This is a genomic window from Nonlabens sp. MB-3u-79 (assembly GCF_002831625.1).
GTDB lineage: Bacteria > Bacteroidota > Bacteroidia > Flavobacteriales > Flavobacteriaceae > Nonlabens.
Map to the genome: position 1 here is coordinate 1,963,872 of NZ_CP025116.1, position 57,671 is coordinate 2,021,542.

61 protein-coding genes (2 of these 61 cut by a window edge) are annotated in these 57,671 nt (G+C 37.2%); 32 read left to right on the forward strand and 29 right to left on the reverse strand.

All coding sequences use genetic code 11. From position 1 onward, the window contains the following. The 5 genes from rplS to CW736_RS08660 all read right to left on the reverse strand — a co-directional run. On the reverse strand, window positions 1-82 hold the 5' end (the start) of the coding sequence (gene rplS, locus CW736_RS08640) for a 50S ribosomal protein L19 (RefSeq protein WP_101013569.1). 272 nt of this gene lie to the left of the window's left edge; only the first 82 of its 354 coding nucleotides appear in the window; it begins with the start codon at window positions 80-82; its stop codon lies beyond the left edge, outside the window. 131 nt (window positions 83-213) lie between these two features. Next, entirely contained in the window at window positions 214-576 is a 363-nt protein-coding gene (locus CW736_RS08645; RefSeq protein WP_101013570.1) for a T9SS type A sorting domain-containing protein, read from the reverse strand. Window positions 577-623: 47 nt separating this feature from the next. Then, window positions 624-1,304 carry a tRNA (guanosine(37)-N1)-methyltransferase TrmD gene (gene trmD / locus CW736_RS08650; protein WP_101013571.1) on the reverse strand — a complete coding sequence of 227 codons (681 nt, stop codon included), beginning with the start codon at window positions 1,302-1,304 and terminating at the stop codon, window positions 624-626. 97 nt (window positions 1,305-1,401) lie between these two features. Beyond that, window positions 1,402-1,608 (reverse strand): helix-turn-helix transcriptional regulator, encoded by a 207-nt coding sequence (locus CW736_RS08655; protein WP_101013572.1) that lies wholly within the window; start codon window positions 1,606-1,608, stop codon window positions 1,402-1,404. Beyond that, window positions 1,598-2,068, reverse strand: coding sequence for a hypothetical protein (locus CW736_RS08660; protein ID WP_101013573.1), 471 nt, complete (start codon window positions 2,066-2,068; stop codon window positions 1,598-1,600). The genes CW736_RS08655 and CW736_RS08660 overlap by 11 nt, the downstream gene beginning before the upstream one ends. Window positions 2,069-2,273: 205 nt before the next feature. Between CW736_RS08660 and CW736_RS08665 the strand changes: the two genes are divergently transcribed. The 7 genes from CW736_RS08665 (at window position 2,274) to CW736_RS08695 (ending at window position 8,281) form a co-directional block, all read left to right on the forward strand. Further along, entirely contained in the window at window positions 2,274-2,633 is a 360-nt protein-coding gene (locus tag CW736_RS08665) for a BlaI/MecI/CopY family transcriptional regulator (protein WP_101013574.1), read from the forward strand. Window position 2,634: 1 nt separating this feature from the next. Then, complete coding sequence (locus tag CW736_RS08670) at window positions 2,635-5,304, forward strand: M56 family metallopeptidase (protein WP_101013575.1); 2,670 nt, start codon at window positions 2,635-2,637, stop codon at window positions 5,302-5,304. A 108-nt stretch (window positions 5,305-5,412) separates the two neighbouring features. Further along, complete coding sequence (locus CW736_RS08675) at window positions 5,413-5,565, forward strand: SsrA-binding protein (RefSeq protein ID WP_101013576.1); 153 nt, start codon at window positions 5,413-5,415, stop codon at window positions 5,563-5,565. Next, a complete protein-coding gene (locus CW736_RS08680; RefSeq protein ID WP_101013577.1) occupies window positions 5,565-6,401 on the forward strand; it encodes an ABC transporter substrate-binding protein in 837 nt (278 codons plus the stop codon). Before CW736_RS08675 ends, CW736_RS08680 begins: the two co-directional genes overlap by 1 nt. A 70-nt stretch (window positions 6,402-6,471) precedes the next feature. After that, the gene (locus CW736_RS08685) at window positions 6,472-7,074 is read left to right on the forward strand and encodes a LemA family protein (protein WP_101013578.1); all 603 of its coding nucleotides are present in this window, start codon (window positions 6,472-6,474) and stop codon (window positions 7,072-7,074) included. Between the two features lie 2 nt (window positions 7,075-7,076). Further along, on the forward strand, window positions 7,077-7,514 hold the full coding sequence (locus CW736_RS08690) for a TPM domain-containing protein (protein ID WP_101013579.1): 438 nt from the start codon (window positions 7,077-7,079) through the stop codon (window positions 7,512-7,514). Then, window positions 7,514-8,281, forward strand: a complete 768-nt coding sequence (locus CW736_RS08695) for a TPM domain-containing protein (RefSeq protein WP_101013580.1) — start codon at window positions 7,514-7,516, stop codon at window positions 8,279-8,281. Before CW736_RS08690 ends, CW736_RS08695 begins: the two co-directional genes overlap by 1 nt. Before the next feature lie 96 nt (window positions 8,282-8,377). On the opposite strand, the gene CW736_RS08700 is transcribed toward CW736_RS08695, so the two are convergent. Continuing rightward, entirely contained in the window at window positions 8,378-13,219 is a 4,842-nt protein-coding gene (locus CW736_RS08700) for a T9SS type B sorting domain-containing protein (protein ID WP_157810915.1), read from the reverse strand. A gap of 285 nt (window positions 13,220-13,504) precedes the next feature. On the opposite strand from CW736_RS08700, the gene CW736_RS08705 reads away from it, so the two are divergent. From CW736_RS08705 to ettA, 3 genes are read left to right on the forward strand one after another with little or no spacing between them, the layout of a single operon-like run. Then, entirely contained in the window at window positions 13,505-13,687 is a 183-nt protein-coding gene (locus tag CW736_RS08705) for a CAL67264 family membrane protein (RefSeq protein ID WP_101013582.1), read from the forward strand. Beyond that, window positions 13,688-14,107, forward strand: a complete 420-nt coding sequence (locus tag CW736_RS08710) for a hypothetical protein (protein ID WP_101013583.1) — start codon at window positions 13,688-13,690, stop codon at window positions 14,105-14,107. Further along, the gene (gene ettA, locus CW736_RS08715; RefSeq protein ID WP_101013584.1) at window positions 14,094-15,785 is read left to right on the forward strand and encodes an energy-dependent translational throttle protein EttA; all 1,692 of its coding nucleotides are present in this window, start codon (window positions 14,094-14,096) and stop codon (window positions 15,783-15,785) included. The genes CW736_RS08710 and ettA overlap by 14 nt, the downstream gene beginning before the upstream one ends. Before the next feature lie 161 nt (window positions 15,786-15,946). On the opposite strand, the gene CW736_RS08720 is transcribed toward ettA, so the two are convergent. Both CW736_RS08720 and CW736_RS08725 read right to left on the reverse strand, forming a co-directional pair. Beyond that, window positions 15,947-16,747: a zinc-dependent peptidase gene (locus CW736_RS08720; RefSeq protein ID WP_101013585.1), complete on the reverse strand. Its 801-nt coding sequence runs from the start codon at window positions 16,745-16,747 to the stop codon at window positions 15,947-15,949. A gap of 40 nt (window positions 16,748-16,787) precedes the next feature. Continuing rightward, window positions 16,788-17,516 carry a Bax inhibitor-1 family protein gene (locus CW736_RS08725; RefSeq protein WP_101013586.1) on the reverse strand — a complete coding sequence of 243 codons (729 nt, stop codon included), beginning with the start codon at window positions 17,514-17,516 and terminating at the stop codon, window positions 16,788-16,790. A 117-nt stretch (window positions 17,517-17,633) separates the two neighbouring features. On the opposite strand from CW736_RS08725, the gene CW736_RS08730 reads away from it, so the two are divergent. The 4 genes from CW736_RS08730 to CW736_RS08745 all read left to right on the forward strand — a co-directional run bounded on the left by CW736_RS08730 (window position 17,634) and on the right by CW736_RS08745 (window position 19,650). Further along, window positions 17,634-18,182 (forward strand): RNA polymerase sigma factor, encoded by a 549-nt coding sequence (locus CW736_RS08730; RefSeq protein WP_101013587.1) that lies wholly within the window; start codon window positions 17,634-17,636, stop codon window positions 18,180-18,182. A 30-nt stretch (window positions 18,183-18,212) separates the two neighbouring features. Next, window positions 18,213-18,719, forward strand: coding sequence for a hypothetical protein (locus CW736_RS08735; RefSeq protein WP_101013588.1), 507 nt, complete (start codon window positions 18,213-18,215; stop codon window positions 18,717-18,719). Next, entirely contained in the window at window positions 18,716-19,189 is a 474-nt protein-coding gene (locus tag CW736_RS08740) for a hypothetical protein (protein WP_101013589.1), read from the forward strand. The genes CW736_RS08735 and CW736_RS08740 overlap by 4 nt, the downstream gene beginning before the upstream one ends. A 122-nt stretch (window positions 19,190-19,311) precedes the next feature. Then, window positions 19,312-19,650, forward strand: a complete 339-nt coding sequence (locus tag CW736_RS08745) for a hypothetical protein (RefSeq protein ID WP_101013590.1) — start codon at window positions 19,312-19,314, stop codon at window positions 19,648-19,650. Here the strand turns inward: CW736_RS08745 and CW736_RS14055 are convergent, their stop codons facing one another. From CW736_RS14055 to alaS, 4 genes are all read right to left on the reverse strand, one after another. Continuing rightward, window positions 19,651-19,827 carry a hypothetical protein gene (locus CW736_RS14055; RefSeq protein WP_157810916.1) on the reverse strand — a complete coding sequence of 59 codons (177 nt, stop codon included), beginning with the start codon at window positions 19,825-19,827 and terminating at the stop codon, window positions 19,651-19,653. A 118-nt stretch (window positions 19,828-19,945) separates the two neighbouring features. Next, complete coding sequence (locus tag CW736_RS14320; RefSeq protein ID WP_262493793.1) at window positions 19,946-20,080, reverse strand: hypothetical protein; 135 nt, start codon at window positions 20,078-20,080, stop codon at window positions 19,946-19,948. A gap of 180 nt (window positions 20,081-20,260) precedes the next feature. Further along, window positions 20,261-21,178 carry a GSCFA domain-containing protein gene (locus tag CW736_RS08750; RefSeq protein WP_101013591.1) on the reverse strand — a complete coding sequence of 306 codons (918 nt, stop codon included), beginning with the start codon at window positions 21,176-21,178 and terminating at the stop codon, window positions 20,261-20,263. Window positions 21,179-21,533: 355 nt separating this feature from the next. Next, entirely contained in the window at window positions 21,534-24,155 is a 2,622-nt protein-coding gene (gene alaS / locus CW736_RS08755) for an alanine--tRNA ligase (protein ID WP_101013592.1), read from the reverse strand. A gap of 151 nt (window positions 24,156-24,306) precedes the next feature. Here alaS and CW736_RS08760 point away from each other — a divergent pair, with 151 nt between their 5' ends. The 5 genes from CW736_RS08760 to CW736_RS08780 all read left to right on the forward strand — a co-directional run bounded on the left by CW736_RS08760 (window position 24,307) and on the right by CW736_RS08780 (window position 29,546). Next, window positions 24,307-25,287, forward strand: a complete 981-nt coding sequence (locus tag CW736_RS08760) for a M23 family metallopeptidase (protein WP_101013593.1) — start codon at window positions 24,307-24,309, stop codon at window positions 25,285-25,287. A gap of 33 nt (window positions 25,288-25,320) precedes the next feature. Continuing rightward, entirely contained in the window at window positions 25,321-25,647 is a 327-nt protein-coding gene (locus CW736_RS08765) for a MerR family transcriptional regulator (RefSeq protein ID WP_101013594.1), read from the forward strand. Between the two features lie 92 nt (window positions 25,648-25,739). Further along, the gene (locus tag CW736_RS08770) at window positions 25,740-27,113 is read left to right on the forward strand and encodes an O-antigen ligase family protein (protein ID WP_101013595.1); all 1,374 of its coding nucleotides are present in this window, start codon (window positions 25,740-25,742) and stop codon (window positions 27,111-27,113) included. After that, window positions 27,113-28,123 (forward strand): glycosyltransferase family 4 protein, encoded by a 1,011-nt coding sequence (locus CW736_RS08775; RefSeq protein ID WP_101013596.1) that lies wholly within the window; start codon window positions 27,113-27,115, stop codon window positions 28,121-28,123. The genes CW736_RS08770 and CW736_RS08775 overlap by 1 nt, the downstream gene beginning before the upstream one ends. Before the next feature lie 61 nt (window positions 28,124-28,184). Continuing rightward, window positions 28,185-29,546, forward strand: a complete 1,362-nt coding sequence (locus CW736_RS08780; protein ID WP_101015089.1) for a sugar transferase — start codon at window positions 28,185-28,187, stop codon at window positions 29,544-29,546. 91 nt (window positions 29,547-29,637) lie between these two features. Here CW736_RS08780 and lnt read toward each other — a convergent pair whose 3' ends face one another. Continuing rightward, window positions 29,638-31,263, reverse strand: coding sequence for an apolipoprotein N-acyltransferase (gene lnt / locus CW736_RS08785; RefSeq protein ID WP_101013597.1), 1,626 nt, complete (start codon window positions 31,261-31,263; stop codon window positions 29,638-29,640). A 75-nt stretch (window positions 31,264-31,338) separates the two neighbouring features. Continuing rightward, window positions 31,339-32,385 (reverse strand): PorV/PorQ family protein, encoded by a 1,047-nt coding sequence (locus CW736_RS08790; protein ID WP_157810978.1) that lies wholly within the window; start codon window positions 32,383-32,385, stop codon window positions 31,339-31,341. Window positions 32,386-32,526: 141 nt separating this feature from the next. On the opposite strand from CW736_RS08790, the gene CW736_RS08795 reads away from it, so the two are divergent. Continuing rightward, window positions 32,527-33,282 carry a CDP-alcohol phosphatidyltransferase family protein gene (locus CW736_RS08795; RefSeq protein ID WP_101013599.1) on the forward strand — a complete coding sequence of 252 codons (756 nt, stop codon included), beginning with the start codon at window positions 32,527-32,529 and terminating at the stop codon, window positions 33,280-33,282. A 15-nt stretch (window positions 33,283-33,297) separates the two neighbouring features. Here CW736_RS08795 and lptB read toward each other — a convergent pair whose 3' ends face one another. Next, entirely contained in the window at window positions 33,298-34,044 is a 747-nt protein-coding gene (gene lptB, locus CW736_RS08800) for an LPS export ABC transporter ATP-binding protein (RefSeq protein WP_101013600.1), read from the reverse strand. A gap of 290 nt (window positions 34,045-34,334) precedes the next feature. Between lptB and CW736_RS08805 the strand changes: the two genes are divergently transcribed. The 6 genes from CW736_RS08805 to CW736_RS08830 all read left to right on the forward strand — a co-directional run bounded on the left by CW736_RS08805 (window position 34,335) and on the right by CW736_RS08830 (window position 37,785). Next, window positions 34,335-34,562 (forward strand): hypothetical protein, encoded by a 228-nt coding sequence (locus tag CW736_RS08805; protein ID WP_101013601.1) that lies wholly within the window; start codon window positions 34,335-34,337, stop codon window positions 34,560-34,562. Continuing rightward, window positions 34,562-35,140: a phosphatase PAP2 family protein gene (locus CW736_RS08810; protein WP_101013602.1), complete on the forward strand. Its 579-nt coding sequence runs from the start codon at window positions 34,562-34,564 to the stop codon at window positions 35,138-35,140. Before CW736_RS08805 ends, CW736_RS08810 begins: the two co-directional genes overlap by 1 nt. Before the next feature lie 6 nt (window positions 35,141-35,146). After that, window positions 35,147-35,599, forward strand: a complete 453-nt coding sequence (locus CW736_RS08815) for an OsmC family protein (RefSeq protein ID WP_101013603.1) — start codon at window positions 35,147-35,149, stop codon at window positions 35,597-35,599. Between the two features lie 117 nt (window positions 35,600-35,716). Next, complete coding sequence (locus CW736_RS08820) at window positions 35,717-36,565, forward strand: YHYH protein (protein ID WP_101013604.1); 849 nt, start codon at window positions 35,717-35,719, stop codon at window positions 36,563-36,565. A gap of 40 nt (window positions 36,566-36,605) precedes the next feature. Continuing rightward, window positions 36,606-37,136, forward strand: coding sequence for a toxin-antitoxin system YwqK family antitoxin (locus CW736_RS08825; protein ID WP_232735327.1), 531 nt, complete (start codon window positions 36,606-36,608; stop codon window positions 37,134-37,136). Beyond that, window positions 37,057-37,785 carry an SCO family protein gene (locus tag CW736_RS08830; RefSeq protein ID WP_198519312.1) on the forward strand — a complete coding sequence of 243 codons (729 nt, stop codon included), beginning with the start codon at window positions 37,057-37,059 and terminating at the stop codon, window positions 37,783-37,785. Before CW736_RS08825 ends, CW736_RS08830 begins: the two co-directional genes overlap by 80 nt. 29 nt (window positions 37,786-37,814) lie before the next feature. Here the strand turns inward: CW736_RS08830 and CW736_RS08835 are convergent, their stop codons facing one another. The 8 genes from CW736_RS08835 to CW736_RS08870 form a co-directional block, all read right to left on the reverse strand. Beyond that, window positions 37,815-38,438, reverse strand: coding sequence for a MarC family protein (locus CW736_RS08835; RefSeq protein WP_101013607.1), 624 nt, complete (start codon window positions 38,436-38,438; stop codon window positions 37,815-37,817). Between the two features lie 120 nt (window positions 38,439-38,558). Then, the gene (locus CW736_RS08840) at window positions 38,559-40,415 is read right to left on the reverse strand and encodes a M1 family metallopeptidase (protein ID WP_101015090.1); all 1,857 of its coding nucleotides are present in this window, start codon (window positions 40,413-40,415) and stop codon (window positions 38,559-38,561) included. Window positions 40,416-40,697: 282 nt separating this feature from the next. Then, entirely contained in the window at window positions 40,698-41,711 is a 1,014-nt protein-coding gene (meaB, locus tag CW736_RS08845; RefSeq protein ID WP_101013608.1) for a methylmalonyl Co-A mutase-associated GTPase MeaB, read from the reverse strand. Then, the gene (locus tag CW736_RS08850; protein WP_101013609.1) at window positions 41,712-42,131 is read right to left on the reverse strand and encodes a hypothetical protein; all 420 of its coding nucleotides are present in this window, start codon (window positions 42,129-42,131) and stop codon (window positions 41,712-41,714) included. A gap of 180 nt (window positions 42,132-42,311) precedes the next feature. After that, the gene (gene secA, locus CW736_RS08855) at window positions 42,312-45,731 is read right to left on the reverse strand and encodes a preprotein translocase subunit SecA (protein WP_101013610.1); all 3,420 of its coding nucleotides are present in this window, start codon (window positions 45,729-45,731) and stop codon (window positions 42,312-42,314) included. A 117-nt stretch (window positions 45,732-45,848) separates the two neighbouring features. Continuing rightward, window positions 45,849-46,070, reverse strand: a complete 222-nt coding sequence (locus CW736_RS08860; RefSeq protein WP_015360681.1) for a DUF2795 domain-containing protein — start codon at window positions 46,068-46,070, stop codon at window positions 45,849-45,851. Between the two features lie 220 nt (window positions 46,071-46,290). Continuing rightward, window positions 46,291-46,863 (reverse strand): cob(I)yrinic acid a,c-diamide adenosyltransferase, encoded by a 573-nt coding sequence (locus CW736_RS08865; protein ID WP_101013611.1) that lies wholly within the window; start codon window positions 46,861-46,863, stop codon window positions 46,291-46,293. Window positions 46,864-47,007: 144 nt separating this feature from the next. After that, on the reverse strand, window positions 47,008-47,433 hold the full coding sequence (locus tag CW736_RS08870) for a MarR family winged helix-turn-helix transcriptional regulator (RefSeq protein WP_101013612.1): 426 nt from the start codon (window positions 47,431-47,433) through the stop codon (window positions 47,008-47,010). A 174-nt stretch (window positions 47,434-47,607) separates the two neighbouring features. On the opposite strand from CW736_RS08870, the gene CW736_RS08875 reads away from it, so the two are divergent. After that, window positions 47,608-48,189 carry an outer membrane beta-barrel protein gene (locus CW736_RS08875; RefSeq protein ID WP_101015091.1) on the forward strand — a complete coding sequence of 194 codons (582 nt, stop codon included), beginning with the start codon at window positions 47,608-47,610 and terminating at the stop codon, window positions 48,187-48,189. A gap of 164 nt (window positions 48,190-48,353) precedes the next feature. Here CW736_RS08875 and CW736_RS08880 read toward each other — a convergent pair whose 3' ends face one another. From CW736_RS08880 to CW736_RS08895, 4 genes are all read right to left on the reverse strand, one after another. Further along, the gene (locus CW736_RS08880; RefSeq protein WP_232735328.1) at window positions 48,354-48,878 is read right to left on the reverse strand and encodes a CIA30 family protein; all 525 of its coding nucleotides are present in this window, start codon (window positions 48,876-48,878) and stop codon (window positions 48,354-48,356) included. Between the two features lie 45 nt (window positions 48,879-48,923). Next, window positions 48,924-49,232 carry a peptidyl-tRNA hydrolase gene (locus CW736_RS08885; protein ID WP_101013614.1) on the reverse strand — a complete coding sequence of 103 codons (309 nt, stop codon included), beginning with the start codon at window positions 49,230-49,232 and terminating at the stop codon, window positions 48,924-48,926. 177 nt (window positions 49,233-49,409) lie between these two features. After that, on the reverse strand, window positions 49,410-50,978 hold the full coding sequence (locus tag CW736_RS08890; protein WP_101013615.1) for an ABC transporter substrate-binding protein: 1,569 nt from the start codon (window positions 50,976-50,978) through the stop codon (window positions 49,410-49,412). Between the two features lie 170 nt (window positions 50,979-51,148). Next, complete coding sequence (locus CW736_RS08895) at window positions 51,149-52,114, reverse strand: Gfo/Idh/MocA family protein (protein WP_101013616.1); 966 nt, start codon at window positions 52,112-52,114, stop codon at window positions 51,149-51,151. 206 nt (window positions 52,115-52,320) lie between these two features. Here CW736_RS08895 and CW736_RS08900 point away from each other — a divergent pair, with 206 nt between their 5' ends. Together CW736_RS08900 and CW736_RS08905 are read left to right on the forward strand one after the other, a co-directional pair. Then, the gene (locus CW736_RS08900; protein ID WP_101013617.1) at window positions 52,321-52,731 is read left to right on the forward strand and encodes a DUF2141 domain-containing protein; all 411 of its coding nucleotides are present in this window, start codon (window positions 52,321-52,323) and stop codon (window positions 52,729-52,731) included. A gap of 124 nt (window positions 52,732-52,855) precedes the next feature. After that, entirely contained in the window at window positions 52,856-53,767 is a 912-nt protein-coding gene (locus CW736_RS08905) for a TIGR01777 family oxidoreductase (protein WP_101013618.1), read from the forward strand. A 13-nt stretch (window positions 53,768-53,780) separates the two neighbouring features. Here the strand turns inward: CW736_RS08905 and CW736_RS08910 are convergent, their stop codons facing one another. Next, on the reverse strand, window positions 53,781-54,572 hold the full coding sequence (locus tag CW736_RS08910; RefSeq protein ID WP_101013619.1) for a hypothetical protein: 792 nt from the start codon (window positions 54,570-54,572) through the stop codon (window positions 53,781-53,783). A 100-nt stretch (window positions 54,573-54,672) separates the two neighbouring features. Further along, the gene (locus CW736_RS08915) at window positions 54,673-55,338 is read right to left on the reverse strand and encodes a YceI family protein (RefSeq protein ID WP_101013620.1); all 666 of its coding nucleotides are present in this window, start codon (window positions 55,336-55,338) and stop codon (window positions 54,673-54,675) included. Window positions 55,339-55,575: 237 nt separating this feature from the next. Here CW736_RS08915 and CW736_RS08920 point away from each other — a divergent pair, with 237 nt between their 5' ends. From CW736_RS08920 to CW736_RS08930, 3 genes are all read left to right on the forward strand, one after another. After that, a complete protein-coding gene (locus CW736_RS08920; protein ID WP_101013621.1) occupies window positions 55,576-56,115 on the forward strand; it encodes a nucleotide exchange factor GrpE in 540 nt (179 codons plus the stop codon). Continuing rightward, window positions 56,115-57,257, forward strand: coding sequence for a molecular chaperone DnaJ (gene dnaJ, locus CW736_RS08925; protein WP_198519379.1), 1,143 nt, complete (start codon window positions 56,115-56,117; stop codon window positions 57,255-57,257). The genes CW736_RS08920 and dnaJ overlap by 1 nt, the downstream gene beginning before the upstream one ends. 280 nt (window positions 57,258-57,537) lie before the next feature. Further along, window positions 57,538-57,671: the 5' end (the start) of an ABC transporter ATP-binding protein gene (locus CW736_RS08930; protein WP_101013623.1), read on the forward strand. It continues 796 nt past the right edge of the window; 134 of the gene's 930 nt are visible here — the first part of the coding sequence; its start codon is at window positions 57,538-57,540; its stop codon lies beyond the right edge, outside the window.

The following is a 57,671-nucleotide window of genomic DNA, read 5'->3' on the forward strand; positions in this document are numbered from 1 at the left end:
TGATGGTATCTCCAGCTGAGAATTTAGGGAAATCTTTTTTTTCTATGAATTCGTCTTGTACGAACTTTACTAATTGTTCCATGTTACTAGGAATTATTTTATTTATGTAAGGTACTAACGTTCACGATTATCGTCAGAGGTTAATTTTTACGAGTTGCAAAAATACAACCTTGTCATCAACTGACAAATAAAATAAGAAGTTTTTAAAGGGAGTTACCTAATAATCAATTTTTTCACAAAATTGGAGGAGGTAGTACTTACTCTAAGGAAATACATTCCTGTGCTGAGTTTAGATACATCAAAGGTTTGCTCATCACTGTTAATACTTCTTTTTGCATTATATACTTGCTTACCCAAAGAGTTGATTATGGTTAAATTTAAATCGTTGCTAGTGGAGCTGGAGAAGGTCAGTTTTAAATAACCATCTTTGACTGGATTCGTAAGGATCGTAAGTTTTTCCTTTTCTTTTTGAATAGGTGTGGTAACAACAGTATCATGACCACTATCTTGTATGATAGCAGCACCTAAGGAGAACGTAAAAACGCTTAGTAATAAAAAGAGTAAAATTTTTCTCATAATAATATTGTCTTGTAAAGTTAAAACTTTTTAACCAATTATAGGTGTTAATCTTCGCTTAAAAGATCAGGCCTTCTTTCTTCTGTTCTTTCAAAAGCTTTTTCTTCTCTCCATAACTCTATGGCTCCAAGGTTACCACTTAATAATATTTCAGGAACTTTGTGACCTTTATAGTCTGCCGGACGGGTGTACACAGGTGGGGCCAGTAATCCGTCTTGAAAACTATCGGTCAATGCACTAGTCTCATCACTTATCACGCCAGGAATTAATCTGATTAAGGCATCACATAAAACAGCAGCTCCTAGCTCACCTCCAGATAGTACATAATCACCTATAGAGATTTCTTTAGTAATATAAAGATCCCGCACCCGCTGGTCAATTCCTTTATAATGCCCACATACAATCATGATATTTTCTTTGAGCGATAGATGGTTAGCCATTCCTTGATTTAAGGTTTCACCGTCTGGAGTCATATAAATCACCTCGTCGTAATCCCGCTCCCCTTTCAGTCCATTGATCATCTTATCCAGTGGCTCAATCATCATAACCATTCCTGCTCCACCACCATACTGATAGTCGTCTACTTGATTGTATTTATTAAGTCCGTACTTTCTTAAATTATGCATGTGCACTTCTACAAGACCCTTCTCGATGCTTCTTTTTAAAATGGAGGCTTCAAAAGGACTTTTTATCAATTCTGGTAATAAGGTGATGATATCTATACGCACAATGCTTGTTTTGAGGCAAAGTTAAAGGAATTGTGCGATGTTAAAAGAAAAAGTAGCAGTTGTTAACTTTAAATAACCGCTATACATTTATTATAAATCAACCCCAGTCACTATCCTCCATCTCAAATATCTCTAATACGTTTACTTTAAAAACGCTAGCCATTTTTAAGGCTAGTAGGGTAGAGGGTACATATTTTCCTTTTTCTATCGTATTAATGGTCTGACGGCTTACTTGTATTTTATCTGCTAGATCTTGCTGTGTGAAATCATGCATGGCTCGCAATACTTTTAATTTATTCTTCATCGCTCGCCGTTTTAAGTTGATACTTTTTCCACTCCAACCTAATAATGAAAACCAGTATAGGCGTAAAAACATTAATCATAAGTACATTGAAAAAGGAGAATCCATAAATAAATAGGGTAGCGATTATAAATAGGCCATAATTAACATACATTGCCCATATCAGCGCATCTTTTCTGATAAGACCTATCAATTCATCTTCTATTTTTTCTTTGGAAAAACACCATAACATACCAGTTGTAAGAGCAATGACTGTTAAAATCTCATCCAGAATATTATTCTTTTCATATGGGCCAGAAACCGTACCGTTTAAAAAGCCATCGTCAAATGGAGAAAACACGGTAACATCTAAAGCCTCTGGCGACCAATCAAAAATAATGGCCGCAATTAAACTAGTAAAGCTCAATAAAAACAGAAGCATTCCTAGCTTCTTGTATTTAAATGGAAACAAATAATTTTTCATAATACAGATCATTTATAAAGCAAATGTAATATAAAATGGACTAAAAGTAAAACAAACTATACAAAAAGTAATATAAGATTTACAACATAAGATTTTTAATAACATTAGTTAACTAGATCAGTAGTTTAATAACTATAAAAATAGTTTGACAACTACAATATTAGTTATACATTTGTATGAATAAATAAGAACAAATACATTAGTCATGGAGAAATTAACGCAAAAAGAAGAAGAGGTAATGCAGGCACTTTGGAGTCTGGAGAAAGCCTTTGTTAAAGAAATCGTTCCTGAACTCCAGGGTGCTAATCATTACAATACGGTATCTACTATTGTTCGCAAGCTGGAAGAGAAGGGCTATGTAGCTCATGAAGCCTTTGGTAAGACGCATCGTTACTTTCCTATTGTTGAAAAAGAAGCCTATCGCAACAAGTTTGTAAATAATGCGATGACCAGCTATTTCAATGATTCTTATAAGAATATGGTTTCTTTTTTTGCCAAAGAAGAGAAAATAAGCGCCACAGAATTGAGAGAGATTTTGGAAATGATAGAATCTAAAGAGAAATAGGATGGAAGCTGTACTAGAATATCTATTAAAAAGCGCTGGAGTACTGAGCCTATTTGTACTCATTTATCATTTTTTATTGCGCCGCCTGACCTTTTTCAATACCAATCGTTGGTTTTTATTAGCTGGTATTGCAGCAAGCATCCTCTTTCCGTTAATAGAAATTACTCAAACCGTTTACGTGGAGCAGGCAGAGCAATTACTTTATCTACCACAGCAAATGGTAACTCCTATGGCTATGATTATGGAGCAACCTCCAGTGGAAGCAACAGCTTTTGACTATGGAATGCTCGCCATTTACTTATACCTAGCTATTTCTATATTTTTCCTTGGTAAAATGTTCGTAGAACTAAGCTCGCTGCGCAGTTTGATTCTTTCTGGAACTCAAAAACGAGTTGGGAAGTTTGTTTTTGTGAAGCTTTCGCGAAAGCTAACCCCCTTCAGTTTCTTTAACTACATATGTTATTCTCTAGAAGATGAAAGCACAGCAGCACTAGATTTGATCTTAGAACACGAAAAAGTTCATGCAAAGCAATGGCATTCCATCGATTTACTAGTATCCCATGTCTTTAAAGCTCTTTTTTGGATCAATCCGCTGGTGTGGGTATTAAAAAGACAGATAGGAGAAAATCTAGAATTTATAGCCGACTCCAAGGCTGCAACACAAAACACCACAGGAATAAGCTATGAGCGCACCTTGCTCAGTACTGCGGCCAGTCATATGCAGCCTGCACTGGCCAATAATTTCTTCACGCCATTTATTAAAAAACGTATTCTCATGTTACAAAAAGAAGCCTCAGCCCAGTGGAATGCTTATAAATATGCATTGATACTGCCCGTGATAATCCTTTTCCTTTACAGCTTTAATGTGGTGGAAGAAGTGGAGTATGTGGATAAGGAGAACCCCCAAATTTCAAATTCTGAAACCTCAGTTGATAGTTACAAAGAATTGGTTTTTGATATTACTGGTGCCACAACTAATGAGCAGTTGGAGATGTATAGAATGCAAATTGAGGTTCAAGGGAATTACCAATTGAGATTTGATGATATCATTAGAGATGCAAAAGGGCTGCTGGAAACCATGAGAGTGTCGGCAAAGTTTCCTGGTAAAGACTGGGAAAAAGGCTTTACAGTAGAGGCTCTGTCAACTAATGGCTTGATGTTGTTAATGGCTTATCCTGATAAGATTTCCTTGCATATTCCTAAAGATAAAACCACACTTTCTATAGATCAAAATGGAAGTCAAGTAATTGTTCCAGATACGGTTCTTTATGGAGATACAGCTGGCGTTACAAAAGATTCCACAGATCCTATCCTAGATTTTGATCACAGCATTACTTTTACCATAGACGCCACATCTACAAAAGAATACCTCGATGAAAAGAAGGCGTACTTAAAAAAGGAATACAACGTAGATTTTGACTACAGTAGGTTGAAAATAAAAAATGAAAAGGTCGTAAGAATTAAAATCACACTAGACGATAATGATGGTTATACCAGTTCCCAATCCTATGCTAATGATGATGGCATCCCTGAAATATGCGTGACAGGAATTATAAAAGAAGATGCTCAGTTATGGAGTATGGGTGCTTGTAAGGCTAATACTCCTCGTGAATCTTATTCCTTACCTAGTACGGTAAGTTATTCGGTATCCAGAAACGCTATTTCCATTAATATGGATAGTTTGATGAAGCAGGTAAAGGAGCAAATTAAGAACATCAATTTAGAGGAACTACATCTAGAAATGCAAAATATCAATATGGATAGTATTCTTCGGGAGGCATCTATTCAAATGAAAAACCTAGACATAGATTCTTTGCAACATGAATTACAAATTCAATTCAAGAAGATGAACAAGGATTCATTGACGAATACGATAAAGATGATTCAGTTCCAAAAGCCGCAAACAGCGTATGCGTTTGAAAATGGTATTTCTACTAGACCCACTACAGCGGCTCAATTAAAAGCAGGTTTAGGAAAAAACCCACCTCTTACGATTGTTGATGGGAAAGAAATGGATAAGGAAGAATGGAAATTAATACCACCATATCTTATTGAAAGTGTAACTGTTTTAAAAGACAGTGCAGCCATCAAAAAATATGGAAAGAAAGGAAAAAACGGCGTACTGATTATCACTACAACTCCATTAAAAAATCAAGAAACTAGATACGAGTTAAGAGGAAAAGCAGAAGCAAAACGACAAGAAACACTTCACAAACGTGAAGAATTGAGGTCAGAAAGTCAAGAACGTAGGGATTCTTTGATTCAACAAAGAATCATTCTTACAGAAGGAAAGCATGCTATAATGGAAGAGAAAAGAGCCCAGGTTGAAGCTGATAGAGAAGAGACAATGGCTCAAATATTTGAAAATGGTACAAGTGATTTTCTAATGAAGCATAAAGGTCATGGCCGTCTCACTTTAGGTAACAAGGAAATTTTTTATATCACCAACATATCAAATGAAGGCTTTGAAAATTTTCAAAAAGCCCTGGAAAAAGCCGGACATAATTTTAAACTGATCACACATCGCATGCAAAGTGATCGATTGGTAAAATTGAAATACGAAATCAACGGTTCCCAGCATACTTATGAAACTAGCAAAGGAGTCAAGGAACTTCAGATTACATTTATAAAGGGTAAAAAAACTCCTACCATAACTACTATTCCTTATTAGAAAATAGAGATTTTTATTAGGATTATCCACAAAACCCATTCTAAATTCTAGAATGGGTTTTGCGTTTTTTTAATACAGATCGGGCTGCCAAAACCTTACATTTGAGCTATGAAGAAAGAAGTATTCAAACTGCTAGCCCTAATCAATAAAGCGGTCTTACCCAGCTTTACAAAAAGGCGACTGGATCTTGCCAAAGCCAGTAAATGGCAAATGGCACTTTTTGGATACAAATTATGGGTAACTAAAAACGCACTAGACTAATGTTTTGTAATATACCAGATCAATTAGGTAGAATGATCTCGCTTGATCAACTGCCAGAACGCATCATATCTTTAGTACCCTCCCAAACCGAACTATTAATAGACTTAGGTCTAGAAGATAGGCTTGTGGGAGTAACTCGTTATTGTATACATCCAGCTGGATTGATCGATAAAAAAAAGGTAGTAGGAGGTACTAAAAAAATAGTAGAATCACGTATTTTAGAGCTACAGCCAGATCTTATTATTTGTAACCGAGAAGAAAACACACCTGCCATCGTTTCCTTTTGCGATCATATCGCACCTACTTACGTTTCTGATATAGATACCCTAGAACAAGCTCTAGAAATGATAGCTGATCTCGGGGAGCTTACAGGATCCAAATTCAAAGCAAAATCATTGATCAGAAATATCTCTAGTTCTTTCAAGACTTTGAAAAAACCAGAGTTAGAACACAAAGCTTTGTATCTCATTTGGAAAAAACCTTATATGAGTGTTGGAAAAGGTACTTTTATCAATGACATGCTGGAGAAAGCCGGATTTATAAATGCTGCTGAAGGCTTTGTCAGATATCCAGAATTAGACGTGGAAGCCATGATCAAGCTCCAGCCAGAGGCTGTGTTTTTATCCTCAGAACCTTATCCGTTTACTGCTGATGATATTGCCGATTTGAAACTAGCATTTCTTACAGCACCATCACAAGACCCGATTAAACCTAACGTCATTCCAGAATTTAAGGTAGTAGACGGCGAGTTGTTTTCTTGGTATGGGTCTAGATTATTAAAGACACCAGCGTATTTACAGAGTCTACAGCCCAAGAAAAGCGATTTGACTTTTTAAGACAACACTTTTCTAAATTTCCTGTAACTTTGAGTTTAAAATAGACACAAATCAATTAAAGAATTATAAAATGAGAAAAATAAGCGGATTAGGTATAGCAGGAATTATAGTAGGACTTTTAGTTATTTACGGTATCTATTGGTACAACAGTACTATAGGAACCAATGAAGGTGTAACCAGCTCTTGGGCAAATGTAGAAACCACCTATCAAAGGCGTAATGACTTAATTCCTAATATTGTAGCAACAGCTAAGAAGTATGCTGAGTTTGAACAAGAAACCTTGATTGGAGTTATTGAAGCGCGCTCAAACGCTACTTCTATCAAAGTGGATGCCTCTGAACTCACAGAAGAAAATATAGCGGCCTACTCTAAAGCACAAAGTGCCGTAAGTACAGGACTGGGAAGACTTCTAGCCACTTATGAAAATTACCCTGACCTCAAGGCAAATGAAAACTTTAAGGAGTTGATCAATGAGTTAAGTCGTTCTGAAAATAGAATTAGTGTTGCCAGAACACGCTACAACGATGCTGTAAAGATTTACAATGTGAAGATCAAACGCTTTCCAGGAAATATAATGGCAGGTGTTTATGGCTTTGATGAGGCAGCATTTTTTAAAGCAGACGAAGGTGCAGAAAAAGCCCCTGATGTAGACAACTTATTTGGAAATAATTAAGGATGTCAGTTAAAGTAGAGGACTTTCTCAACGCTTCACAAGAGCAAGCAATTATAGAAGCCATTCGTCAAGCTGAAATGCGTACGAGTGGAGAAATACGGGTGCATCTAGAATCCGAATGCAGTGAGCCTGTGAAACGCGCCCAAGAATTATTTCATTTGCTTAAAATGGATAATACTAAAGAAGAAAACGGAATTCTCTTTTACGTCTCCATAGATGATAAAAAGTTTGCTTTAATAGGGGATCGTGGTATTCACGCCAGAGTAGGAGATGATTTTTGGAGCGCTGTAAGAGATGAAGTTTTGTCTCGCTTTCGCGAAAGCGAATTCCAAAACGGCCTCATCGCAGGCATAGAACTAGTAGGTAAAAAACTTGCGGCCCATTTCCCTTGGGATACGGATGATACCAATGAACTTTCTGACGAAATATCTGTAAGCTGATGAAGTATTTCTTATACATAACCCTAGCTTTTTTAAGCTGTTCTAACTTTGCTCAAGCGCAGTTTGATATTCCTAATCGTCCTTCAGATGGGCAACAAGCTTTTGTTTACGATTACGTAGACCTATTGCCCAAAGCACAAAAAGAGGCGCTCAACCTCAAGTTAAAACGCTATGCAGATACGACTTCTACGCAAATTGTATTTGCTATTATTAACAGTGCTAATGGAGAAGAACTGGACGGACTTGGAGCAAAGTGGGGTCAAAAATGGGGAATAGGTCAAAAAGATGCCGATAATGGTATTTTATTAATTCTTGCTGTGAATGATCGTAAAGTAGATATCAATACAGGCTACGGTATCGAGTCGATATTATCGGATTCTGATGCAGAACGTATCGTTAATCGCGTATTGGTTCCCAATTTTAGGAGCAAAAATTATTATGCAGGACTTGATCAAGGAGCAGATGCTATTTTTCAGGGCCTTCAAGGCGAGTTTAAAGGTTCTGCTGCGGCAAGCGATGGCATTCCTTGGTCTTTTTTATTGATCATGGGAGTTTTTCTTTTGATCGTTATTCTTAACGTACGCAATAAAAATAAAGGTGGTGGTACAGGGAGCAGGAATCCTGGAGGCTCTTTACTAGATATTATCGTTTTAAGCAGTTTGGGACGAGGTGGTTTTGGTGGTGGCGGTAGCAGCTCCGGTGGTGGTTTTGGTGGCGGCTTCGGTGGTGGCGGTTTCGGCGGCGGCGGCGCTGGTGGTAGCTGGTAGTTATTACTTCTTAAGTGATTGATGCTCTCTAGCCATGGGGTAAGCGGTCCCAAAAATGCCACAAGACCTAAGAATTGAAATAGTGTAGATGGCCTTCTATCGCTTTAAGGAAAAATGGCCTTTCACTTCTATATTACCTCTGGTGTCCTCTATTTCTAATAAGAACCAATAGTCTGAAGAAGGCATAGGATTGCCATTATATATTCCATCCCAACCGTTACTATCCTTACCGTAGCTTTTTAATAATTTGCCATACCGGTCAAAAATGTAAAAGGTCGCATTATCAAACGTATCAATCCCTTCCACGTACCAAGTATCATTAAAACTATCATTGTTAGGTGTGAAAAACCTAGGGTAATCTATAATCAAAACAAGTTGTGGAGGAGAAGGTGCACAGCCGTTTAGGTCGATGACACTCACCTCGTGAAAACCTCTACTCACATTAGTAAACAGGTTACTTAATTGCGCTGGACCGTTGTCTAATATAAATCTATAATCTCCCGTACCGTTAACAGTAACCCTAATGGAATTTGGATCTTCAAAGTTAGTAGAGGCTACAAAGTTTACCATAGGTGTTTCTGATGCTATGACTGTAAAGTTTATAGCGGGGGCTGTACAACCTCTATTACTGGTTACTTGAACGCTATAGTTTCCGGCTGCGGTGATGTTAATGTTGCTCGTAGTTGCTCCTGTAGACCAGAGGTAGCTTTCTCCAAAGACAGCATTGGAAGCATCTACGTTAACAAATGTATTGTTACAAATAATATGTACAGGATCTATCACCAAAATAGGTAATGGATCTACAAACGCTTCAAAGGTACCGGTACTGCTGCAGTTTGTTGTGGTGTTGGTAACTCTTATATAGAAGGTGTCTGATTGATTAACAGAAACGTTGGTATCTGTGATTTGGTTCGTTTCAGCATCAGCATCTATCAAAGTAGGATAAAATTGAACGCTGTGGTTTGTGGGGTCTAAACCGTTTAAGATACTACTGATATTGCTGGATAAATTAAAATTGCGAATTCCATCAAAATTATCATCACAAATTCTGATGTCATAACTTCCTGCTGAAGCGATTTGTGGTGCTGCCAGGATTCTTAAGTTAAAAGGAGCAGTAGAGAAACAGCCACTAACTCCATTTTCTACTCTTATAAATAAAGAGGTGTTGTTTGCGGTATAATTATAGTCCGTATTCAATGCGTTTGTTGCGTTGATCGCATCGAGGTTTGTGCTATAAAAGCTGGTGCTAAAACCGGCAGGTAAAGGATCTATAAACAAAGGAGTGACTTCGTCTAGTTGGGCCGTTTGGGTTGGGTTTTCACAAATGGAGAAGTCACTAACAGTTAATAGTTCAGGGGGTAGGTTGACCATTAAATCTAAGGTGCCTATACTAAAACACATAGAAACAGTATTGTAGTACCTTAAATAAACCGATTGCGGATTTGTAGTGTTGGTAAAAGAAGCATCGTTACTAATAGGGTTGAGATCATTTGTTGCATCAGCAATGCTGGTATGCCATGACAAAGTAGAATTAAAAGGTCGCGAGCCCACGAGATCTGTTTCTCTTGTTGTCAAATCAAATACAGCAAAACCGTCTAAATCTGTGTCGCATAAAATCGAAGGTGAGATGTCATTAGTTTGTGGACTGTCGATAACATTATAAACAATATCCTCCACTACAAAACAATTCACATCATTACCTATTCTCGCATAAATAGTCTGAGGGTTTACTGTATTTGTAAAATTAAGGCCTAATGGATTTGTATTGGACTCTGCCTCTAATATAGATACATGGAAGGATACGTTTAGGTTAGCAGTGATTCCTGCTCTTATTCCATCTATGGATTGCTGTAAGTCAAACGTAAAAAAACCATCATTATCATCATCACAAATCCTTAAATCTGCTGGAGCATTGTAGGTGGGAGATTCATCTACTTGTATGAGAAAGGAATCTACTCCATAACAAGAAATATCGGTATCATTTTCTACTCTTGCCCAAATCGTTTGTGGATTGCTTGTATTTTGATAAGCACTGAACTTATCGATTTCATTGTTTCTTGCGTTGGCATCGGTACTATTTCTATAATAGCGCACTGTTTTACCCATCTGACCATTTAATATTTCAAAATCTTTAATGGAAAAGAAAAAGTCTTCCACATTATCAGCGTCTGATTCACAAAGTTGATAAGTGCTGATGCTTGGGAATACGGGTAATGTATTGACTATAATAGGTTGTATAACAATAGTTTCACAGCCGGTTATCGTGTTTTCAACTCGCACAAATATGGATGTTGTTTGTGTGTTATAATTGGTAGGGTTGGAGATAGGGTTGGTTCCTAATTCGGCATCCAAAAAATTATTGTGGTACGTAATGGCTCTATTTGCGTCAGTTGTTAGTTGTGTCTCTTGAGAGCTAAGGTTTATCAAGGAAAAACCATCTTGATCGTTATCGCAAATTATAAAACCTGCGGGTGTTCCAGATACAGGAGCTGGCAGAATGTTTATTTGCATCGTTTGGTTATCACTGCATCCATTCGGTGCAATTAACTCTGCATAAACAGTAAATGGATTGGTCGTATTTACAACACTTGTAACAGCATTAATTCTATCATCTGCATCTGTTTGTGATAAGTAATAAAGAACACTATGGTCATTACCAAAAGCCCCTCTTACCGCATTGTCAAATTCATTAAGTGGAATAGTAGTAACAAGATCTTGATCTTCATCACAATAGGTTTGATCAGGAACAGCTGCCGATTCAAAATAAGGCTCCACCCTAATCTCAAATTCTGCAAACTCGGTACAAGTAGGACTATTTATTCTTATGTACAATGTTTGAGGATTGGTAAGATTTGTATAACCTATCAAAGGATCCAGTTGATTTATATCAGAAAGTTGATCCATTTCAGATTCAAAGAATTCAATATCCACATTTGGAATGCCATTGATAAATCCCAAGGCAATTTCTTCTAAACTAAAGCTTTCAAACCCGTCATTACTAATATCATCACATTGTGATTGGTCTATAATATTTGTTCTGTCTAATAAAAGATTTGTATAAAGGTCCAGAGGGGAAATGGTGGCACAGCCTGTAGTTAATGATTCAAATCTAATATAGACACGTTGTATCCTAGGTGTGATGTTATCATAAGAATTAGGATTGGTAATGGCATTTACATTGTTATCTGCGTCTGCTTGAGAGGTATGATAACTAATATTGAAATTACTTGGAGCAGTTGTGAAATCAGGAATAACACTGGACAGATTAAAGGTAGCAAAACCGTTTTGATCTGTATCACAGGCATCTATTACTTCTAAATCACTATTTAGGGAAGGTGGTAAAACGATATTTATGGTCACTTCGCTTACAGCAAAACAGCCACTAATAGTGTTATAAACTCGAGCAAATATGGTGTCTGGATTTGAAAAATTGGTATACGTACCAGAAAGAGGTGATGTGTTGTTGAGGGCTTCACTTTCTGTAAGATGATAAGAAATGGCAACATTGGAAGTAGCAGTAGTTACTCCAGAATCTAATGTAGACAGATTTATATTTAATATACCATCACTATTGTTATCACAAGTATTGAAAGTGAAGTCTGTGGCTACAAGTGCATCATTAACGATGAGTTGGACTGGTTGTATGCCTTGACAGCCTGTATTTAAATCATTAATGCGTATGTAGATCGTTTGTGGGCTAATGGTATTTGTATAGTTATCAGGTAGTTGACCCACTTCATTTTGTGCGTCAGTTTGATCAAAATAAAAGTCTGTAGTATAGTTCCCTGCAGGAAGTTGTGTCAGAGCATTGTTACCCAAGTTGAGTAAATCAAAAGATTCAAAGCCATCTGCACTGGAGTCATCACATAGCGATTGATCAGCAATATTAATATTGAGTTGGTTGGGGTCGACAGTGACAAAGACGTCATCTGTGATAATACAATTAGAACCAGGAAGGGCGATACTTATTTCTACTCGATAATTTCCAGTAGTGTCAGCAACAAGAGTACTGCTGGTTTGTCCTAGAAGTTCTGTGTTATCTCTGAACCATCTAAAAGTGGCTAGATTGTTACCTATGTCTGCATTTAGCGTGGCTTCAATACAAGGAAATAAATCTGGGCCTAGATCTACTTCGGCTTGTAAACTGCCGGCCTCAATAAAAATAGCACTGTCATATGCGGTTGGATCAAAGTTGGATTGATCTGCTATAACCATTTTAAGGTGATAGACCGTATTAGGAAGAACCGTTGCTGCAGCAGTTAAAGTTACTGTACGTCCCTCAAAATTAGTATCGCCTAACATCTGACCTGCAAAAAAACTTTGATTTGCGGCGTGACATTGTCCTACCACCTCTGGGTGAATGGTGTCTATACCCACTGGAGTACTGGTGTTGGGGAGCACGGCAATATTTTGATAAGTACCGCCTTGTGGTCTTAGTAATAAAGCAAACCGATCACCTACGTTGCATGGAAAGTCTAATTGATATTCTTCTGAGGCGAGTAAGTAGTTGAAACTAATTCTATTTGAGCTGCTTATGAGATCAAACTCTATGACAGTTGCATTCACTGTATTTGTGATTCCTGTAATATTCTCCAGATCATTATCTCCAGTCCAAGCAGCTGTTCCATCACTTAAATCTGTGGTAATTAGTGTGTTTCCTATACGATTGCCATCACCAGTACTCAAAAAGAAACCATCTGAAAAAGGAAATGAAGAACCACCTTGCGTAAAACTGCCGAAACTATTTAATCCATCAACATTGCCATTTATACTTGAGCTAACATTAGATATCTCCATACAGTCATTACCCAATGCTTGCTGTACTAATTGATCCACCGGTAGTGTGGTAGTGGTATTGATGAGTTGGGAAAAACTTTGACAACTTATCAATAAGAAAATGATCAAGAAGAGCTCTTTATTTAAATGATTGCAGTTCAAGTTAGCGCGTTTTTAGGGGAGTTCCAGTTCAGTGTGATAGAGCGCAAAAATATTATTTAACTACTACTTAATACGATAAAATATATCTAAATTTAATTGTGGTTTATTCACCTAAACTTTAAAAAGAAGGTCGCACTAGTTAACTGTATGTAAATCAAAATATTAAAAATATATTTAGTACTTTTTTTAATCAAAAAGCCGAATATTTTATTGCCGTTAGTCGACTGTCTAAAAGGCGATAAACACGGTTTTAACTGCGTATATTTGCACACCAATTTGAGAATTATGGCATTGAATAAAAATGGAGTTTTAGGATGGGCAACTTTGATCATGATCATCGTTGGTTTAGGACTTATTGCATTAGGTGCTTTTAAGTATCAAGAAGTTGCAGGTTATGGATTTGCAGCGGTAGGAGTTGGTTTTTTTGCTATCGCGTGGGTTTTTAATGCGCTTAAAGGAAGAGTATAGGTGAAAGAAGTGATCCACTTTAAAGACATGAACACCCTACGCTTCAAGATCATACTCGTGCTGGCAGTTTTCATGTTGGTAATGGCTGGAGTCTTCTTTTTAAACAATTTTAAACTTTATAGTTCGATCGCTGCCCTTACGGCAGTAACCTTATTCTATTTTAATAGTTACGAGGGGTTTTCAACACGTAACTCTGCTTCCTACAGCCGTACGTCAATAACCGTTAAATTAGTAGGTAGAAAAACATTTGGTTTTAGTTTTAAAGAATTAGAAAAACTAGACCTTTCAGATAAAGGTCTTTATATAAAATCAAAGGGGATGGATGCGGTGACGCTTTCGCGAAAGCGATATGAAGACAACACCCTATCCCAATTACATAATATTTTACAAGTAAAAAGCACATCAAATGAGCGACGATAAACAAGTTATTTTTTCCATGTCAGGTCTTTCAAAGACTTATCAAAGTACTGGAAAACAAGTATTAAAAAACATTCACCTAAGTTTTTTCTACGGTGCAAAAATCGGTATTCTAGGTCTTAACGGTTCTGGTAAATCTACTTTGATGAAGATCATTGCTGGGATGGAAAAGAACTATCAAGGGGATATCAATTTCTTGCCGGGGTATCATGTAGGTTATCTCGAGCAAGAGCCACAGCTTGATGAGACAAAAACTGTTATGGAAATTGTACGTGAAGGTGTAGCAGAAACTGTCGCTGTTCTTGATGAATACAATAAAATCAATGACGATTTTGGCCTAGAAGAAGTATACACAGATGCCGATAAGATGGAGAAGTTGATGAATCGTCAAGCGATTCTTCAAGATAAAATCGATGCGTTAAACGCTTGGGAGCTGGACACCAAATTGGAAATAGCAATGGATGCATTGCGCACACCACCAGGGGAAGCTGAGATAAAGAACCTATCTGGTGGAGAACGTCGTCGTGTAGCACTTTGTAGGCTGTTATTACAGCAGCCAGAAATACTTTTGTTAGATGAACCAACCAACCACTTGGACGCAGAGTCTGTATTATGGCTAGAACAACACCTTGCTCAATATAAAGGAACTGTTATCGCTGTAACTCACGATAGGTACTTTTTAGACAATGTTGCTGGATGGATCTTAGAATTAGATCGAGGTGAAGGAATTCCATGGAAAGGGAATTATTCCAGTTGGTTAGAGCAAAAAGGAGACCGACTAGCAAAAGAAGAAAAAACCGAATCTAAAAGACAGAAAACCCTTCAACGAGAGCTGGACTGGGTGCGTCAGGGAGCAAAAGGTAGACAGACCAAACAAAAAGCGCGTTTGAGTAATTATGACAAGCTTTTAAATGAAGATCAAAAGGCCAAAGAAGAAAATCTAGAGATCTATATTCCTAACGGTCCACGTTTAGGAACTAATGTTATTGAAGCTAATGGAGTGAGTAAGGCATTTGGCGACAAGCTGCTTTATGAAGATTTGAATTTTGTACTACCTCAAAATGGAATTGTTGGGATTATAGGTCCTAACGGTGCTGGTAAAACCACCATCTTTAAAATGATCATGGATCAAGAAAAGCCGGATAAAGGTTCTTTTGCAGTAGGAGAAACGGTACAGCTAGCTTATGTAGATCAAGATCACTCTAACATAGATCCAGAGAAGTCCATCTGGGAGAACTTTGCAGACAGTCAGGACATGATCATGATGGGAGGAAAAATGGTGAATTCTAGAGCTTATCTAAGTCGTTTTAATTTTTCGGGTAGTGAGCAAAATAAAAAGGTATCGGCACTTTCTGGTGGAGAGCGCAACCGTTTGCACCTTGCTATGACACTTAAAGAAGAAGGAAACGTATTACTACTGGATGAGCCTACTAACGACCTTGATGTAAACACATTAAGAGCACTTGAAGAAGGACTGGATAACTTTGCGGGATGTGCCGTAATTATCTCGCATGACAGGTGGTTTTTAGATAGAGTTTGTACTCATATCATCGCTTTTGAAGGTGATTCTCAAATCTATTCTTTTGAAGGTAGTTTTACAGAGTATGAAGAAAATAAGAGAAAACGACTAGGGGATCATGCTCCTAAGAGAATCCGTTATAAGAAATTGACAAGAGACTAAAAAATAGCTTTTTCTAATTATACAATCCCAAAGATTTTTAAAATCTTTGGGATTTTTTATAGGGGTGTTATTGCAGAAAAGAGTCTGATTAGTTGTCAGGGATAGGCTAGTTGTATAGAGGTGTTTATTTAAAAAGAAATATGGAGTTTCAAAAATAAAACCTACTTCATGATCCATTCTTCCTTAAAAAGCAATGCTTTAGTAAGATGACCATATATTAACGGAAAGGTTGTTTTAAAATCAGCATTTGATTCAAAAAAGTATTCTGAAAGCACCGCCATGAATTCATACTGATTTGTAAAGGCATAATCTCTAAAGAACTGTGTTTGATCCAGCTTGCTACGCACGTCTGGTTTCATCAATTCCCGGAGAATTTTATTGGTGTATTTTTTGAATCTTACAGCATCAATATCATTACTACGGTCACTTTCAAAATGCATGACATGGGTAAATTCATGTATGCCTAAGTGAAGATTATCATTAGTTATATCCATTCCTTCCTTAAAATCATACCAGGAGATCGCTAGCACTTTAGCTAGTGGATTAAATTCGCCTTTATGCAATACCTGATTAGTAGGGCTCATAAAAGCCTCTGGAAATAACAAAATCGTATTCAGCATAGGATACAAATAGTTGCGGCGTCCAAAACTCAATTGGCAAGCAACACAAGATATCAATACCACTTGATGGTCAGTCACAGTACCTTGATACCTATTCCTAAAATCTTTATCTGCAATAAAGGCAGCTACTCGATGCTCAAACTGCTTTTTATTTTTAAGGGGAAGTTGCTCGTAGAAGGGGTATGTTTCTAGAACTCGCTTTCGCGAAAGCGGCAACCTGCGATAACTTAAGGCTTGTCGGTACCATAAAAAATCACGCTTTCTTTGAATACCTCGCAATATGATGTGGGCAAAAATGGATAAAAATCCAAAGCCTACCACAGCAAAGGCGTATGGTGCCATCCATTGCGCCTTGTTTTCTATTAATATGGAAGTGATTGTATTAATCGCGAGACATAAATATGCTTAAAACATACCAGAATAAAAGCATTAAGGAAGAGAATAAGCCTAGAGCCGCTCCTACATATTGATCGGTATGGTATTTATGTACCAAATTTGAAGTTTGATATAAAATGGTTCCTGCCGCTAGAAGTACCATGGCACCACTAAATAAAAGGCCTAAGTCAAAACCGAAAATCATCCCTGCGATGATTAAACCTATCGCAATTATAAAGCCCACAGCAAGAATACTCTTAAGAAAGGAAAAATCCTTTTTAGTAATCAAAACTACAGCGCTTAGGGCCGTAAATAAAGACAAGGTGACTACCGCTGCTTGACTTAATAGATTACTTTCTTCACCAGCCATGGCCTGATATTGTAGTGCCATTGCAATAAGAGGAAGAAAAATAACAGCTTCAGCTACTACAAAAAGAAGCAAGCCTAGATATTGTTGATTGCGATCGTGAGAGGTATGTGCCATCTTCTCTGCATAAGAAGTGGCCCACATAAAAGCACCTAGAACGAGCAACCACGACCAGCCTTGAGCCAGACTAAACATAAAGTTGACCAGAGGGTCTATTTGTAGTAAAAGAGTTTCAACCACCATAAAAAGGAGCGTTGCTAAAGCAACGTGTCCATAAGTCTTTTTATAAAAAAGAGCTCTAGTCTCATCGTCTACTCGAGAGAGTGCCTCAAAAGGGCGATCGTATTGTGGAAAATTATCTTGATTCATAGTTATTTAAATAAAACGTGAAGATAATTATTATGTAGATTCCTTAATGTTAATGAAAGATTTAAATTATTTTTAAAAAGATTAAACTTTTCTTGTTTATTAAAGTCCTAGAAAAACATGAGTACAACACCAGATAAAGAATTAATTTCTTTGATCCTTGATAAGTCTACGACTAACCAAGGGTTCAGAGCACTGGTAGCTCAACACCAAGAACAACTTTACTGGCAAATAAGAAAAATGGTTGTCGTTCACGAAGATGCTGATGATGTGTTGCAAAACGTTTTTATCAAAATATTTAAAGGAGTGAAAAACTTTAAAGGCGATAGTAAACTGTCTACATGGATGTTTAGAATTGCCTATAATGAAAGTATTACCTTTCTTAATAAAAAAGGGAAAATTCTGCAGTTATCCTCCCAAGAATTACAAGATTATTTAATTGATAAGTTAGAAGCTGATGTGTATTTTACCAGTGATGAAATACAGCTTGCTTTGAAAAAGGCATTAGCCCAATTACCAGATAGACAGCGAGAGGTTTTTAACCTTAGATACTACGACGATCTTAAATTCAAGATCATTGCAGAGCTATTAGACTTAAGTGAAGGAGCTGTAAAAAGCACCTATCATATAGCAGCAAAAAAAGTAGAGCGATTTATTAAAGAAGATTAAACTAATTGACTTTATAACAGTCATAACAATATGAGAAATAATAACATACATACTCAAGCAGGTTTTAAAGTTCCCGACGGTTACTTTGATCAACTTACTGATCGTGTGTTGGAAAATACTCAGGATCAAGATTTACAAGATCATGCTGGTTTTATAATGCCAGAGGATTACCTCCTGTCTCTAGAAGATCGAGTAATGAGTAGATTAGAGCAGCAAACAAAAGTGATACCCTTGCAAGTTTCTAAGTCAAAACAATGGCTGTATCCAGTTCTAGCAATGGCAGCTTTATTTATAGGTTTTATAACCATCAACGGATTATTCACCCAGGACAAAGTTACTTTTGCAGATCTAGAAGACCATGAAATTACAGACTTCTTAGTAGATGCTGATTTTATGCAAGACGAGGAGTCTGTAGCATTACTTTTTGCAGATAATACTATTTTGAAGGAAATAGAAATGGAAGAGAATATAACAGATAAGGAGCTTTTTGACTACCTCATGGAAGACGCTTCTTTGAATCAAATAATCATAGAATGAAATATATATATCTAATCTTACTTACAACACTCTGCTCTATAGGCATGAATGCTCAAAATCCAGATCATGCAGATCGTCAGGATCGCAATAAAGAAATGAGAGATCGAATCAATGCTCTTTCCATTGCTCATATAACTAAAGAGTTAGATCTTACCACTAAAGAAGCGGAGAAGTTCTGGCCGCTATACAATCAGGTAAAAGAGGAGCGCAATAGACTGGAGAGAGGTAAGAAAAGTCTAATAAACAAGCTAGAAAGTGAGTTTGAGACCATGAGTGAGAGTCAGGCGATCTCTTATGTGGATCAAATGGTGGCGCTAGATCAAAAAATAGTGGCTACTCATTTAGATTATAATCATGAAGAAATAATTAAAGTAATAGGCGCAAAGCGATTTCTTAAATTAAAAAAAGCCGAATTAGATTTTAGACGTAAGATGATTAAAGAATACAGAGACCGCAAACGTAGAAATTAGCCTGGTTTTATCAAATAGGTCTATTCCCTTTCTGTTATTTCAGAAAGGGTTTTTTTATTTTTTCAATTCTAGTTTTGTTTAAAAACTACCAGTGCCTATTTTTAACCCATAAAATTATAATCATGAAAAAAATACTGCTTATCCTTTCTATTGTATTGTTTGCGAGTTGTAAACAAACTCCATCAGAAACTGCAACAATTACTGGAGATCCCATTACGAGTAGTGACATCTATAAAAAGTATGTGATCGCTTATAATGACTATGCATCATGTAAGATGGAGCGTCCACAGCTTACTACAGATTTTATGGATCAAAAAATCACTCAAGAAGAATTTGCGGCCGCTCTAGAGCGCAACAATAAAACTTGTAATATCAAAAAGGAAATCTTTAATAAATACTATCAATTACTGGAAGCCGAATTTGATAAAGCTGCGGTAGCTCATAAAATTATGGAAGAATAGTTAGAATAAAAAGCTGTCCATCTCTTTTGCGCTATTGATCTCCGTCTTTTTATAGATGAGTTTCCAAGCCATAGAATTACTTATTATATAAAAGCTGCTCAACTCAGATAGCAATCTGTTTGGAGCAGTTTTCATAACAGCATCTTTTTCAATCTCTTGTTTAAAAGCTGTCTTCACTTTTTTTTTGTAGTGTTGTAGTCTTTACCTTAAAAACGTTGGAGCATTCCGTTATTCATTTGACAGAGGGTAAGATTAGGACTTATAATCGATTCTGGTTTTGGAATATGTTTGATAATTATTGTTTTGTTGGAAGTATGATTTCACAGTCTATTTTTTTCAAATCATAGGATACTTGAGCCCTAGTATTAGAAACAATTAAGGCTGTTTTTGACTCTGGAAAAATCTCAGCTGTAGGACCTGGTATTCTCATAATTGCTAACTTTAGTACACTTTATTTTTTTTATCACAAGTTTACTTAGGTAGTTGATCTCTTTTTCAATTATTGCAGTTTCCGTAATAAGTTGCTCTTTATCTCGATTGCTTTCTAATAAACTCGAAACAAAATAAAAAATACCAACGGCTATAAAACCGCTTGAAACACATTTTTATTTTAGAGCTTTATTTGAGGGTATTCGGAAGTTAATTGTTTTTTCATTTTTGCTAATTGTTGTTTGTGTAATTCTATGTCGGTTGCTTTATGATGCGATAGTTTTCGATACTTCTCTACTGCTTTTTGTTGAGTTAAGGTGTTGATGTTGATGGCGCTTTCGCGAAAGCGAGACCATATAAAATCAATACCCAATTCATTGAGATGTATCATGTCACGAGCATAGAATCGATAGTCCCTCAACTCGTCCATCGCAATTTCATAAGCAGGAAAATAATGGGCGAAAGTGCGCTCCACATGTGATTGAATAGCTTCATGTAGTCTGGCTTTGCTGCGTTGATTTTTAATAAATCCGTCCTTTATATGACGCACCGGTGATAGGGTATAGGTAATGGTGATTTCTGTATTCCAGTTGGTAACCAATTCATAGATGCGTTGCAAATCATCATGGATGGTATCAATAGAAAGCAACTCTTTGCTGAATAATTGCTGAGGTTGTTTGTGACAGTTGGCAACAATCATATCCTTCTCCACATGCCTATAAACCCAAGAAGTTCCTAAGGTGATGAATAAATGAGAAGCTTTTTTTAATGATTCTCTTAGGTGTTGTAAAGTAGTGTTGAGGTGGAATACTAACTTTTTAGGATCCATAGAATTCAAATCAGAATGAACGAGATAGGAAAAATGATCGGTACAATCTACTATAGTAAAAGCTTGATTTTTAATGGCGCGTTCCACAAGAATTCTCAGACTCGTAGAGTTAAATACAATCCCAAAAGGATTCACCGTGACATCAAAACCGTAGTAAGCCAATTTAGAACCTATGTTTTCTGTAAAACAGCTGCCTAGTAAAACTACTTTCGAATGGTGATCTATAAGAACGGGCAAATTAGAAAGAGGAACTGTTGTAGTAAGTTTCATTTTAGACAGAGTTGTTAGGTTTCAAAGGTACGGTGTTGCTTTTATACATGAAAAAGCACATGATATGCAAAACAGCACTACAACTGGTACTTCACCTAATTATTATAGATTATATACATTTCTATAGCTTTTAGGTATTCCAAAAATACAGCTACGATCTAAAATTAAAATAAACTATAAAGCTTTTATCAATTGGTAATACTTGTAAGAATATGCCTTTCGTGGCATCTGTTGTTGTTATGTAAACAGTTGAATTAAAGAGGCTTTATCTAACTAGTTATCCCAATAACGTAATGAGTATATATCTTTGATGTGGCAACTATGCAGCTGTTTCAAAAACAGCTGCATTCCTCGATTAAACCAGTTCCTTAGCCGCAGTTAACGCTTCATCTATTCCAGCAGGATTCTTACCTCCGGCAGTAGCAAAATGTGCTTGGCCGCCGCCGCCGCCTTGAATGTGCTTTCCTAATTCACGCACTATTTTACCGGCATCAAGGCCCTTCTCTTCCACGATGTTTTTACTTAAAATGACAGTAAGGGTTGCTTTATCTCCATTATCTGCTCCTATGATTAAGAACAGATCCTCCATTTCTCTTTCGATATCAAAAGCCAATTCTTTTACTGACTTGGCATCCAAATCTGTTTTTGTAGCGATAAAGTTAACTCCATTAATGAGTTGCGCACTAGCTATTAAATCGCCTTTTAGGTTCCCCGCTTTAGCCTTTAATAAGTGCTCAATTTCTTTTTTCAAAGAAGCATTTTCTTCTTGAAGTGCCGCTATAGATTCGGCCGGATTTTTGGTTGGATTCTTTAAGATGCTTTTGATCTCTTCAAAGCTCTTTGATTGCTCTGTAAAGAAATCTTTTACCGCATCGCTAGAAATAGCTTCTATACGTCTTATCCCAGAGGCAATGGCACTTTCACTAGTGATCTTAAAGTGCCAGATGTCTGCCGTGTTTTTTACGTGAGTACCACCACAAAGCTCCTGACTTACACCAAATTTGATCGTACGTACTACATCGCCGTATTTCTCACCAAACAATCCTATCGCACCTTCTTCTATAGCTTGGTCATAGGTATTGTTACGGTTTTCTTCTAGAGGTAATTGTTCTCTAATACGAGCGTTTACAAAATTTTCTATCTCGACCAATTCTTCCGCACTTACTTTAGAAAAATGTGAAAAATCAAAACGTAAGCTAGCACTTCGTACCATAGAACCTTTCTGTTCTACGTGAGTTCCTAAAACCTTACGCAATGCCTGATGAAGCAGGTGAGTAGCCGTGTGATTGGAGGCAGTACGCGCACGCTGATTCACATCCACAGTTACTTTAAATGCGCTGCTTATTTCATTAGGTAAGTTTTTAGTCAAGTGTACGGTTTGACCGTTTTCTTTTTTGGTATCGATGATGTAAACGGTATCTCCACTTGTATGTTCAAGGTACCCTTTATCCCCTGTTTGTCCACCACTTTCCCCATAAAAAGGCGTCATGTTAAATACTAATTGGTATAACTCGCCATCTTTTTTACTGATGACTTTACGGTATTTAGAAATACGCACATCTGCAGTAAGTCTGTCATAGCCTATAAATTCTTGTGTGTCATCTTCTCTTAAAATGGTCCAGTCGCTTGTTTCTGTAGCACTTGCTTCACGTGAACTGTCTTGCTGTTTTTTAAGCGCAATAGCAAAGCCTTCTTCATCCATTTCCAGACCTTGCTCACTTAAAATTAATCGAGTCAGTTCTTTTGGAAAACCATAAGTATCATTAAGCTCAAAAGCTTTTTTACCATCTAGAGTTTTAGAAGCTTCATTTTTCATTCCGGCTACCATCGAATCCAGTAGCGCTAGGCCATTTTCTAAAGTTCGCAAGAAAGAAGCTTCTTCTTCTTTGATGACATTAAGAATCAGATTCTTTTGAGCTTTTAGCTCTGGAAAGGCATCGCCCATTTGCTTAGAAAGGGTGTTTACCAATTGGTAGATGAACGGCTCTTTTTTATTCAGATAAGTAAATCCATAACGTATTGCACGACGCAAGATCATACGTATCACATAACCAGCGCCATTGTTAGAAGGTAGTTGACCATCGGCAATGGAGAAAGAAACTGCTCTCACATGATCTGCAATAACTCTAATGGCTATGTCTTCTTGGGTTGTTTTACCATAAGAATGACCCGTTATGGTTTCTATTTCTCTGATTAAAGGTGTGAAAACATCTGTATCGTAGCTGGACTTTACGTTTTGTAACACCATAGCAAGGCGTTCAAAACCCATTCCTGTATCCACGTGTTGATTGGGTAGGTTTTTTAAAGAACCGTTTGCCATACGGTTGTATTGTATAAAGACCAGGTTCCATATTTCTACCACTTGGGGATGATCCATATTGACAAGAGACGCGCCACCTACTTTTGCCTTCTCTTCTTTACTTCTTATATCTACATGAATTTCAGAGCAAGGTCCACAAGGTCCTTGTGCGCCCATCTCCCAAAAATTATCTGCTTTATTACCATTAAGGATTCGGTCCTCAGCAATGAGCTCTTTCCACAAGTCGTAGGCTTCTGAATCTCGATCGAGGTTTTCACTTTTGTCACCTTCAAAAATAGTTACATAAAGACAGTCCTTGTCAATTTTGTAGACTTCGGTAAGTAATTCCCAAGCCCATGCAATAGCTTCTTTCTTAAAATAATCACCAAAACTCCAGTTCCCCAACATTTCAAACATGGTATGGTGGTAGGTGTCTACACCTACTTCTTCCAGGTCATTGTGTTTACCGCTTACACGCAAACATTTTTGAGAATCGGTAACACGGTTGCTTTTAGGATCAGAATTTCCTAAAAAATATTCCTTAAACTGGTTCATTCCTGCATTAGTGAACATCAAGGTAGGATCATTTTTGATCACCATAGGCGCACTAGGCACAATTTGGTGTTTTTTATTTTCAAAAAAATCAAGGAAGGTTTGGCGTATTTGTTTTGACTTCATTCTGGCTGTAGCGGTTAATTCAATTTTCTTATTTTTGCCTTAGGTGATGAAAAAGGGTAGAAGTTCGCTTTCGCGAAAGCGAAATAAACACTAACTTTTTTCTACTTATTTTTAGATCCTAAGAACGCACAAAAATAGCATAATAAAACATATGTCAAAGGTCAAGTATTACTACGATTCTGAAACTCTTTCTTACCGAAAAGTAGAGACCAAAAAAAGGAGGTTCTTTTTTAGGAGTTTACTGTTTTTGACAGTGAGTTTTTGTTTTGGACTGGTGTGTTTCTTTTTTGCAGATATGTTTCTAATCTCCCCACAATTAAAGAAATCTCGTAGTAAAGTAGAGTATTTAGAATTACAACTCGACGAAATGCGAGAAGATGTAACCCGATTATCCTCAGTGATTGAAAATGTCGAAGATCGGGATAACAACATATATCGTATTTATTTTGATGCCAACCCAATTCCTTCAGAACAACGTCAAGCAGGTTTTGGAGGTGTGAATCGTTATAAAGATTATGAAGGTGGCTACAGTGCAAAAAAAATTATTGAACTTAAAGAAGCCATCGATAAACTTAAAAAAAGAACTGCGATACAATCAAAATCTCTAGATGAAATAGTCACTCTTGCTGAAGATAAAGAGAAGCTGCTTACCTCCATACCTGCGATACAGCCCGTACGCAATCAAGATCTTACACGTATGGCGAGTGGTTACGGTTACCGTACAGATCCTTTTAATAAAACCAGAAAATTTCATTACGGTATGGACTTTACAGCCCCTCGAGGCACACCGGTCTTTGCAACTGGTGATGGAACTATCGTTCGAGCAGATGCTAATAGCTCTGGTTATGGAAACCACATTAGAATAGATCACGGATTTGGTTATCTATCGCTTTATGCACATTTAAGATCAAACAAACCTTATAATGTGCGTCGAGGGCAAAGGGTGAAACGAGGAGATATTATTGGATACGTAGGTAGTACAGGGAGGTCTCAAGCGCCACACTTGCATTATGAAGTATTTAAATATGATGATCGCATCAATCCTATTAATTTCTATTACGGTAATTTAACACCACAAGAGTTTAATGCGCTATTAAAGAAATCGCAACAAGAAAATATTTCTTTAGATTAATTTTAAGTAAAAAATGAACTTATTTCATAAACTATGCATATAGAACTTCCACAAAAACTATACTACTCCATGGGAGAAGTAACTAAAGCATTTCAAGTGAATGCCTCTTTGGTTCGTTTTTGGGAAAAAGAATTTGATGTCTTGCAACCCAAGAAGAATTCGCGTGGTAACCGTAAGTTCTCTAAGGATGATATTGAGAACCTTAAAACTATTTATCATTTAGTAAAAGAAAAAGGTTTTACACTAGACGGTGCACAAGATTATATGAAAAATCATAAAAGCCAGCTCCACACTTTTGATATCATTAGTAAGTTGGAACACGTAAAGGCAGAGTTGCTTAAAATTAAAGCCCAATTATAATTGCTCTAATACCAAATTATCTGCAGTAGCTTCTTTCTTAAATCAGTAGATTTGCATTTATTAAAATGACCGATTAAATACTTTAGCTATTAATGATCAAGTTTGAAAAACTGCCTTATTCTTTACTAATTGCTGGACATATTGTGATCACTATTTTTATGATCGCACTTCCATTACTGGTAAAGGTATTTTTTTATGGAGCTATTATATATTTTATCTTAAGACTTCTTACCAGTGCTGACAAGAATCAAGAGGTGATTCTAGCTTGTGCTTATATCACCTGTTTAGAAGTATTTTTAAAAATGAATGGCGGCTTGTTATTCTATGAGATGATTAAATATATGGTCATCGCTTTTATGCTGGCAGGTATTCTTTTAAGAGGATTTTCTCTTAAGTCCATACCATTTGTATTTTACTTGCTTTTATTGGTCCCCAGTATAGTCATAGCGTCTCAGAATATCCCCATTTCAGAATCACTAAGAAAGGCGGTAGCTTTTAATTTAAGCGGTCCTGTGACTTTAGGAGTGGTTGCGATATATTGTTTTCAACGCAGGATTACTACTACACGACTGGATGAGATTTTAAAATTATGTGTAGGCCCCATTGTGATGCTCGCTTTTTATCTATTTGTAGTCACGCCAGATATTAGAGATGTAGTGACTAATACGGGCTCTAACTTTGCAGCATCTGGTGGATATGGGCCTAATCAAGTAGCAACAGCTTTGGGAATAGGGATGTTTATTTGTTTTATACGTTTCTTGCGTATCAAAAATTTATGGGTAAATGTACTGGACATTATCTTGTTCTTAGGAATGACCTATCGGGGTTGGATTACCTTTTCCCGGGGAGGTGTTATAACCGCTTTTCTAATGATAGGAGCTGTTATATTCACCTTGTTTTTCTTAAAACGGTCTGAATTTAGGTTTTCATTTTTACCTAAATTAGGAGTTATCGCCTTGGGGTTAATACTAGCTTGGGGGTATACCTCGCTCGCAACTAGTGGTTTGATCGATAAAAGATATGCAAATGAGGATGCTGCTGGTCGCGCAAAGGATGACCTTTCCACAGGTCGAGTAGAACTTATCTCAATCGAATTAGAGGCCTTTCTTGAAAATCCTATTGGAGGAATAGGAGCCGGTCAAGTAAAATATTACCGAGCAAAAAAAGACGGTATAGTCGCCGCCTCTCATAATGAAACGAGTAGATTGCTTTCTGAACATGGAAGTATTGGGATTGTTTCATTGCTCGTACTCATATTTACACCGCTTATTTTTAGACTTACTCATAAAGGGAACGTGTATTTCTACGCTTTTTTAATTTTTTGGATAGCCACTATAAATCACAGTGCCATGCGTATTGCTGCACCCGCTTTCTTTTACGGAATGGCATTGCTTTATGTCGTAAAACCTAAGGTAAAAAAGAAAGGCGTCCCAGTTGAAACAACGCCAGATTTTGTTACTACTTAATGAAGAATATACTATACATAGGCAATCAACTGGCTCAAAAAGGTAAGACGGCAACGACTATAGATAGTCTAGGTCCTTTACTGGAAAAAGAAGGTTATCAATTGCGTTATGCCTCTTCTGTTTCAAATATAGCCGGGCGTATGGTTGACATGATGCGCAAGACTTTCAAGAGCAGAAAATGGGCAGACGTTGTTTTAATTGACACCTATAGTACTAAAAATTTTTGGTTTGCGATTGTTATCGCACGTATGTGTATATCATTTAATATGAAGTACATTCCTATTCTTCACGGTGGGAATTTGCCTGTTCGATTAGATAAAAACCCAAAGGTCACGAGAGCTTTTCTTCACAATGCTCATGCTGTTGTAAGTCCTGGTGATTATTTGCGTGCTGCTTTCGCGAAAGCTGGCTACCACAACATCACTAAGATCAATAACTTTATCGAGATAGAAAACTACCCCTTTCTAGAACGATCTGTCTTAGAGCCAAAACTTCTTTGGGTAAGATCATTTGCAGAGATTTACAATCCGCAAATGGCAGTTCGTGTGCTTCACTTACTTAAAGAGAAATATCCTAAAGCCAGTCTGACCATGGTTGGTCCAGAAAAAGATGGGGCGCTAGAAGATAGTAAGTTACTGGCTCAAGAATTACAACTAGAAGTGAATTTTACTGGGTTGCTTTCTAAAAAGCAGTGGATAGAAAGAAGCAAAGATCATTCTATTTTTATCAATACGACCCACTTTGATAACCTTCCTGTAAGTTTAATCGAAGCGATGGCATTAGGTTTACCGGTGGTTTCAACAGATGTAGGAGGTGTCCCATACCTAATACAGCACAACGTACATGGCAAATTAGTTCCAGATGCTGATGTAGTAGAAATGGTAGAAAATATTCATCATTTAATACAGCATCCTAAAGATGTTTTGACTATAATTACAAAAGCCAGAGAAAGATCCCTGAACTACTCTTGGAAGGAAGTAAGCCAGCGATGGAACTCCTTACTTGACTGATAACTTCTATCTTTACATTTTTTAAAGCTTACTTATGGTGATCTCTCCCATACATTTTGAAATGTCTGAACGCAAAATTTTATTGCGTATTATTGATGTGGTTGTTGTTTTGGGAGCATTGCATCTGCTAGGAGTGATATTTCATTTTAATTATTTTCTTATCAATGAAGAGCAATGGATGTGGTCTGTTATTCTCGCTGCCTATTTATTGTTTTTTGCAACTGTTTTTGAATTGTACAATTTACAGCGAGCGAGTCGTATTACTGGCACCTTGAGAAGTGCTGTAACTGCTGGTTCTTTCACTTCGTTAATTTATTTACTCACCCCATTTTTCACCCCAGAATTACCAGAAAACAGAATCCAGATTTTATATTTTTATCTTGCGATCACTTTACCATTATTGGTTTGGAGATCTGTTTACATCAAGTTTTTTGCGAGTTCTAGATTTAATAAAAATATTATACTCATCGCAGATGCCAGTGATGCAGTTATGATTGCAAAATCTTTGCAAGATGTCGATCCTAATTATAAAATAAGCGGTTTTATCAATACGGGACCAGCGTTAGCATCAGAGCATTTTGTTGGGTTGAAAGTCATAGGGATTAAAGATGCATTCGACTTATTTGAGGATAAATCTGTTACTGAAGTCGTAGTGGCCAGTAATGAAGCTGAAGGAATTACTTCTAATTTATACAGATGGCTCATTGAACTGGTAGAAAACGGATATTCAGTTAGAGAGTATACTCAGGTCTATGAAGAAATGACAGACCGAGTTCCAGTACAATATGTAGGTAAGGACTTCTATAAGTACTTTCCTTTTGCTAGAAATAACCAGAACCGACTCTATATAGTATACCATAGGCTTTTTGATATAGTGGCTTCTTTATGTGGCTTGATCCTATTTTTGGCGATCATACCCTTTGTGTTTTTAGGAAACTTATTCGGTAATCGAGGGCCTTTATTTTACAGCCAAGAACGAGTAGGTATCAATAGAAAATTATTTAAAATAATTAAGTTCAGAACTATGGAAAGAGACGCTGAAAAATCAGGCGCTCAATTTGCAGTTAAGAATGATGTGAGAATAACAAAATTCGGTAAGTTTTTAAGAGCTACGCGTATAGACGAGTTTCCTCAGTTTTGGAATATTTTAAAAGGAGAAATGAGTGTGATCGGTCCACGTCCAGAACGTCAGGTTTTTGTAGAACAGCTTTCTGAGAAGATTCCATTTTATGAAACACGTCATGTGGTAAAACCTGGCTTAACGGGTTGGGCACAGGTAAAAACTAAATACGGTGTTACCGATGAAGATCACCTGAGAAAACTTCAATACGATTTGTATTATATTAAAAAGCGCAGCGTTTTTCTAGATATCAGAATCATTGTTAAAACTTTAAGTACGATCATCTTTTTTAAAGGGCAGTAATGCCAGTTTTCAGTTCCAGTTTTCAGTGAACAGTGGAACGTCAGTATTTAGCTTTGCTAAATACTGCAAATTGCGACTGCAAACGACCTACTTACTTCCGCTTCATTTTACCACGTCTAAAAACGCCGAAAAGCAATACAAACAATCCCATAAGACTGGCTATTCTTGCTATATAGTCCCCATGAGTAGTGTAAAAAGTGACTTTAGTTTTAGGATATACAGTTCCTTTAATAGCTCCTTCTGTTCCGTATTCTAGGGATTCTAAGATGTTCCCACGCTCATCTATAATAGCACTTATTCCGGTATTGGCACTTCGAGCAATCCACCTTCTGTTTTCTATAGCTCGTAGTCTGGCAAGGCTTAAATGTTGTTGATGACCTTGGGTGTTTCCCCACCAGGCATCATTAGTAATGATCGCTAAGAATTGGGCTCCATTTTTCACATAATCAGTGACATATTCTCCGTAAACCGATTCATAACAAATTATTGGAGCCACTTTAGCTTGGTTTTTAATTTGAAAAACAGAACGTTCTTTTTGAGTTGTTTTAGTAGCTACCGTACCGCCTAAATCCAGCATCGCATCTCCTAAAATAGGCTGAAGAATATTTTTATAAGGAAAATTTTCAACGCCTACTACTAATTTAGACTTGTGATACACTTGTAACGAGTCCGTAGCAGCTAAAAACATAGCGCTATTATAGTCATTGTAAAGAGTTCTACCGTCGCGAGCTACATTAGTTTGTGTGGTAATTCTAGTGGTATCTGTAAAAATCTCTGCAATGGAAATACCTCCTAAATAAGACACATTTGGATAATCGTACAGCGCTGCTCTAATCTGATTCACAGAACGATCGTATGCTAATTGGTCCAGGTCAGACAGTCTTACATTATCTGCAAGAACTGTTTCTGGTGTAATAATAAGATCTGTGAATTGATCCATTTCAGGTTGTGCCAAGTTCATAATGATCTTTACGATGCTGTCGTTTGTGGTATAATATTTCTGGCTATACGGATCTATGTTGGGCTGTATGATAACTACATTAGTTCCTTCCCCTTTTTGAAAGGATAGCATATCAAAAACTAATATTTGCGAAATAATAATGGGGGTGATGATCAAACTTAGAAGCACAGCAACTCGTTTGATGATAAATTTGCGTTTAGAAATAAGTTCGCTTTCGCGAAAGCTTAACACACTTAAAAAAATAAATATATTGACCAGCCATATCCATAAAGAACCACCAAATGTCCCTGTGTATTCATACCATTGAATCCAAGACGTCATCTCGCTGAATCCATTCCCCAAGTTGAGCCATGGCCAGGAGAAATCCCATTCCAAATGCATGCGCTCAAAGCTGATCCACAAACAAGCGAGAAATGTCAAAGCGGCTCCTTGTGTAGCTTTGCGAGCCAATAAATGATAGCCCAAAAATACCAAACTCATCAAAGCAGCATTAGCTATAACGGCAAACCACATTCCAAAAGGTGTTGAAAAATACAACCAGTAAGTAGTGGCTATATTCCATATAAAAAAAGTGAGATAGGAGTGAAGGAATACTTTTCCTGCTTTACGCTTTGTAGAAGAATTTCTAATGCGTTTTTCAGAAAGGAGTAAGGGGACAAAAGCTATGAGTAATAGTCCAGCAAAGCCATAAGTAGGCCAGCCCAGCCACAATAGAATTGCTGATAATAAGGCTAGTAAAATACTGGTGAATTTCATGAAGAAGTAATGAAGTGCTAATTTAAGTTCTTTAGAGTCAATTCTGAATCCTGAGTTCGGAATTCTGAATTGATTTTACTTATTAAAAACAGAAAGATCAATGTTTACGGAGAATACATTAGAATACAAGGCCTCGCTAGAGTCTCCTATATCGGTAAGTGCATAATCTACTGAAATGCCTTTGTACTTGAAGCCTATACCTATATTGGGTTGAAAAGTGGTGCTGTCATTACCGTCGAGTTGCTGGATGTTTTGAAAATTACCGACTCCTGCACGAACAAATACCAAATCGGTAAAGCCGTATTCCAATCCTAAAGCTGGGGTAGCGCTTACCGCACTGCTAGAAATAATGTCATTGGTCTGTATAAAACGCATGTTGAGATCCACCTCTGCGGTCAGTTTATGATCGTAGTGAAAGGTGAACGTTCTTGCGAGTCCTAATTGAAGTTTAGGTAAAGTAATCTCTGTTGTTTCTGGTAATTCTTGATTTTGATTTTCAACCGCACCGCTTATTTCTGCAAACTTTTCTTCGTTGATCGTCCAGGTGTTATAAGTAGTGGTGATATCACGAGCCATCACTCCAACCTCCCAATCGCCGCGTTTAAATTGTAAACCTATGTCAAATCCGAATCCCCAAGAATTAGCAAATTCACCTATGACTCTGCGTATGACCTTTGCATTGGCACCATAGGAGAAACCGTCTAGTTTTGATTCACGAGCATAGGAGAAGGTAAAGGCCCAGTCTGCAGTAGAAAATGTAGAAATACGGTCGTAATTGATATTTCCTTGATCGTCTATTAATTGAGTAGTATTTAAAATATCATCTACAGAAAAACGGATGACTGAGAAGCCAAAAGCACTGACGTCATCTATAGGCATGGCAAAGGCACCATAATTGTACTGAGCAATATTTGCAAAGTAACTGGAGTGCATCAAAGAAACTTCTTGTTTTTCCATTCTCATCAATCCAGCGGGGTTCCAATATACAGAATTGACATTATTACTGCTTGCCACTACGGCATTGCTCATTCCCAAAGCCGCTGCATCCACTCCTATGTTTAGGAATTCGTTAGAGTAGGCTCTTGAAGTTTGCGCTTGCGCATAAACAGAACAAAGTAGCATCAGTAAATAAAAGCAGTTTTTCAAGCAGGAATTTTAATAAGTCACAAATATCTAAGTTTCTGAGTTAATAACTATGAAAATCTGTTGATATTGCCTAAAAAGATAGCAAAACACATCATTAAAAAACTGCATATTTGTAAGATGAAGAATTGGGCACCTAATATCATCACTTTATTGAATCTACTTTGTGGATGTATTGCAGCTATTTATGCGTTTAACGATCAGCTAGTTTTCGCGGCTATTTTTGTTGCGGCGGGTATATTTTTCGACTTTTTTGACGGTCTTGTGGCACGACTTTTAAAAGTTTCTAGTGATTTAGGAACCCAACTCGACTCCCTTGCAGACATGGTCACCAGCGGTCTAGTACCAGGAATAGTGATGTACCAGCTATTGAGTGATGCGATAGGTTTTAATTTGATTGATCAAGAACAAAGTTTTACTTCAGGGTCTTCAGATTATTGGATCGGTCATCCCTATATACCTATCATGGGTTTCCTTATCACCCTAGGAAGCTGTTACCGCCTGGCAAAATTCAATATAGACACCAGACAGACGGACTCTTTTATAGGAGTGCCTACACCTGCTAACGCTATTTTGATCATTTCTTTGGGAATTATAGCTCAGGACACAGATGTAAGTTGGTTGTATTACGCACTTACCAATCCTTATATTCTCATCGCAATCACCATATTCAGCGTCTACATTCTCAACGCAGAGTTGCCTTTGTTTGCTCTAAAGTTTAAAAGCTTCGGGTGGAAAGGAAATGAGATACGCTGGATTTTTATAGGGATTTGTATCGCACTAATGATCTCTTTACAGATTTATGCCGTGCCTTGTATCATCATCATTTATATTTTGATGAGTGTGTTGAATAATATCAGGAATGGAAGAAAGTAATTTTTTCAGTTTAACTTACTCAAAAATCTTCTTCTTTCTCAGTTCAAAATTCTGTCCTAAATAAACCCGTCGTACCACTTCATCTTCAGAGAGTTCTTCTGGTGAACCGTGCTTTAAGATTTTGCCTTCAAACATGAGATAAGTACGGTCGGTAATAGCAAGTGTTTCTTGTACGTTATGATCGGTAATCAGAATACCTATATTTTTTTTGGTTAGTTGTGCTACAATTCTTTGAATATCTTCTACGGCCACTGGATCTACCCCTGCAAAAGGCTCATCCAGTAATATAAAAGTAGGGTCTGTAGCCAGTGCGCGAGCGATTTCTGTACGCCTACGTTCTCCACCACTTAATAAATCACCGTTTCTATGGCGTCGGTCTTGTAAACTGAATTCTTCCAACAACTTCTCACAACGTTCTTTTTGTTCTTTTTTAGATAGCTTGGTCAATTGTAAAACGCCTAATATGTTTTCTTCTACAGTGAGTTTTCTAAAGATAGAAGCCTCCTGTGCGAGATAACCTATACCAATCTGTGCACGTTTGTACATGGGGTATTGAGTGATTTTTGTATCATCCAGCCATACATCACCTCCTGTCGGTTTTACAAGCCCCACAGTCATATAGAAAGAAGTGGTTTTACCGGCACCATTTGGTCCTAGAAGACCAACGATCTCCCCCTGATTCACTTCGTATGAAACGCCTTTTACAACTGGGCGACCTTTATAGGATTTCTGTAAATTATCAGCTCTTAATTTCTTTCGCATGGAACAAATTTAATGGTTTTGAATTCAATTTTGCACTAGTAATGACATCTTAGATTGGGCAATTGCATTTGCAATTTGAATTTAATCGAATAAAAGGCTCTTTTCTCTTTTTTACTTCGGTAATTTCAGTGCAAGTATTTCCGTATAATAAGAATCATAGGTTAAGCTGTGATTGATTTTTATGCTTCACAGAAACAAAAAAAAACTCGTTTTCTTTTCCAATAAATTCAAGCTTCAACTGGTATAATGATTAAATTGCGTGGTATTATAGAAATTCAATTACTCAATTTATGGAACTTCCTAGATTTCTTATGGGCGATAACGTTCATTATCCTGAAGATATTTTTGTCATTCACTTAGAATATCCGCGTTTTATAATCAATTTAAAAGATGATGAAGTGGAGTTTCTAGAAGAAGTTACAAAAGAAGATGTGGAAGAACTGGAAGAAGAGACTAAAAATTTGATAGAAGAAGCCAGTCGTTTTTACGATGAGCAAATGAAATTATACGAGCAATAATGGAAAACATTAAAGAATTAGACTGGGACGCCACCTTATTTCTTAACGATTGGGGAGGGGAGACGATAGATCTGTTCTTTAATATCATCACGCATAAATTTTATGCGATCCCCTTGTATTTATTTGTCCTTTTTATTCTTTATAGAAAACTGGGTATTCGCAATTTAGCAATCGCATTGATTGCTATAGCTTTATTAATTGCTTGTAGCGATCAACTAGCAAATCTTTTTAAAAATGGTTTTGAACGTTTGAGACCTTTTCGAGAGCCAGCTTTAGAAGGATTGATTTCCAAAGTCGGTAAAAGTGGTGGTACTTATGGTTTTTATAGTGGTCATGCGAGTAGTGCTGTTGCCCTTGCTACTTTCCTTTGGTTTATTTTGAGAAGAAAGCATAAAGGCCTTGCTGTGATTATGATTGTTTGGGCTGTTCTGGTTGCTTATAGTCGTGTTTACCTGGGCGTTCACTATCTAGGTGATGTGCTCATGGGAGCGTTTATAGGAACTTTATTAGGTTTGTTTTTTGCTTGGGTGTACGCTTTCGCGAAAGCGAGATACGGAGTCTCCACCACCATAAATTAAACCTTGATGAATAAGCAATTTCGTTTTGAAGTCTCTACTCAGTGGAAAAAAGGCGACTATAAAAACTCCAAAACACATCTTTCTAAAATTGCTGGAAAACCAGATTTGAATATTTCTGCAGCAAAGGAGTTTAAAGGTCAGGAAGACCAATACAATCCTGAAGATTTATTATTAAGTGCGCTATCCTCTTGCCATATGATGTCTTATTTTTATGTATGCCAGCAACAGGGAATTGAGATTGTAGATTACAAGGATAAGGCTGTAGGAACGCTAGAGCTTCGCCCTGACTTCAGTGGTGGTTTTACCAAAGTACAATTGAACCCTGTGGTCACTATTTCAAATGCTTCCCAAGAAAGACAGTCTATAGATTTGCATAGAAAGGCACACGAGCTTTGTTTTATAGCCAATTCTGTGAATTTTGAGATTTCTATTGTTCCAATTGTCTCGATTAAAAGTTAACTTATTTAATTATTTAAGTTTTTTTTAGGAAAGGTGAAACCTTTTGATCTTTTCATAGTCCTAATTTTTATTAAGTGTGAATGACCACTATACAATGGTCTTAAAATTTAGTACCCTATGAATTTACTAAAAAACAAATCAATCTTTAAATCGCTAACAATTGTAGCCATTGCTTCTTGCTTATTTATAAGCTGTGACTCTGATGACGATTCAGGAGGTACCACAGATGGTGATGGATCTGGAACTGTGATACTACACGCTGCTTTTGCTGATTTTGATCTAAACAATGTAACTGCGATGGTTAGCGGTACAAACTTTGTTATTGAGACTAACGGTTTACCTAATCATACTTCTCCTTATTGGTCCAATACCAACACGAGAACAATTACCGGACCTATGGGAAACACCATGACTACAGGTCCAGCAGCTGTTGACCATCCTTTATATATAGATCCTACGGTTACTTCTAGTGCAAATATGGCACCAGGAAATATTGATGATTTTAATGGTTCTTATTCCTTAACTGTTCCTGCTTCTCCAGCATTAGCTTCTAACTCTTCTGCAACTGGATTAGGTGCTATAGGAATTGCGGTAAGTGGTTCAGTTATTTATAATGATGAAGAAGGTCCTAACATACCTCTTGATGGCGCTGTTGGTTCTTTAGATTATACTGCTGCACATACAGGTCCACAGAGTTACCATTATCACTTAGAACCTAAAGCGTTTTCAAATGATGATACTGCTCTGATCGGAATTATTTCTGACGGTTTCTTTATCTATGGTAGAAAATGTAACTTTACAGGAACTTATCCTACAGATCTTGATGTCTCCGGAGGTCATACTTCTACAACGCAGCATACAACGACTGCTGAGTATCACTATCATATTCAAAATGAATTGTACCTAAGTCAGTATTACATCATATTCCCTGGAAATTATCAAGGCACGCCTCATAACATACAGTAGTATATTTATCCTATTGCTTCTCTCAAGTTGTAAGAAAGACTTGACTAAATCTTTTACAACAAAAGAAATGGTCGAAGTAGAGAAAGCACAGCTAGATTTAAAACCTAATGAAGGACTCGTGTACTATAAAAACGAGCCCTTTACTGGTTTTTCCATGCGTTATTATACAGAGACTAAAGTTGCTGAAAAGATTGCCTATTTAAACGGCAAACGTCATGGTCTTTTTCAAAAATGGTTTTCTGATGGAGTTTTGAGTTTTGAATCCCAATATAAAACAGGAATACAACATGGGATCACTACCTCATGGTGGAATAATGAAAATAAACGTTCGCAAAACAACTATGAAAATGGCGTGGCACAAGGGAAACAAATTCAGTGGTACATTAATGGAGCGATTTTTAAAGAAATTCAACTGGTTGATGGACGGGAGCAGGGCATGCAAAAGTCCTACCGTCAGAATGGTAAATTATACAATAACTATGAAGCAAAAAATGGCAGAATATTTGGTCTTAAAAGAGCCATACTTTGCTTTAGTCTCGAGAATCAGTCTGTGGTGTCTGATACTTTGTAGTGCTCTTTTTGCGTCTAGTTGCAAGACAGAAAAAAAGCAAGCTGTTGCCAAAGCCCAAAACGAAGTTACCAGTAGAGTAGAAGCTTTACCTTATTATGGAGAGGCTACTTTTACGCCGCATTGGTTTTCTAGCGATAGCGATTCTTTAAAAAATTTCCATAAGATTCCAGATTTTGAGTTGACCAATCAAAATGGCGAGTTGATTACCAATGCTACTTTTGAGAATAAAATCTACATCACCGATTTCTTTTTTACAGTCTGCCCAGGCATCTGTCCCAAAATGACAGAAAACATGACTCGCATTCAAGAGGAGTTTATAGAAAATGATGAGGTCCTGTTGCTATCTCATTCAGTAACTCCTGATTATGACACTCCTGAGGTGTTACAGAAGTACGCGAAAAGAAAGAAAGTTAATCCCAAAAAATGGCATCTGGTGACTGGCGATAAAGAGTTGATTTACGATCTAGGTAGGAACCAATATTTTGTAGAAGAAGATTTAGGAATCACCAAAGATGTCAACGACTTTTTACACACAGAGAACTTTATTTTAATAGATCAAAACAAACACATACGTGGGATTTATAATGGATTGAATAAAGCTTCTATAGGTCAGTTGATTCTAGATGTAAGGACGTTGCAAGCAGAGTAAGTCTAAAAATAGATACATCTCATCACTTTTTAATTGAAAACATCAAAGGATAATTTAAGTCCTTGTATAATCATGTTGGTTCCTATAATCGCAATGATCAATCCCATTAACTTTCCGATTACTGAAATAACATTGTCTCCTATCTTTTTTGCAATGATGTCGCTTAATGTAAATGCAATGTAGTTGAGTAAACACATCAGCGCAAAAACTAAGATAATCACGGCTATATTGATATAAGAGGTTGTATTGGCAACAAAGTTAGTTGCCGTTACGATAGTTCCTGGACCAGCTAAAATTGGAATCGCCAGTGGAGAGATCGCAATATTCTCATCAATATTGACCGTTTTTAGATGCTTGATGTTTGATTTTTTAGACTGTAACATTTCAAACCCAACAAAGAAGATTAATATCCCCCCGGTAATTTTAAAAGCAGGTATGGTGATGCCAAATAAGTCAAAGATATAATTACCAAGCAACACAAATACGGTAACTATAATAAAAGCAACCAATACAGCTTTAAGATTGATTCTTTGTTTTGCCTCTTTATCTGCGCCTTCTGTTAATGTCAAAAATATAGGCATGTTAGAAATCGGATTCATAATGGCAAAAAAGCCTGTGAATACGGTTATTGCAAAAGTTGCTAATTCATTCATTTAATGATGGTATAATTGAAAAAGATTAGAGATGCGTGAATACACCTTTTTAATTTTAACATGCAAAAGTAGTCCAAAGTAACCTTCCAAGGTTCAAAGATGCTTCAAATAAGATCAATATTATTTGGAACCAACTCCCAACAATTCATCAACTGTATTTGCTGTAACCGAGTGATAATTAGGTCGTGCTGTCTTATAGATGGCTATAGCTTCTTCTGTACGATTCGCTTTTTTAAATGCTTTAAAAAGTGTTGTTACATACCAACGTCTTCCAACAGTATTCAGGAATTCAGCAATTTTAGAATCGACATTGTTGCCATGATAGCCATGTAGGATAGACTGCTCATACCAAACCATATTGATATAAGAGTTGGTAGAAACTGTAAAATCAAATCTGTTGTCTAATTCCTGCATCTGTTCTATCGTTATATCCTCAGGGAAATTACGAACAAAATGAACCCATTCTTGTGGGGTCCATTGACTGGTTGCAGCCACATCAATGTTGTTGGTGTCTATAAAGGTTTGCAAAGTCTTCTCCACATTAGAAAACGCATCGGACTGGATAACGGCAGCATTATCGGGAATACCCGGCTGGTAAATCCATTCTTCGGTATTGAAAGAGATGTTGTTCTTTTCTAATAAATTGGCGTTGAGATAGGTAACAAAATCCTCTGTGTTGGTTGTAGAAAAGGCATTCTTCTTAAAATAGGACTTTAAAAAGGCATCCATTTTATCGCGACCTACTTTTTCTTCCAGCGTTCTTAAAAATAAATAGCCTTTATCGTAAGCGATGCTGTTCATTCCATCATCTGGATTTCTACCTTTTAAGTCGAGTTTTAATTTGGTGTCATTAGGGCTGTCTTTCATAGATTCCAATGCGTCCTCTAAATCCTGTCGGCCTATCAATGCTAACATATTAGCACGTTCTTTGCCATAGAGCGCTTCCATGATTCGAGTTTCAAAATACACCGTAAATCCTTCATTGAGCCAGAAGTCGTTCCAAGTCGCATTAGTCACTAAATTACCAGACCAAGAATGCGCCAACTCATGAGCTACCAGCGAGGTCAAACTTTTATCACCTGCAATAACCGTAGGAGTAGCAAATGTCAATCGCGGATTCTCCATTCCGCCAAAAGGGAAACTTGGTGGCAATACAATTACATCAAACTGCTCCCAATCGTAAGCACCGTATAAATTCTCTGCAGCAACAACCATTCTTTCCATATCTGAAAATTCTTCATGCACTTTGTCTAGCATCGATTTCTCTGCATATACGCCAGTTCTATCGCTTATGGCTTTGTATTCTATATCTCCTATGGCAAGCGCAATCAAATAGGCTGGAATAGGTTGTTCCATTTTAAAATGATAGATGCCATCTGCTGTTTTTTCTTTTGGATTCTCAGCACTCATTACTGCCATAAGGTCTGATGGTACTTTTACCGTCGCGTTATAAGTAATACGTATTTGCGGACTGTCCTGAATAGGAATCCAAGTGCGTGTTAAGATCGCTTGACCTTGTGTAAAAAGAAACGGATTTGTTTTATCGGCTGTTTGTTGCGCAGTTAACCATTGTAAAGCTTCTGTTTGAGCTGTTGTGTTATAAATTACCGCTATTTTTTGAGTGTCTTCTTGAATATCAATGATCAAAGGCTGCCCTAATGTTTTATCCATTTTACCCAATTGAAATTTGGTGATTTTTCCGTCTGCAGTCACTTCTTTGATGTTTAAAAACTTACTGTCTAGAATAATTTGTGATGCTGCATTGTTGACAATATCATAAGTAGCTGTTCCACTAATGATTTGTGCCTCAAAGTCCACATCAATATCTAAATCCAAGTGTGTTATTACCGCTTCGTTAGGTTGTGCATAGGAATGTGACTCTTCGGTGTAGGTTTTGGCAGTCATTTTCTCTTTAGGTTGGTCGCAACTGCTTAGTGTAAACAGGCAAGTTATGGCTAGGAAGAATAGCTTTTTCATTTGTGGTGTTTTAGTAGGCACTAAGGTAAGGAAAGCACAGGGAATCATTTTATGAATTGAGTAGTTACCTAAAAATATAGATTTCAATATTCTATAGCTCTGCTCAAGAATTAGTCTACGACAAGCTTTATTTGTGAGAGAAATGTAAAAGGACACATTTGGCAGCCTGAGGCAAATCAATAGTAGTTGTAAGATGCTTGAAATATGGATATCAATTTTGTGTTGATCAAAATTCAAACATTACAAAACATTTCTGACCAAAACTCACCTTTTCCTAAAGCATCACAACCCCAGCAATTCACTAGCCGCATCAAAAGGGCTTTTTACTTTACCCAACACCTCTTTTTCTAGCACCGCTAGTTTTGCGATGACTTCTGGTCGATTGTAAAAGTTGGTTTTAATGGCGTCTTCTACGGTTTGATGAAACCAGTAGAGTTCTTGAGAGTGGCGTTTCTTGGTAAAGCTTTTGTTGGCTTTGGAGTGTGTTGTATAGTTTTCTATTTCTTCAATAACTTCTGTGATTCCTATATTATTGAGACCACTACAGGTGAGCACTTGTGTAGGCCAGCCGTGGTCTTTATCGGGCATGAGGTGAACGGCATTTTTGAATTCGCTACGGGCGTGTTTTGCGGCCAGTTGGTTGTCGCCATCGGCTTTATTGATGATGATGGAGTCGGCCATTTCCATGATGCCGCGTTTGATACCTTGTAGGTCGTCTCCAGCTCCAGCTAATTTTAAGAGTAAGAAAAAGTCGGTCATGCTGTGGACTGCGGTTTCGCTTTGTCCCACGCCCACGGTTTCTACAATGATGAAGTCGTATCCTGCCGCTTCACAGAGAATGATCGCCTCACGGGTTTTACGTGCCACGCCGCCTAGTGTGGTTCCAGCGGGACTTGGTCTTATAAAGGCTTGGTCGCTTTTGACGAGTTCTTCCATTCTGGTTTTATCTCCCAAAATACTGCCTCGTGAGATGTTGCTTGATGGATCTATGGCAAGTACGGCCACTTTTTTACCGCGTTCGATAAGCTGTCTTCCCAAGGATTCTATAAAGGTAGATTTCCCCACTCCCGGGACTCCAGTGATTCCTAGTCTAAAGGATTTTCCTGAATGGGGTAGGGCTTGTTGTAATACCGCTTTCGCGAAAGCGGAATCGCCACTTGCCTTGCTCTCCACTAAAGTAATCGCTCGACTCAAGGCACTTACCTGTCCAGATTGCAGCTCGTTAAAAAGGCGCTCCACGTTAACAGCTTCTTTCTTGCGTTTTAAATTAGGGTTGATATGTGAATGGGTAGCCAATTATGATTTTTTAGAGTAGTTCAAGGCTATTTTACCTCCAATAAAAGCCATAGGAATATAGGCTAGCAAAAGATCAAGAGCTTCAAACCAAATAGGTCCAGGCAGCATCATATTAACCGCTATACCTCCTATGAGGAAGAATCCACCTATTGCAAAAGCAAATTTAGTTTTATGAGTAGCCGCTATGTATGCTGCTATAAAAGCCCCAAACAAAGTTCCTAAGGCATGTGCTAAAAAGGGAAAAATAAAATTTTTATAAGTAAACGTAGGCATGATTCTTTTAAGGTCTTCCATATTACTAAGGTCTCCACCTTCTACAGGGACCAGGATGTTTCCTAGTTCTACTAATGTCATGTTAATGATACTACCTATTACAATTCCTGCTAAAACGGCAATTATATTTCTTATAATGGGATTCATAATGCTATCAATTAGATTTTAAAAATACAGTTTTTCTTTTCAAATTTGCCCTTTTATGGAGCTAACCTCATAGAGGTTCTTAATGTGAGTCTTAGCCTTTTATGGTATAAAATAAAAATGCCTTACTATGAAGTAAGGCATTTTGTACTCTTATTTATTTTGAAAGCAACATCCTGATATCTAAGCTTTCTTTTCTAAAACCCATTCTCCTTTATTGATCAAAGGAAGTGCAGATTTAAACTTTGTTTCTTTGGTTTCTCCAGTCATCACATTTTTGATCACCACTTTATCGTTACGACCTATCTTAGGTTGATCACGAGTGATGGTTTCTGTGACTTGAGCACGTTGTTGTTGCTGGCTTGCGCCTGCACCAACTGCTCTTGCTTGAGCAGCTTGCTCATCACTATTTAAAACCTCTTCTTTTTGAGTGCTTGTTTTTTCTGTTTGGCGCTGTCTGGCCTCACTTATTGCTGCAGCATCTCTAGAAGGAAGATCTCCCTTGAACATAAAACCAATAACGTCTTTATTTACTTTATCGATCATCACTTTGAATAATTCAAAGGCTTCAAATTTGTAAATAAGCAATGGATCTTTTTGCTCATGAACGGCAAGTTGCACACTTTGCTTTAACTCGTCCATTTTGCGCAGGTGTGTTTTCCATGCTTCATCAATAATGGCTAGGGTAATGTTTTTCTCAAAGTCGGTCACTAAGGAACGCCCTTCACTATCATAAGCTTCTTGCAGGTTGGTTGCTACATTTAAGGTTTTGATACCGTCGGTGAAAGGAACTGCGATGCGCTCGTAATTGCGATCGTCATTTTCCATAACGTTTTTGATTACTGGAAAGACTTCAGCAGCGGTGAGTTGCATCTTTTCTTTATAATGATCATAGGCTGCTCTATAGACGATGTCAGTAATGCTTTTATCATCTTTTGCCGAAAACTCTTCTTCGGAAATAGGACTGCTCATAGAGAAGTAACGAATCAATTCGAATTCAAAGTTTTTGAAATCTTGTGCTGACTTATTTACGTCTGTAATGTTCTCAGAAATATCATAGATCATATTGGCAATATCCACTGCTAGGCGATCTCCAAATAAGGCGTTGTGACGTCGCTTGTAAATCACTTCACGTTGCGCGTTCATTACATCATCATATTCAAGTAATCTCTTACGAACACCAAAAGCGTTTTCTTCTACTTTAGTCTGAGCACGTTCAATAGATTTAGAAATCATCGAATGCTGGATCACTTCACCTTCTTTCATTCCTAATCGGTCCATAGTTTTAGCCATACGTTCAGAACCGAAAAGTCTCATTAAGTTATCTTCTAATGACACATAAAATTGAGAACTTCCTGGATCTCCTTGACGACCTGCACGACCACGTAACTGTCTGTCTACACGACGAGAATCATGACGCTCCGTACCTATAATTGCCAGACCACCAGCGGCTTTTACTTGGTCAGATAATTTAATATCTGTTCCACGACCAGCCATGTTAGTAGCAATAGTGATCTGTCCTGGATTTCCAGCCTCAGCAACGATGTCTGCTTCACGTTTGTGTTGTTTTGCATTCAGTACGTTGTGTTCTATGCCTGCGCGTTGTAATGTTCTACTAAGTAGTTCAGAAATATCTACAGAAGTAGTACCGATAAGCACTGGGCGACCAGCTTCTTTAAGTTTTGTTACTTCTTCTATTACAGCACCGTATTTTTCACGTTTTGTTTTATATACAAGGTCTTGTCTGTCATCCCGAGTTATAGGTCTGTTAGTAGGGATTTCTACTACATCTAATTTGTAGATTTCCCAGAATTCTCCGGCCTCAGTTACGGCAGTTCCCGTCATACCAGAAAGCTTCTTGTACATACGGAAATAATTCTGCAAAGTAATGGTCGCAAAAGTTTGTGTCGCATCTTGAATTTTTAAATTCTCTTTAGCCTCAATGGCTTGGTGCAACCCATCACTATAACGACGTCCATCCATAGCACGACCGGTTTGTTCGTCTACGATCTTAACGATCATTTCACTTTCTACTCTAAAACCGCCGTTACCGTTAGGTACTTTCTTTTCTTGAGCGTCTACAATGTATTCTGTATCTTTTTCAAATAAAGTGTAGGCCTTTAGCAGCTGATTCAATGTGTGAATACGTTCAGATTTTACAGAAAACTCTCTGAATAATTCTTCTTTTTTCTCAGCTTCTTCTTCTTTAGAAAGTCCAGCGTTCTCGATACGGCTTATTTCCATACCTACCTCTGGCATTACAAAAAAGTCAGGTTCGTCTTCACCAGAAAGGAATTCAATTCCTTTGTCGCTAAGTTCTACTTGATTGTTTTTTTCATCGATGACAAAGTAAAGCGCCTCATCTACTTTAGGCATTTCACGGTTGTTATCTTGCATATAAAAATTCTCTGTTTTTTGAAGTAAGGTTTTAATTCCTTCTTCACTTAAGAATTTTATAAGTGCTTTATTTTTAGGAAGACCACGGAAAACTCTTAGTAATTGTTTTCCACCTTCTTTAGTGTCTCCTTCGGCAATTAGTTTTTTAGCTTGAGCAAGTGTTTGTACCAGCTCTTTTCTTTGTACCTCTACAATATTTGCAACAGGAGCTTTTAACACATCAAACTCTTGACGATCTCCTTGTGGAACTGGTCCAGAGATAATTAATGGGGTACGCGCATCATCAATAAGAACAGAATCGGTCTCATCAATAATGGCATAATTGTGTTTGCGTTGTACCAGATCTTTTGGAGCATGAGCCATGTTATCTCGCAGGTAATCAAAACCAAATTCATTATTGGTACCGTACGTAATATCTGCTAGATACGCTTGACGTCTTTCTTCAGAATTAGGCTTGTGGTAATCGATACAATCTATAGTCAGACCATGAAATTCAAATAAAGGTCCTATCCAGGCTCCATCACGTTTTGCTAAGTAATCATTTACAGTTACCACATGTACACCATTACCAGTAAGTGCATTGAGATAAACTGGTAAAGTGGCAACCAGTGTTTTTCCCTCTCCAGTTTGCATTTCGGCAATTTTACCACTGTGCATGGTTGCTCCACCTATCAGTTGGACATCATAGTGAATCATGTCCCAAGTAATAGGTTTACCAGCAGCATCCCAGGAGTTGCTCCATACTGCCTGATCACCGTCTAGTTGCACATAGTCTGTTGTTGCAGATAATTCACGATCTCTCGCTGATGCTGCAACACGTATTTCTTTATTGTAGAAAAAGCGTTTGGCAGTTTCTTTCATAACAGCAAAGGCTTCGGGCATGAGCTCGTTGAGAATTTCTTCCCCTTGTAGATAAGCTACTTCTTGTAATTGATCTATTTCATTATAGATTTCCTCACGTCTATCGATGTCTTCTTCGTTCTCAGCTGTTTCTTTTAGGCTGGCAATATTTGATAAAGTACCTGCTTTTCCAGCAGCAATTCTCTCCCTAAATTCAGTTGTTTTATAGCGTAATTCGTTAAAATTAAGCTGTTCTAATCCAGGCTCAAATTTGAGTATTTTGTCAACAATAGGTTGAATTTCTTTTATATCTTTCTTTGACTTATCGCCAACGAACACTTTTAATACGGAATCTAATAGTCCCATGATGTCTTATTTGTTTGATTTATAGCAATTTATAATATACCCGTCGCTACTGCTAATATCCAAAATTAAAGCAAAAAAAAAGCCTCTTTACGAGACTTTTTATCCGATTAAGGATTGTTAATACTCATCCTCATTCCAGAGGTAGTCGTCGTCTGTAGGATAATCCGGCCATATTTCTTGAATAGACTCATATAAGTCTCCTTCATCTTCAATGGCTTGTAAATTTTCCACTACCTCTAAGGGTGCTCCTGTACGAATTGCGTAATCGATCAATTCATCCTTCTCAGCAGGCCAAGGTGCATCACTTAAGTAAGATGCTAGTTCTAGTGTCCAATACATATTTTTACTCGTTAAGTTTTTTGCAAAAATAAACTTCTCGTCGATTTATGCAAGTTATTTCTACTTTGATTTCAATATTTGCAAGAGCGTTTAAGCTTTTGAAAATCAAAATGTTCGCTGAAAATGCTCATCAGTTGCCCCAGATTGTATTTCTTTCTAACCAGATGTTACTGTAATAGGGTGCTTTAAGCACTTGTGACAGATTCTGAATGAAATGAATTTAGTACTTTTTTGGGATCCATTTTATTTCTTCGGCTTGTAAGTCTTTAGACAATTTACGTGCCAATACAAATAGGTAGTCAGAAAGGCGGTTGAGATATTTCAAAACTTGTGGATCTACAGTGGCATGTTCGTTCAACTCTGTTGCCAGACGTTCTGCACGGCGACAGACGGTTCTGGTAATGTGACAATATGACACAGCAGGGTGTCCTCCCGGAAGTATAAAATGTGTCATTTCAGGCAGCTCTTCATTCATAAGGTCCATTTCCTGTTCTAATACGCTAACTTCCTCATCGCTAATTTTAGAAATGTTCAAGCGATCTTTGCCACTTTTCAAAATTTGCTTCTCTGGCGGTGTTGCTAGAATAGCACCTATGGTAAAAAGGTTGTGCTGTATAGAGTTGATAATTTTGCTAGTGTGTTTTTCTATCTTTTGATCACGTATCAATCCCATCCAAGAATTGAGCTCGTCCACAGTACCATAGCTATCGATTCTCAAGTTGTGCTTGGGAACTCGTGAACCTCCAAATAAGGCTGTGGTGCCTGTATCACCTGTCTTTGTATATATTTTCATTTTTATGATCTCTTTTTTATTTTTAATCTATTTTTTTTCAAGAGCGATGGTCAAGCGTCTCCTTTTTGAGTCTAGTGGTGTCACTTAATTCTAGTTAAGAATTTGGTGTCATAAAGTTCCTGCTTCACTCCGTTAGTACAAAGGTTAAATTCTTTCTAGTTTTTCTATTAAATTAATGATGGCTTGCTCATCTAGTTGTGCGGTAAGTTGAGTTTCTACCGCATCCACCTTTTGGTCTAAAATAGTAAGTACATCCAGGCCGCTTTTTGTAATAGTAAGCTCTATTTGTCTTCTGTCTGTGGGACATTGAACGCGATCCACAAATTTTTTATCCACCAGTTTATCAATCACTCGTGTGGTATTAGAATTGGCATGTATCATATCTTTACTCACGTCTTGAAGGCTTGCAACCTTTCCTTTGCGCCCTCTCAAAATACGGAGCACATTAAATTGCTGTATCGTGATCCCGTGTTCTTTTAAGGTATGACTTACTGCCTCAGTTGCTTCTGTTCCCTTTTTAATAAGAGTAGTTATTAGCTTTCGCGAAAGCGGAATCATATCCTCACTCATAAATTTAATTTACACTTGCATTAATTGTAGCGACAAATTTATTTTAACTCGTTGCTACAGAACAAAATTTAATGTTAAAATTAAGTTTCATTTAGGACGATCATATTTTGGCTCTTTTAAAGGTCTTTTCTTGAATATTTGAAATATTTTTGCGTTATGGGTAAAATGATAACTATGAAAAAGTATATGCTAATAGGCTTTTTACTGATCTGTTCGTCCGTAATGGCACAAATAGATAGTGGTCTAGGAATTACTGCGGGGCTTAATTATGGGTCCACAGGTGATTTAACAGAGAACGGACAAACTATTATTGATAACCCTGATGAGAAGGTAGGGTACCATCTGGGAGTCTACTGGAAAATTGATCTTCTCTTCTTGTATTTGAGACCAGAGTTGAAATACACAAAGTTGAGTAATGAATATAACGCGAAGCAGTTTGATGTTCAAAAAATAGATATGCCTATACTGATAGGAACTAAAGTAATTGGACCTCTACATGTCTTTGCTGGACCTTCTTTACAGTATATAGTCGACACAAAATTACAAGATTCAGCGCTGAGTGATGTTCAAAATGATTGGAGCGTCGGCGCTCAATTTGGTGTAGGAGTGAATCTAGGAAATTTGGGAATAGATGTACGCTATGAACGCGGTTTTAATGATAATGAAATAAGTTTTATAAGAAATAATATCGCTGCTCAAGGAACATTAGATACCAGACCAGAGCAAATCATTCTCGCAATAAGTTTAAATCTTTAAGGTAATCATAAGTAATGGATTCCTTCATCAATAGTGATGTTCAGGTGTTTTTCTTTACAAAAAGAGATTAGTCCTTAAACAAAAACTTCAGATAATGCTTTTACAAAGCATTATCTGAAGTTTTTGTTATTTAGGGTATCAGAGAAGATATTCCTAAATAGTGTTTATTCCAATTCAATTTTATCTATTAGCAGGTCAAATGATAGCTCTTCATTACCTATAAATAGGGAGAGTTCGTCAATGAAAGTATGATCAAAATTATCCATGTTCAATTGGCGACCCTTGAAAGAGGGTACCATTTCAGCTAATTCTAATTCTACAGTCTCCCATTCACCACTGGTAGGGAAAGCTATGATGTAAGAATGCCCGTCGGAAGCAGTTTCTTTAAAACGCAGTTGATACTCGTTGCCATCGCCTTTAATCCGTAACAAAGCCTTTGTAGCATCACCTAATTTAGTGTCTGGGCAATTGTATCTAACAGAAGCAAAACCTCCGTTTTTTTCTAAAGAAACCTTGCCCTTAAAATTTGCATGCCCATCTTTAGTAAGCTCTATCGAGCTTGAAGAAACGCCACCCAAAACAGTATCGTTTACAATGGTCCAGTCTTCTAATTCTGTCTCAGAATTAAAATCGATTAATGTAGTGTTGATCATCATAAGCGGAAAGATAAAGTATAGTATACATTTCATTTATATAGAAGTCCACTTTTCTGCGAGAACTTTCTTGTAAAACTCTTAATCGGGAGCCCACATCTTAAAAAAACGGAATTGCTTGGTGAATTCTACTCTAGGAACAAAAACCACGGCTACTTCTCGATTATCAAGAGAAGACTCTGTAAGCAATACGTATTTTTCATCTTTTAAAGAATTTTGAAACTCTTTTTCATTCACTTTGCAAACTACTTTTTTGAATATAGAATGAACCCATTCTATCATATCTGGATCATCTTTATACTTTTTATAACAAGCAAGGGATGCATGGGCTGCAATTACTGGAGCCATCTTTACAGGAACGTCATCTTTAATTAAAATATACATTTTCATGAGCGCTGCTATTTAGCATTTAAATTTACGGAAATAAATCCTTACTCTTTTCTGCCGTAAGGAAGGTCTCCTCAGCATAAAAAATCATAGTTCATATTATTCTTTATATTATATAATTTAAAAATCCGGTTCCATAGGACATTTTCTTATTGAATAAATTTAAAGAAAAAGCGGGTGCTATTTCTTTTTAACCCTTGTCAAGTCCAGCATATTGACAGCATTACTCTCTAGGTTAAGGACCTCTTTAGATATGAAACGTACGCTTTGGTCATAGTACAATGGAACAATAGGAGCTTCCTCAATAATGATACTGTCCATTTTTATATACAGATTTCTCCTTATTTCTGGATCACTAGCGGTAAGAGCCTTTTTATAAAGCAAGTCGTAAGCGGCACTTTTAAAATGAGTATAATTAGGGCCACTAGGAGCAAAGTTTTTAGAATAAAATAAAGAAAGATAGTTTTCTGCATCTGGATAATCAGCGATCCAGCTGCTTCTAAATATATCTAACTGTCCATCTTTACGTGCCTGCCTTAATGTGGAAGGTGTCATGACATCGATTTGAACTTGAATACCTATTTTCTGAAGTTCTTTCTGTATGAATTCACATAAATCCAAGTAATTTGCCCCTGTACTGATGGTTATGGCGGGGTTTTTATCACCGGTTTCTTCACTATAAGAAGTGACCAGAGACCTAGCACGATTAGGGTCATAGGTAAAACCTTTTACGACACCACCCGCGGGAATACCTGTAGGTACAAAACCGTTATGAGCTGGCGTACCTATATTGTTGCGCAAGTATTTGATCATTTTATCTCTGTCAAAACCTAAATTAATAGCCTGTCGCAATTTTTTGCTTTGTAATTCTGGTGATTTGCTGTCTACTTTTAGTCCTAGGTACTCGGTATTTAGAAAAGGGGCCTTTTCAAGAGTTACTAAGGGGATATAGGCCTCCTTTAACTCGCCAGACGTGGTCAATAACTCATCTTTATAACTGGGATCGATGGCATTTATAAAATCTAAATTCCCTTGGGCAAATTCTAAGAATTCACTTTGTTTGTCTGTTTTAAAGGTAATGGCTACAGCTTCTAAGTAGGGTAGTGCATTTCCTTCTTTATCTTTTTCAAAGTACAAATCATTTTTGCGCAATACCATTTTGACATTCTCCTGCCATCTTTTTAAATAAAATGGTCCAGTGCCTATGGGTTGTTCTCTTAAGTCGCTGCTTCCCTCAGGCACGACGCTGCAATACTTCATCGATAGCAATCCTAGAAATGCTGGAAAAGCTTGTTTTAAAGTAATTTGAAGTTCTAGTGGCGCTTTAGCTTTGATGCTTTCTACATTTTTCATGACCCATTCTCCAGGTGAGGCAATCTGAGGGTCTGTTAATCGCTCTAAGGAATATTTAAAGTCTTGTGCTGTGATGGTTCTCGCTTTCGCGAAAGCGTTATTAAAAAAAACATCTTCTTTTATATAAAAGGTGTAGACGGTAGCCGTCGCATCAATTTTCCAATGAGAAGCTAGATCAGGAACCACTTCTAGATGCTTATCCAACTTTACCAGCCCATTGTAAAGAAGGTTACACACCCAAATATTACGTTGATCCTTTGCAAAAGCAGGGTCCAGGCTGGTCACATTTGCATGCTCATTATACCTAAAAACAGTCTTTAAATCAATTTCTTGTTCTTGATTCTGACATGCAGAGAGAATAATAAAAGGCAGTAAAATAAGGAGGTGTTTATGCATGAAGTAAAGATATTAGGAAGTTGCGAGTATAGGGCATATTTAGTTTTTTTCTTACTAAAATTACTCTAAAAGTCAGTGTTTCTTATTTGATACGTTAGAGTTGTAAGGACTATTCTGCGGTTCTTTTAAAAGGGATCGTAGGGCTGTTTAAAGGAAATAAAAATCTCTTTTTAATAGGTTAAGTTAATTTGAGAACGAATGAGATCTAAGATTTTCATCAATTCATGACTATTCTGATGGCTCATTTTATCACTTTCTAATTGACCAGAAAGAAGGCAGTTTTTCACTTCTTCAATTTCGTGTGTGTAACCCTTATTTATAAGGGGAGCCGTAATTTGATAGGGTTCTTTACCATAGATTTCTACTGTTATTTTCTTCGTGTGGTGAAAAGGTGCATGCATGATAATCTTCCCTTTATTACCGCTGATGACAGCTTTATTAGAAGTTTCTCCTAGGAACGACGATTCTAAAATGGCGGTTGCTCCATTTTTAAACTTCATCAGCATCGCGCAATGTTGGTCAATTTGAGTTGGCGTTAATTGCGCTACGGTCTTTGTTTCTATGGGTATTCCTAATAATAGCAAGCTTATGAAAATAGGATAAATCCCTATATCGAGTAAGGATCCACCACCTAATTCTTTTGCTATAAGTCGACTGCTAGGGTCTGTTGTGGCTAGGTAACCGAAGTTTGCTTGAATAGAGTGGACCTCACCTATGGTGTTTTGATCCATAAGCTCCATCACTTTAAGAGTGCCAGGAATAAAACGTGTCCATAAAGCTTCCATTAAAAAGAGTTTTTTCTCTTTAGCGGTTTTGATCATGATTTCAACCTCTTTCAGGTTCATCGCAAACGGCTTTTCACAAATAACAGCTTTACCAGCTTGAAGACACATCATGGTATTGTCAAAATGAAAAACATGAGGTGTCGCGATATAAATAACGTCTACTTCAGGATCAGCCGCGACTTCTTCATAGCTCGGATAATAGTGCGTTGCCTTATAGGATGCAGCAAAGTCTTTGGCTTTAGTCAGGTCCCTTGAGCCTACCGCCTGTAAAACGCAACCTTCAACTGTTATAAGGTCCTGCGCAAATTTATTTGCTATTTTTCCAAGACCTATAATTCCAAATTTTATCATGATGCTTCTATTCCTATCCTGTTTAACGAAGATAGATAACGTCTGATGATTAAGAGTTTTCTTTGGATAATAACTCTTCTCCTAAGATGATCATTCTATCTTTATTACAATTCAGTAACCAAATCATACAGATGGGTCATTAGAATTATTCTCAAAGGAAACTGCGCTGCATATTTGTGCTGTCTAACAAATTAAATACAATTATTATGAAAGCCTTATTTACATCACTCATCGTATTATTATTCTCTTTTATTCTTAGTGCTCAAGAAACATTCACCTTAAAAGTAACTGTTAATAACGCTTCTGTGGACGAAGGGAAGATGGTCTACAGCTTAAATACCGAAAACCAATTTATGAAAGCAGCTCCTTTACAAACTGCCAGTATTGAAATTAAAGATGGGGTGGCCACTGCCATTTTTGAAAATGTACCAGCTGGAGCGTATGCGGTAATTGTTCTACATGACAAAAACGCTAATGAAAAGATGGATTTTAGTGCTAACGGAATGCCACAAGAAGCTTACGGCACAAGTAACAATCCTATGAGTTATGGTCCACCTACATGGGCCGATGCCAAGTTTGCACTAGATAGCGATAAAGAAATCATCGTACGCTTATAGAAGCAAGAATGAGCCAAAAGTACTTGTGAGAAACCGGTAATGATCTCGAGAGACGTTATTGTTTTCTTGTTAATTTAGTCCAAAGAAGATAGGCTTCTATTGCTTTGATAATTAAATTCGTAGCATGGTTGTACTTATCACAGGAGCTACTGGTTTAGTAGGCTCAAAAATTTCAGAAGATTTACGTGCACAAGGTCATGCTGTTCATTATTTGACCACGAGACAAAGCGCTATTAAAAACGAAGCTGATTACAAAGGTTTTTTATGGGATGTAAAGAAAGGCACTATAGATGCTTCTTGTATTCAGGGCGTAGAAGCTATCATTCATCTAGCTGGAGAAACAGTTTTTCAAAAATGGACGGATGATGCAAAAAAACGTATTCTCAACAGCCGTGTCGATAGTACAGAATTGCTGTTGCGTTTGCTAAAAGAAAACGATCATCAAGTAAAACATGTGGTAACAGCAAGCGCTATAGGGATTTATCCAGACGACCAAAACGGTAAAGCTCTAAGAGAAAATGACATACCACCAGTAGCAACTAATTTCTTAGCAGATGTTTGTATCGCTTGGGAAGAGGTAGGAGCAAAGTTTCAAGATCTAGGGTTAAAGCATGCCATTGTGCGCATAGGCATTGTCCTTTCTGATAAAGGAGGGGCGTTGGGCCAAATGGCAAAACCTGTAAAATTTTATGCAGGAGCTGGATTTGGCAATGGTAAAATGTGGCAAAGTTGGATCGCTATAGATGACCTTTCAGGGATATTTATTCATATGCTCAAAAACACCTTAGAAGGAACTTATAATGGGGTTGCTCCCAACCCTGTCAGAAACAGACCTATGATGGAACTTATAGGAGACGTTCTGGGAAAGCCTGTATTCTTGCCTAATGTGCCAGAATTCATCATGAAATTAATGCTAGGAGAAATGTCTTCCATAGTTCTTGCTAGTCAGCATGCGAGTAGTGCAAAAATCCAAGAAAAAGCATATGAGTTTCAATATCCAGAATTAATGGGGGCCTTAAAAGAATACCTAAAGTAAAGTCAGTTAGTTATTAAATTGATCCCATTCCTTTTGTAGGTTCTTTTTGTTTTTTCTTATCATAAGAACAACTACAAGAGGCCAAAAGGCCTCGTATAATTCCAATATATAAAAAACTTCCCATAAATTCTCCTATAGCATAACCGGTGTTGTAAGCACTATTGCCAGTAGATTTATCTTCATCATTATTAAAAAACAGGTCAAAGCTGTTGCACTCGGTAAACTGCTTTTGTAGATGGTAATCCTTACTTATCGCTATGCTATTGAAAAATAAATCGTTTCTTGATTTGCTCTTTGTTTTTAAAGGTTGAACAATTCCTATTTGATAAAAAGTTTCTTTGATTTGAATAATACGGTAATCATTATGAGTCATTTGATCCAGTTCCGCATCGTATTGATTGAAGCTAAACTCAGCTTGGTATACATTGTTTGCTTTATAGATCAAGTTGCTTAATTCCCTTAGGCCTACTTCACCATCTTTCCATCCATTTATAGCTTCTTCATAGTGCGCTTCCAGCTCCGTTTGATTAGATAAACATATTCTTTTATCGATTTTTTCGCGATGTTTCATAAAGGTCATATCATCTTCACCGTAAGCTGTCCAGCAGTCAGAGTGTACATCATCTTCCTCATCGGTTGATTTAAAAATTTCAATCAGCAACCTTATAGAAAGAATAGAATCCATTTCTACTTGCTCGTAGTCGTAAACGACTTCGAGTAAGTCTGTATCGAACAGTTTCTCTTCCTGCGCGATAGTGGTAGTGATCGTAAAAAGACTAAAGAAAGTGATTAAAAGAGCATGCAAAATTGGAGATCGGATGGGTGAAATAAAGCACTCGATATAAATAAGAAAGCCTTGCAATCATTGATTGCAAGGCTTTTATAAAAAAGGTAATATTCAGTAATTACTTAGTAGCAACTAAGTTTACAGTAAGTTTAATATCATCAGAAATTGCTTTGTCAGCAACGATATCTGTAAAGGTTTTAGAACCGTACTGTATTCCCCAGTCTGTTCTATCAATGGTAAACTCTTCACTAGTCAACATCATTTTATTACCGTCGAATTTTACTCCTACTGGAAAAGACACGTTTTTAGTAACATCTTTAAGAGTAAGATTCCCTTCTAACATAGTCTTAGCTCCCATCGTAGTTAAACCTGTAACAACAAATTTTGCCGTTGGGAATTTAGGAGTATTAAAAAAGTCTGTTTCTTTACCTTCTACAGTTCCCTCTAAGTGAGACTTTAGATTTGTTGCAGATTCTCCTTCAAGATCAGTCACAGTAATAGAGGTCATGTCTATCGTAAACTCTCCACTCTCTACTACTTCAGCATTTACTGTTACCATACCGCTAGAAAGAGCTATGTTACCAGTGTGGTCTTCTGTAGGTTTAGAACCTACCCATGCAATATTAGAAGCTTCAGTATCTACTGTATAAGTAACAGCCTCAACAGTTGCTTCAGCAGCCTCAGCTTCAGCCGTAGCATCTACTTCGTTTTTGTTGTCTTTACAAGCAACCGTAAAAGCGATTACTGCTGCCATTCCTGTGATTTTTAAAAAATTACGTTTCATATTTAAATTTTGATTTATAAGAAAACAAATTTACATGTATATACAAGTAAGCTAGTTAAATCTATATTAATTAATTGTTGTGACATTTTGACACGCAAATTGGTATGGCAGCACTTTTGCCTTATCGCGCGTAGGTAGGTGAAGACTATTGTGACTATCTCGCTTTCGCGAAAGCGTAAACATTATAAACACCTCGATAAAAACGTGTTGAATTTATTTAAAATATACCGTCAGAAAATGGCAAAGGAAAAACAAGAGAAGGACCTGAAAGAGCAGGATGCACCAGAAGTAATGGAGCAAGAAACAGAAGAAGTGCAGGAAGAACGCAGTGAGGTTGAAATTCTTGAAGAGCAATTGCAAGTAGAGAAAGATAAATTCTTACGTCTTTTTGCAGAATTCGAGAATTTTAAAAGACGCACAGCAAAGGAACGTATGGAGCTTTTTAAAACTGCTGGAGAAGGAGTTTTAAAGGACATGTTGCCAGTGTTGGACGATTTTGACAGAGCGATGATTGAGATCAACAAATCTGAAGATGAACAACTCACCAGCGGCATTAAATTAATCTCAGGTAAACTGCGCAGTACTCTGATCAGTAAAGGATTAGAAGAATTTGACGTAAGAGCTGGAGATACTTTTAATGCAGACATCCATGAAGCAATTACCCAAATACCAGCACCTAGTGATGATATGAAAGGTAAAATCGTAGATGTGATTGAAAAAGGATATAAACTAGGAGAAAAGATTATTCGTTTTCCTAAAGTAGTGATAGGACAATAATTATGGCAGATTTTTACGACGTATTAGACATTCAAAAAGGAGCAACTGGACCGGAGATAAAAAAGGGCTATAGAAAAAAGGCCATTCAATACCACCCAGATAAAAACCCGGGTGATGCGGCTGCAGAAGAGAACTTTAAAAAAGCTGCAGAAGCTTATGAAACTTTAAGTGATCCTCAAAAGAAGTCTCGCTACGACCAGTTAGGTCATCAAGCTTATACTTCTGGAGGTGCCGGCGGATTTGGCGGTGGAGGTGCAGGAGGATTTGACATGGATGATATCTTTAGTCAGTTCGGCGATATATTTGGCGGCGGCGGCGGCGGCGGTGGATTTTCAGGTTTTGGAGGATTCGGCGGTAGTCGCGGTGGGCAGCGCAGGGTAAAAGGAAAAGATTTGCGCATCAGAGTCTCTTTAACTTTAGAAGAAGCAGCAAATGGTGTCGATAAAAAGGTAAAAGTAAAACGCAAAAGGCAAGCGCCAGGAGTTACCTATAAAACTTGTAGTACTTGTAATGGTAGTGGTCAAGTAACTAGGATTCAAAATACTATTTTGGGTCGTATGCAAACTGCAGCACCATGTAATGTATGTGGTGGAGCAGGGCAAAGCATCGATAATAAACCAGACGGAGCAGATGCGCAAGGTATGGTTGCTAGTGAAGAAACCGTGACTATTCAAATCCCAGCGGGTGTAGAATCAGACATGCGTCTTAAGGTTTCTGGAAAAGGAAATGATGCCCCAGGAAACGGAATAAGTGGAGATCTATTAGTAGATATTGAAGTAAAACCTCATGCAGAGTTACAAAGAGAAGGGAATAACCTTCATTATGATATGTATGTAAGTGTGCCTGAAGCAATAATAGGGACTTCTAAAGAAATCCAAACCGTTACAGGAAAGGTTCGTATCCCGGTAGAAGCAGGTATTCAAAGCGGGAAAATATTAAGATTACGCGGTAAAGGAATGCCTAGTCTCAATGGTTATGGAACAGGTGATTTATTGGTACATGTAAATGTTTGGACGCCACGTAGTTTATCTAAAGAGCAAAAGGATTTCTTTGAGAGCATGATGACAGATGTTAACTTTGAACCAGCTCCAGAAAAAGGAGATAAATCTTTCTTTGAAAAGGTGAAAGATATGTTTTCTTAAAGAAAACTTAATGATTTAGAAAATTTTGTATATATTTACCCTAACAGACGGTCAACCAACCGTTTGTTATTTTTCTTTTTCATAGCAATTTTTCCCACCTCTTGTTTTTATAAGAGGTGGGTTTTTTTATGGCATTTTGTTACGTATATGATGATATTCAACCTTAGGGTATCCTATTCTTCTTCTTATCGCGACCATTTCATAATTTTTCCTATTAAAATCTTCTAAATCCTTAGTAATACCATATCCTTCTTGTTAATTTAGCGCAATTAATTATTGAATGGGAAACGCGCTAGAAGCTATACATATAAAAAAAGATTATGGAAATTATACAGCACTTAATGATGTGTCTATTTCTGTTCCTAAGGGAAGTGTATATGGATTATTAGGTCCTAATGGAGCTGGTAAAACATC

Bases quoted from the DNA above. Each gene is read 5' to 3' on its own strand.
- CW736_RS08645 (WP_101013570.1), bottom strand. From the start codon at position 576: ATGAGAAAAATTTTACTCTTTTTATTACTAAGCGTTTTTACGTTCTCC.
- CW736_RS08655 (WP_101013572.1), bottom strand. From the start codon at position 1,608: ATGAAGAATAAATTAAAAGTATTGCGAGCCATGCATGATTTCACACAG.
- CW736_RS08660 (WP_101013573.1), bottom strand. From the start codon at position 2,068: ATGAAAAATTATTTGTTTCCATTTAAATACAAGAAGCTAGGAATGCTT.
- CW736_RS08665 (WP_101013574.1), top strand. From the start codon at position 2,274: ATGGAGAAATTAACGCAAAAAGAAGAAGAGGTAATGCAGGCACTTTGG.
- CW736_RS08670 (WP_101013575.1), top strand. From the start codon at position 2,635: ATGGAAGCTGTACTAGAATATCTATTAAAAAGCGCTGGAGTACTGAGC.
- CW736_RS08675 (WP_101013576.1), top strand. From the start codon at position 5,413: ATGAAGAAAGAAGTATTCAAACTGCTAGCCCTAATCAATAAAGCGGTC.
- CW736_RS08680 (WP_101013577.1), top strand. From the start codon at position 5,565: ATGTTTTGTAATATACCAGATCAATTAGGTAGAATGATCTCGCTTGAT.
- CW736_RS08685 (WP_101013578.1), top strand. From the start codon at position 6,472: ATGAGAAAAATAAGCGGATTAGGTATAGCAGGAATTATAGTAGGACTT.
- CW736_RS08690 (WP_101013579.1), top strand. From the start codon at position 7,077: ATGTCAGTTAAAGTAGAGGACTTTCTCAACGCTTCACAAGAGCAAGCA.
- CW736_RS08695 (WP_101013580.1), top strand. From the start codon at position 7,514: ATGAAGTATTTCTTATACATAACCCTAGCTTTTTTAAGCTGTTCTAAC.
- CW736_RS08705 (WP_101013582.1), top strand. From the start codon at position 13,505: ATGGCATTGAATAAAAATGGAGTTTTAGGATGGGCAACTTTGATCATG.
- ettA (WP_101013584.1), top strand. From the start codon at position 14,094: ATGAGCGACGATAAACAAGTTATTTTTTCCATGTCAGGTCTTTCAAAG.
- CW736_RS08720 (WP_101013585.1), bottom strand. From the start codon at position 16,747: ATGGCACCATACGCCTTTGCTGTGGTAGGCTTTGGATTTTTATCCATT.
- CW736_RS08725 (WP_101013586.1), bottom strand. From the start codon at position 17,516: ATGAATCAAGATAATTTTCCACAATACGATCGCCCTTTTGAGGCACTC.
- CW736_RS08730 (WP_101013587.1), top strand. From the start codon at position 17,634: ATGAGTACAACACCAGATAAAGAATTAATTTCTTTGATCCTTGATAAG.
- CW736_RS08735 (WP_101013588.1), top strand. From the start codon at position 18,213: ATGAGAAATAATAACATACATACTCAAGCAGGTTTTAAAGTTCCCGAC.
- CW736_RS08740 (WP_101013589.1), top strand. From the start codon at position 18,716: ATGAAATATATATATCTAATCTTACTTACAACACTCTGCTCTATAGGC.
- CW736_RS08745 (WP_101013590.1), top strand. From the start codon at position 19,312: ATGAAAAAAATACTGCTTATCCTTTCTATTGTATTGTTTGCGAGTTGT.
- CW736_RS14320 (WP_262493793.1), bottom strand. From the start codon at position 20,080: ATGAGAATACCAGGTCCTACAGCTGAGATTTTTCCAGAGTCAAAAACA.
- CW736_RS08750 (WP_101013591.1), bottom strand. From the start codon at position 21,178: ATGAAACTTACTACAACAGTTCCTCTTTCTAATTTGCCCGTTCTTATA.
- alaS (WP_101013592.1), bottom strand. From the start codon at position 24,155: ATGAAGTCAAAACAAATACGCCAAACCTTCCTTGATTTTTTTGAAAAT.
- CW736_RS08760 (WP_101013593.1), top strand. From the start codon at position 24,307: ATGTCAAAGGTCAAGTATTACTACGATTCTGAAACTCTTTCTTACCGA.
- CW736_RS08765 (WP_101013594.1), top strand. From the start codon at position 25,321: ATGCATATAGAACTTCCACAAAAACTATACTACTCCATGGGAGAAGTA.
- CW736_RS08770 (WP_101013595.1), top strand. From the start codon at position 25,740: ATGATCAAGTTTGAAAAACTGCCTTATTCTTTACTAATTGCTGGACAT.
- CW736_RS08775 (WP_101013596.1), top strand. From the start codon at position 27,113: ATGAAGAATATACTATACATAGGCAATCAACTGGCTCAAAAAGGTAAG.
- CW736_RS08780 (WP_101015089.1), top strand. From the start codon at position 28,185: ATGTCTGAACGCAAAATTTTATTGCGTATTATTGATGTGGTTGTTGTT.
- lnt (WP_101013597.1), bottom strand. From the start codon at position 31,263: ATGAAATTCACCAGTATTTTACTAGCCTTATTATCAGCAATTCTATTG.
- CW736_RS08790 (WP_157810978.1), bottom strand. From the start codon at position 32,385: ATGCTACTTTGTTCTGTTTATGCGCAAGCGCAAACTTCAAGAGCCTAC.
- CW736_RS08795 (WP_101013599.1), top strand. From the start codon at position 32,527: ATGAAGAATTGGGCACCTAATATCATCACTTTATTGAATCTACTTTGT.
- lptB (WP_101013600.1), bottom strand. From the start codon at position 34,044: ATGCGAAAGAAATTAAGAGCTGATAATTTACAGAAATCCTATAAAGGT.
- CW736_RS08805 (WP_101013601.1), top strand. From the start codon at position 34,335: ATGGAACTTCCTAGATTTCTTATGGGCGATAACGTTCATTATCCTGAA.
- CW736_RS08810 (WP_101013602.1), top strand. From the start codon at position 34,562: ATGGAAAACATTAAAGAATTAGACTGGGACGCCACCTTATTTCTTAAC.
- CW736_RS08815 (WP_101013603.1), top strand. From the start codon at position 35,147: ATGAATAAGCAATTTCGTTTTGAAGTCTCTACTCAGTGGAAAAAAGGC.
- CW736_RS08820 (WP_101013604.1), top strand. From the start codon at position 35,717: ATGAATTTACTAAAAAACAAATCAATCTTTAAATCGCTAACAATTGTA.
- CW736_RS08830 (WP_198519312.1), top strand. From the start codon at position 37,057: ATGGCAGAATATTTGGTCTTAAAAGAGCCATACTTTGCTTTAGTCTCG.
- CW736_RS08835 (WP_101013607.1), bottom strand. From the start codon at position 38,438: ATGAATGAATTAGCAACTTTTGCAATAACCGTATTCACAGGCTTTTTT.
- CW736_RS08840 (WP_101015090.1), bottom strand. From the start codon at position 40,415: ATGAAAAAGCTATTCTTCCTAGCCATAACTTGCCTGTTTACACTAAGC.
- CW736_RS08850 (WP_101013609.1), bottom strand. From the start codon at position 42,131: ATGAATCCCATTATAAGAAATATAATTGCCGTTTTAGCAGGAATTGTA.
- secA (WP_101013610.1), bottom strand. From the start codon at position 45,731: ATGGGACTATTAGATTCCGTATTAAAAGTGTTCGTTGGCGATAAGTCA.
- CW736_RS08860 (WP_015360681.1), bottom strand. From the start codon at position 46,070: ATGTATTGGACACTAGAACTAGCATCTTACTTAAGTGATGCACCTTGG.
- CW736_RS08865 (WP_101013611.1), bottom strand. From the start codon at position 46,863: ATGAAAATATATACAAAGACAGGTGATACAGGCACCACAGCCTTATTT.
- CW736_RS08870 (WP_101013612.1), bottom strand. From the start codon at position 47,433: ATGAGTGAGGATATGATTCCGCTTTCGCGAAAGCTAATAACTACTCTT.
- CW736_RS08875 (WP_101015091.1), top strand. From the start codon at position 47,608: ATGAAAAAGTATATGCTAATAGGCTTTTTACTGATCTGTTCGTCCGTA.
- CW736_RS08880 (WP_232735328.1), bottom strand. From the start codon at position 48,878: ATGAAATGTATACTATACTTTATCTTTCCGCTTATGATGATCAACACT.
- CW736_RS08885 (WP_101013614.1), bottom strand. From the start codon at position 49,232: ATGAAAATGTATATTTTAATTAAAGATGACGTTCCTGTAAAGATGGCT.
- CW736_RS08890 (WP_101013615.1), bottom strand. From the start codon at position 50,978: ATGCATAAACACCTCCTTATTTTACTGCCTTTTATTATTCTCTCTGCA.
- CW736_RS08895 (WP_101013616.1), bottom strand. From the start codon at position 52,114: ATGATAAAATTTGGAATTATAGGTCTTGGAAAAATAGCAAATAAATTT.
- CW736_RS08900 (WP_101013617.1), top strand. From the start codon at position 52,321: ATGAAAGCCTTATTTACATCACTCATCGTATTATTATTCTCTTTTATT.
- CW736_RS08905 (WP_101013618.1), top strand. From the start codon at position 52,856: ATGGTTGTACTTATCACAGGAGCTACTGGTTTAGTAGGCTCAAAAATT.
- CW736_RS08915 (WP_101013620.1), bottom strand. From the start codon at position 55,338: ATGAAACGTAATTTTTTAAAAATCACAGGAATGGCAGCAGTAATCGCT.
- CW736_RS08920 (WP_101013621.1), top strand. From the start codon at position 55,576: ATGGCAAAGGAAAAACAAGAGAAGGACCTGAAAGAGCAGGATGCACCA.